The 57,671-nt window shown below is 38.4% G+C and carries 55 protein-coding genes, 1 tRNA gene, 4 pseudogenes and 1 CRISPR repeat array (2 of these 61 cut by a window edge); of the genes and pseudogenes, 7 read left to right on the forward strand and 53 right to left on the reverse strand.

Features of this window, described 5'->3' with window-relative positions; genetic code table 11:
- From E3C75_RS09960 to dnaG, 8 genes are all read right to left on the reverse strand, one after another.
- Window positions 1-846, reverse strand: the 5' portion of a protein-coding gene (locus E3C75_RS09960) for a glycosyltransferase family 2 protein (protein WP_024010021.1). It extends 132 nt beyond the left edge of the window; 846 of the gene's 978 nt are visible here — the first part of the coding sequence; it begins with the start codon at window positions 844-846; the stop codon falls past the left edge of the window.
- Between the two features lies 1 nt (window position 847).
- Complete coding sequence (locus tag E3C75_RS09965; protein WP_111679667.1) at window positions 848-2,101, reverse strand: oligosaccharide flippase family protein; 1,254 nt, start codon at window positions 2,099-2,101, stop codon at window positions 848-850.
- Window positions 2,102-2,219: 118 nt separating this feature from the next.
- A complete protein-coding gene (rfbD, locus tag E3C75_RS09970) occupies window positions 2,220-3,071 on the reverse strand; it encodes a dTDP-4-dehydrorhamnose reductase (RefSeq protein WP_014621820.1) in 852 nt (283 codons plus the stop codon).
- A gap of 76 nt (window positions 3,072-3,147) precedes the next feature.
- Window positions 3,148-4,482, reverse strand: a complete 1,335-nt coding sequence (locus E3C75_RS09975) for a DUF3329 domain-containing protein (RefSeq protein WP_084829001.1) — start codon at window positions 4,480-4,482, stop codon at window positions 3,148-3,150.
- Window positions 4,483-4,594: 112 nt separating this feature from the next.
- Complete coding sequence (locus E3C75_RS09980) at window positions 4,595-5,521, reverse strand: glycosyltransferase family 2 protein (RefSeq protein ID WP_111679668.1); 927 nt, start codon at window positions 5,519-5,521, stop codon at window positions 4,595-4,597.
- Between the two features lie 10 nt (window positions 5,522-5,531).
- Window positions 5,532-5,867, reverse strand: a complete 336-nt coding sequence (locus E3C75_RS09985; protein ID WP_002891474.1) for a metal-sulfur cluster assembly factor — start codon at window positions 5,865-5,867, stop codon at window positions 5,532-5,534.
- Between the two features lie 55 nt (window positions 5,868-5,922).
- The gene (gene rpoD, locus E3C75_RS09990) at window positions 5,923-7,032 is read right to left on the reverse strand and encodes an RNA polymerase sigma factor RpoD (protein ID WP_011227440.1); all 1,110 of its coding nucleotides are present in this window, start codon (window positions 7,030-7,032) and stop codon (window positions 5,923-5,925) included.
- 3 nt (window positions 7,033-7,035) lie between these two features.
- The gene (gene dnaG, locus E3C75_RS09995; protein ID WP_084829002.1) at window positions 7,036-8,847 is read right to left on the reverse strand and encodes a DNA primase; all 1,812 of its coding nucleotides are present in this window, start codon (window positions 8,845-8,847) and stop codon (window positions 7,036-7,038) included.
- A gap of 163 nt (window positions 8,848-9,010) precedes the next feature.
- On the opposite strand from dnaG, the gene mscL reads away from it, so the two are divergent.
- Window positions 9,011-9,391, forward strand: coding sequence for a large conductance mechanosensitive channel protein MscL (gene mscL, locus E3C75_RS10000; protein WP_100273658.1), 381 nt, complete (start codon window positions 9,011-9,013; stop codon window positions 9,389-9,391).
- Between the two features lie 159 nt (window positions 9,392-9,550).
- Here mscL and rpsU read toward each other — a convergent pair whose 3' ends face one another.
- The 9 genes and pseudogenes from rpsU to E3C75_RS12185 form a co-directional block, all read right to left on the reverse strand.
- Window positions 9,551-9,727, reverse strand: coding sequence for a 30S ribosomal protein S21 (gene rpsU, locus E3C75_RS10005; protein ID WP_082309068.1), 177 nt, complete (start codon window positions 9,725-9,727; stop codon window positions 9,551-9,553).
- 193 nt (window positions 9,728-9,920) lie between these two features.
- Window positions 9,921-10,715 (reverse strand): ABC transporter substrate-binding protein, encoded by a 795-nt coding sequence (locus E3C75_RS10010; protein ID WP_082309069.1) that lies wholly within the window; start codon window positions 10,713-10,715, stop codon window positions 9,921-9,923.
- A gap of 61 nt (window positions 10,716-10,776) precedes the next feature.
- Window positions 10,777-11,886, reverse strand: coding sequence for an aminotransferase (locus tag E3C75_RS10015; RefSeq protein WP_111679669.1), 1,110 nt, complete (start codon window positions 11,884-11,886; stop codon window positions 10,777-10,779).
- A gap of 346 nt (window positions 11,887-12,232) precedes the next feature.
- Window positions 12,233-13,033, reverse strand: coding sequence for a transporter substrate-binding domain-containing protein (locus tag E3C75_RS10020; protein WP_111679670.1), 801 nt, complete (start codon window positions 13,031-13,033; stop codon window positions 12,233-12,235).
- The gene (locus E3C75_RS10025) at window positions 13,030-13,857 is read right to left on the reverse strand and encodes a transporter substrate-binding domain-containing protein (RefSeq protein WP_100262342.1); all 828 of its coding nucleotides are present in this window, start codon (window positions 13,855-13,857) and stop codon (window positions 13,030-13,032) included. The genes E3C75_RS10020 and E3C75_RS10025 overlap by 4 nt, the downstream gene beginning before the upstream one ends.
- A gap of 212 nt (window positions 13,858-14,069) precedes the next feature.
- On the reverse strand, window positions 14,070-14,534 hold the full coding sequence (locus tag E3C75_RS10030) for an 8-oxo-dGTP diphosphatase (protein ID WP_011681454.1): 465 nt from the start codon (window positions 14,532-14,534) through the stop codon (window positions 14,070-14,072).
- A 44-nt stretch (window positions 14,535-14,578) separates the two neighbouring features.
- Window positions 14,579-16,570, reverse strand: a complete 1,992-nt coding sequence (gene uvrB / locus E3C75_RS10035) for an excinuclease ABC subunit UvrB (RefSeq protein WP_111679671.1) — start codon at window positions 16,568-16,570, stop codon at window positions 14,579-14,581.
- 146 nt (window positions 16,571-16,716) lie between these two features.
- Window positions 16,717-17,184 carry a hypothetical protein gene (locus E3C75_RS10040; protein ID WP_065972467.1) on the reverse strand — a complete coding sequence of 156 codons (468 nt, stop codon included), beginning with the start codon at window positions 17,182-17,184 and terminating at the stop codon, window positions 16,717-16,719.
- A 72-nt stretch (window positions 17,185-17,256) separates the two neighbouring features.
- Window positions 17,257-18,195 (reverse strand): annotated as a pseudogene (locus E3C75_RS12185) (CPBP family intramembrane glutamic endopeptidase).
- 198 nt (window positions 18,196-18,393) lie between these two features.
- Here E3C75_RS12185 and E3C75_RS10050 point away from each other — a divergent pair.
- Window positions 18,394-20,604, forward strand: coding sequence for an ABC transporter substrate-binding protein/permease (locus tag E3C75_RS10050; RefSeq protein ID WP_014727645.1), 2,211 nt, complete (start codon window positions 18,394-18,396; stop codon window positions 20,602-20,604).
- On the forward strand, window positions 20,604-21,344 hold the full coding sequence (locus E3C75_RS10055) for an amino acid ABC transporter ATP-binding protein (RefSeq protein WP_011681459.1): 741 nt from the start codon (window positions 20,604-20,606) through the stop codon (window positions 21,342-21,344). Before E3C75_RS10050 ends, E3C75_RS10055 begins: the two co-directional genes overlap by 1 nt.
- Before the next feature lie 72 nt (window positions 21,345-21,416).
- Here the strand turns inward: E3C75_RS10055 and E3C75_RS10060 are convergent, their stop codons facing one another.
- The 8 genes from E3C75_RS10060 to E3C75_RS10090 form a co-directional block, all read right to left on the reverse strand.
- On the reverse strand, window positions 21,417-21,614 hold the full coding sequence (locus E3C75_RS10060) for a hypothetical protein (protein WP_002953361.1): 198 nt from the start codon (window positions 21,612-21,614) through the stop codon (window positions 21,417-21,419).
- Window positions 21,615-21,780: 166 nt separating this feature from the next.
- The gene (gene obgE, locus E3C75_RS10065) at window positions 21,781-23,094 is read right to left on the reverse strand and encodes a GTPase ObgE (protein WP_011681460.1); all 1,314 of its coding nucleotides are present in this window, start codon (window positions 23,092-23,094) and stop codon (window positions 21,781-21,783) included.
- A gap of 93 nt (window positions 23,095-23,187) precedes the next feature.
- Window positions 23,188-23,316 carry a DUF4044 domain-containing protein gene (locus tag E3C75_RS10070; protein ID WP_002953363.1) on the reverse strand — a complete coding sequence of 43 codons (129 nt, stop codon included), beginning with the start codon at window positions 23,314-23,316 and terminating at the stop codon, window positions 23,188-23,190.
- A gap of 81 nt (window positions 23,317-23,397) precedes the next feature.
- Window positions 23,398-24,129: a pseudouridine synthase gene (locus E3C75_RS10075; RefSeq protein WP_133264066.1), complete on the reverse strand. Its 732-nt coding sequence runs from the start codon at window positions 24,127-24,129 to the stop codon at window positions 23,398-23,400.
- On the reverse strand, window positions 24,130-24,495 hold the full coding sequence (locus E3C75_RS11895; protein ID WP_223899626.1) for a GyrI-like domain-containing protein: 366 nt from the start codon (window positions 24,493-24,495) through the stop codon (window positions 24,130-24,132).
- A 136-nt stretch (window positions 24,496-24,631) separates the two neighbouring features.
- Window positions 24,632-25,075, reverse strand: a complete 444-nt coding sequence (locus tag E3C75_RS10080; protein WP_084829010.1) for a hypothetical protein — start codon at window positions 25,073-25,075, stop codon at window positions 24,632-24,634.
- A gap of 30 nt (window positions 25,076-25,105) precedes the next feature.
- Window positions 25,106-25,489, reverse strand: coding sequence for a PaaI family thioesterase (locus E3C75_RS10085; protein WP_084829011.1), 384 nt, complete (start codon window positions 25,487-25,489; stop codon window positions 25,106-25,108).
- Window positions 25,490-25,582: 93 nt separating this feature from the next.
- Window positions 25,583-25,843 (reverse strand): OsmC family protein, encoded by a 261-nt coding sequence (locus E3C75_RS10090; RefSeq protein ID WP_227972275.1) that lies wholly within the window; start codon window positions 25,841-25,843, stop codon window positions 25,583-25,585.
- Window positions 25,844-26,177: 334 nt separating this feature from the next.
- Between E3C75_RS10090 and E3C75_RS10095 the strand changes: the two genes are divergently transcribed.
- Together E3C75_RS10095 and E3C75_RS10100 are read left to right on the forward strand one after the other, a co-directional pair.
- Complete coding sequence (locus E3C75_RS10095) at window positions 26,178-26,420, forward strand: hypothetical protein (protein WP_014621840.1); 243 nt, start codon at window positions 26,178-26,180, stop codon at window positions 26,418-26,420.
- Between the two features lie 167 nt (window positions 26,421-26,587).
- Complete coding sequence (locus E3C75_RS10100; RefSeq protein WP_084826092.1) at window positions 26,588-27,478, forward strand: DMT family transporter; 891 nt, start codon at window positions 26,588-26,590, stop codon at window positions 27,476-27,478.
- Window positions 27,479-27,515: 37 nt separating this feature from the next.
- On the opposite strand, the gene E3C75_RS10105 is transcribed toward E3C75_RS10100, so the two are convergent.
- The 18 genes and pseudogenes from E3C75_RS10105 to E3C75_RS10205 form a co-directional block, all read right to left on the reverse strand.
- Window positions 27,516-27,755, reverse strand: a complete 240-nt coding sequence (locus E3C75_RS10105) for a hypothetical protein (protein WP_014621842.1) — start codon at window positions 27,753-27,755, stop codon at window positions 27,516-27,518.
- Between the two features lie 83 nt (window positions 27,756-27,838).
- A CRISPR array of direct repeats spans window positions 27,839-29,328; the repeat unit is 36 nt; unit sequence GTTTTGGAACCATTCGAAACAACACAGCTCTAAAAC.
- A 321-nt stretch (window positions 29,329-29,649) separates the two neighbouring features.
- On the reverse strand, window positions 29,650-30,309 hold the full coding sequence (gene csn2 / locus E3C75_RS10125) for a type II-A CRISPR-associated protein Csn2 (protein ID WP_014608593.1): 660 nt from the start codon (window positions 30,307-30,309) through the stop codon (window positions 29,650-29,652).
- Complete coding sequence (gene cas2 / locus E3C75_RS10130) at window positions 30,299-30,643, reverse strand: CRISPR-associated endonuclease Cas2 (protein ID WP_023909843.1); 345 nt, start codon at window positions 30,641-30,643, stop codon at window positions 30,299-30,301. The genes csn2 and cas2 overlap by 11 nt, the downstream gene beginning before the upstream one ends.
- Window positions 30,640-31,509, reverse strand: coding sequence for a type II CRISPR-associated endonuclease Cas1 (gene cas1 / locus E3C75_RS10135; RefSeq protein ID WP_011681469.1), 870 nt, complete (start codon window positions 31,507-31,509; stop codon window positions 30,640-30,642). The genes cas2 and cas1 overlap by 4 nt, the downstream gene beginning before the upstream one ends.
- A complete protein-coding gene (gene cas9 / locus E3C75_RS10140; protein ID WP_111679672.1) occupies window positions 31,509-35,675 on the reverse strand; it encodes a type II CRISPR RNA-guided endonuclease Cas9 in 4,167 nt (1,388 codons plus the stop codon). The genes cas1 and cas9 overlap by 1 nt, the downstream gene beginning before the upstream one ends.
- 332 nt (window positions 35,676-36,007) lie before the next feature.
- Window positions 36,008-36,655, reverse strand: a complete 648-nt coding sequence (gene serB / locus E3C75_RS10145) for a phosphoserine phosphatase SerB (RefSeq protein WP_100273434.1) — start codon at window positions 36,653-36,655, stop codon at window positions 36,008-36,010.
- 111 nt (window positions 36,656-36,766) lie between these two features.
- A complete protein-coding gene (gene ezrA / locus E3C75_RS10150) occupies window positions 36,767-38,491 on the reverse strand; it encodes a septation ring formation regulator EzrA (RefSeq protein WP_100273435.1) in 1,725 nt (574 codons plus the stop codon).
- Window positions 38,492-38,587: 96 nt separating this feature from the next.
- A complete protein-coding gene (gyrB, locus tag E3C75_RS10155) occupies window positions 38,588-40,540 on the reverse strand; it encodes a DNA topoisomerase (ATP-hydrolyzing) subunit B (protein WP_111679673.1) in 1,953 nt (650 codons plus the stop codon).
- Window positions 40,541-41,103, reverse strand: a pseudogene (locus E3C75_RS10160) (HAD-IA family hydrolase).
- An 85-nt stretch (window positions 41,104-41,188) separates the two neighbouring features.
- A complete protein-coding gene (locus tag E3C75_RS10165) occupies window positions 41,189-41,884 on the reverse strand; it encodes an LrgB family protein (protein WP_011681473.1) in 696 nt (231 codons plus the stop codon).
- Complete coding sequence (locus E3C75_RS10170) at window positions 41,877-42,251, reverse strand: CidA/LrgA family protein (protein WP_011681474.1); 375 nt, start codon at window positions 42,249-42,251, stop codon at window positions 41,877-41,879. The genes E3C75_RS10165 and E3C75_RS10170 overlap by 8 nt, the downstream gene beginning before the upstream one ends.
- Window positions 42,252-42,402: 151 nt before the next feature.
- Window positions 42,403-42,473: transfer RNA gene (locus E3C75_RS10175), tRNA-Thr, on the reverse strand.
- 57 nt (window positions 42,474-42,530) lie between these two features.
- Complete coding sequence (locus E3C75_RS10180) at window positions 42,531-42,884, reverse strand: arsenate reductase family protein (RefSeq protein ID WP_100273437.1); 354 nt, start codon at window positions 42,882-42,884, stop codon at window positions 42,531-42,533.
- Window positions 42,885-42,918: 34 nt separating this feature from the next.
- Window positions 42,919-43,242, reverse strand: coding sequence for a methylated-DNA--[protein]-cysteine S-methyltransferase (locus E3C75_RS10185; RefSeq protein WP_373368724.1), 324 nt, complete (start codon window positions 43,240-43,242; stop codon window positions 42,919-42,921).
- 226 nt (window positions 43,243-43,468) lie between these two features.
- Window positions 43,469-44,647, reverse strand: a complete 1,179-nt coding sequence (locus tag E3C75_RS10190; protein ID WP_100273438.1) for a 3-phosphoglycerate dehydrogenase family protein — start codon at window positions 44,645-44,647, stop codon at window positions 43,469-43,471.
- 18 nt (window positions 44,648-44,665) lie between these two features.
- Window positions 44,666-45,223 carry a GNAT family acetyltransferase gene (locus tag E3C75_RS10195; protein ID WP_011226372.1) on the reverse strand — a complete coding sequence of 186 codons (558 nt, stop codon included), beginning with the start codon at window positions 45,221-45,223 and terminating at the stop codon, window positions 44,666-44,668.
- An 11-nt stretch (window positions 45,224-45,234) separates the two neighbouring features.
- The gene (serC, locus tag E3C75_RS10200; RefSeq protein ID WP_111679674.1) at window positions 45,235-46,329 is read right to left on the reverse strand and encodes a 3-phosphoserine/phosphohydroxythreonine transaminase; all 1,095 of its coding nucleotides are present in this window, start codon (window positions 46,327-46,329) and stop codon (window positions 45,235-45,237) included.
- A 154-nt stretch (window positions 46,330-46,483) separates the two neighbouring features.
- Window positions 46,484-47,386, reverse strand: a pseudogene (locus E3C75_RS10205) (ROK family protein).
- Between the two features lie 48 nt (window positions 47,387-47,434).
- Here E3C75_RS10205 and gloA point away from each other — a divergent pair.
- Entirely contained in the window at window positions 47,435-47,830 is a 396-nt protein-coding gene (gene gloA / locus E3C75_RS10210; protein ID WP_002951541.1) for a lactoylglutathione lyase, read from the forward strand.
- 43 nt (window positions 47,831-47,873) lie between these two features.
- Here the strand turns inward: gloA and E3C75_RS10215 are convergent.
- The 8 genes and pseudogenes from E3C75_RS10215 to folB form a co-directional block, all read right to left on the reverse strand.
- Window positions 47,874-48,777: pseudogene (locus E3C75_RS10215) on the reverse strand (SPFH domain-containing protein).
- Between the two features lie 189 nt (window positions 48,778-48,966).
- Window positions 48,967-50,034, reverse strand: a complete 1,068-nt coding sequence (locus tag E3C75_RS10220; RefSeq protein ID WP_011681477.1) for an ABC transporter substrate-binding protein — start codon at window positions 50,032-50,034, stop codon at window positions 48,967-48,969.
- Window positions 50,027-50,806, reverse strand: a complete 780-nt coding sequence (locus tag E3C75_RS10225) for an ABC transporter permease (protein WP_011681478.1) — start codon at window positions 50,804-50,806, stop codon at window positions 50,027-50,029. The genes E3C75_RS10220 and E3C75_RS10225 overlap by 8 nt, the downstream gene beginning before the upstream one ends.
- Window positions 50,803-51,597 (reverse strand): ABC transporter permease, encoded by a 795-nt coding sequence (locus E3C75_RS10230; protein WP_002951547.1) that lies wholly within the window; start codon window positions 51,595-51,597, stop codon window positions 50,803-50,805. The genes E3C75_RS10225 and E3C75_RS10230 overlap by 4 nt, the downstream gene beginning before the upstream one ends.
- Window positions 51,581-52,735, reverse strand: coding sequence for an ABC transporter ATP-binding protein (locus E3C75_RS10235; RefSeq protein WP_111679675.1), 1,155 nt, complete (start codon window positions 52,733-52,735; stop codon window positions 51,581-51,583). Before E3C75_RS10235 ends, E3C75_RS10230 begins: the two co-directional genes overlap by 17 nt.
- A 44-nt stretch (window positions 52,736-52,779) precedes the next feature.
- Window positions 52,780-53,682 (reverse strand): UDP-N-acetylmuramate dehydrogenase, encoded by a 903-nt coding sequence (murB, locus tag E3C75_RS10240; protein ID WP_014608604.1) that lies wholly within the window; start codon window positions 53,680-53,682, stop codon window positions 52,780-52,782.
- 188 nt (window positions 53,683-53,870) lie between these two features.
- Window positions 53,871-54,362: a 2-amino-4-hydroxy-6-hydroxymethyldihydropteridine diphosphokinase gene (gene folK, locus E3C75_RS10245; protein ID WP_011681480.1), complete on the reverse strand. Its 492-nt coding sequence runs from the start codon at window positions 54,360-54,362 to the stop codon at window positions 53,871-53,873.
- On the reverse strand, window positions 54,359-54,718 hold the full coding sequence (gene folB, locus E3C75_RS10250; protein WP_084829781.1) for a dihydroneopterin aldolase: 360 nt from the start codon (window positions 54,716-54,718) through the stop codon (window positions 54,359-54,361). Before folB ends, folK begins: the two co-directional genes overlap by 4 nt.
- A gap of 221 nt (window positions 54,719-54,939) precedes the next feature.
- Here folB and E3C75_RS10255 point away from each other — a divergent pair, with 221 nt between their 5' ends.
- Window positions 54,940-56,391 (forward strand): alpha-amylase, encoded by a 1,452-nt coding sequence (locus E3C75_RS10255; RefSeq protein ID WP_082309085.1) that lies wholly within the window; start codon window positions 54,940-54,942, stop codon window positions 56,389-56,391.
- 31 nt (window positions 56,392-56,422) lie between these two features.
- Here the strand turns inward: E3C75_RS10255 and folP are convergent, their stop codons facing one another.
- Together folP and folE are read right to left on the reverse strand one after the other, a co-directional pair.
- Window positions 56,423-57,223, reverse strand: coding sequence for a dihydropteroate synthase (gene folP, locus E3C75_RS10260; protein ID WP_002953386.1), 801 nt, complete (start codon window positions 57,221-57,223; stop codon window positions 56,423-56,425).
- Window positions 57,224-57,241: 18 nt separating this feature from the next.
- On the reverse strand, window positions 57,242-57,671 hold the 3' portion of the coding sequence (folE, locus tag E3C75_RS10265; protein WP_011226385.1) for a GTP cyclohydrolase I FolE. 134 nt of this gene lie beyond the right edge of the window; 430 of the gene's 564 nt are visible here — the last part of the coding sequence; the start codon falls outside the window, past its right edge — the gene reads right to left on this strand; it ends in the stop codon at window positions 57,242-57,244.

The raw sequence follows: 57,671 nt of genomic DNA on the forward strand, positions 1-57,671 counted from the left end.
GTACTCTCTAAGTAAACGTTGGATTTCAGGATGAGATGAATATTGATTAACGTAAGGAAGGATTGAGATATATGAAATCGCAAAGTAAATACTCAATGCATATTTAACATCAGGGTCAAGTCTATTAACATCAGTTAACCCAATTTCGATACTCTTTAAAATATCAATTACATTTTTTTCTTTTACAATATTTGTAATACTTCCCAATCGATTCTGTCTGTATTGATAACAATCTATATTTAAAATCGAATAAGTAGAAATCATTTTTAATAGCTTCGCACAATATAAACAATCCTCAGATAAAAAACCAATAGGGAAGTCTAGTCCTTGTTCAAACAGGTTCTTTTTCACACATTTATTCCAAGCTGGAGCGGTTAAAATCTCGTTTTTGACTAATCCTTTAATATTCTCTTTGGTACCTCCATAGTCGGGAACAAAATCAAAACTAACCCTGACGCTATCATCTAATCCATAGTATTTATTATAAGAAAATATAATTACATCACTTCGAAATTTATCAATGTTCTTCGATAATTTATCAAGAAAGTCTGGATTACTCCAAAAGTCATCACCATCAACAAATAGTAAATAATCTCCCTTAGAATATTTAATTCCTGTATTTCTCGCTGAAGATAATCCGCCATTTTCTTGATGAATGGTTCTAACTACCTCAAATTCAGATGTTAATTGATCACAAATCATTCCTGTTCGGCCATCTGTAGAACCATCATCAACTATAAGAACTTCATATTCAGAATCAGGGAAGTTTTGACTTACAAGACTTTCTATACATTCTTCTAAATACTCTGCCACATTATATGCAGCAACTATAATTGAAAATTTCATTTTATTTTTTCCTTCTAAAGATTGTATATGGATTTGTTACAAAATAAATTACTAGAGAAGCAAGTAGCCATGCTATCATCGCACAAAGAAATGATAATGAGGCTCCAAAAATTTCAAATTTCGACACTAGAGGCTTGGCAGTTAAGATTGACACAATATAGCCTACGATAAAGGAAATAACTAAAAAATGTTGTTTCCTATATATTGTCAAAATGTTATCACATACAGTTGAAAAAGTACTTGCAATTCCTCCAAGCAACAAAACAACAAAACTAGTCTGATACTGTTTAAGGTTAGTCCCATATACAATATCCAAAGCTGGAATGGCTATAAAAGCACCAATCAGAAATATTAATGTACAAGTTCCAAATAAAATCTTGAAGAGATTATTCTTGTAAGTGACAAAATGAGAAATCTTCTTTTCTTCTAAAAAGACTGCAAGTTGCGTAATCATCGGTCTAAGAAATACAATCATAAGATTCATTGCAAAAATTGGTGTAAATAAAATACTAAAATCTCGCTGAACACCATTTTCAATCAAACCTTGATTAAAAATATCATTCAAAGCATATTTAGGCTGATTATAAATTGAGACCAACAAAAAAGCATTAATAAATAAAGGTAAGCAATCTTTCAATACATTGATAATATTACTCGGCTTAACAATCATAAGATTTAAGCGATGGAAGAACTTTGAATGAGGGTAATCGAATAGAGCAATAAAAACAAATGAACTAATAGTTTGTGAAATCACGGACCACAATAGATTTTTTGAGATGACTAGAGTTAAAGCAAATACAATTGTTGAAATAGTATTTCTCAAAAACAGTGATTTCCCGGCAATATCCAAACGTTCCTTCTGCTGAAATAATCCTTGAAAAACATCCGATAAAGCTTCACTAACACGGAAAAAAGATACCCAAAAAATTATCCCTAGATTTGAGTGAGTATTTGTATTAAAAATTAAATACGTCACTAAAAGAAGAACCATTGCAACGTTTGAAATAATCCTTGTTACGAAATAAGTATCAAAAGAATACTTCTCTCTTATATCTGTCGCTTGGAAATCTCTAACTTGAAAACTTGCTACAATAACAAAGAGATTCGCAATCGCATAGGCAAAACTATAGGTATCCGCTGAAACACTATTTAAAGCACGTGTAACAATAAAAAGAAGTATAACTGAAACAGCAGCTGAAGACATACTTCCTAAAATATTCCAGAAAAATACCTTTTGGGCAGTTACTTTTTTCAATTATTTCACTCTCTTTCGATAACTATATTCCATTAATTATATCATATTCTCAATAAAAAAAGAGAGAACAGCATGACACACGTTCTCTCTTTTAACTTAAAAAGCTCATTAAGTATTCTTATTTCACTTCTTGTTTGTAAAACTCTTTCAAAGCATCTTGCCATGTTGGGATGACAAACCCTGTAGCCTTAGCCTTAGCCAAACTCATTGTTGAGTTAAGTGGGCGCTTAGCTTTAGCTGGGAATTGACTTGAATCAACAGGTTTCACTTCAACATCAGTATCTTTGAGGATTTCAACCGCAAAGTCATACCAAGTTGTATCTTCTGCTGCATCATTTGACAAGTGATAGTAACCATATTCCTTACGGTTTTCAGCTAAATAAGTCATAAACTCTGCCAAAGTACGTGTCCAAGTTGGACGGCCATGTTGGTCATTAACGACTGTCAGCGTCTTGTGAGTTTTAGCAAGGTTTTGCATAGTGAAGACAAAATTTTTACCATAGTTACCGAACACCCAGGAAGTACGGATAATGTAGTAGTTAGTCACATGTTTTTCAACTAGCTCTTCACCCATACGTTTTGTACGACCGTACTCTGTCTGTGGATCTGGTTTATCATCAACTTCCCACTCTTGACCGACTGGTTTTTCACCATTAAAAACGTAGTCCGTTGAAATATAAACAAGCGTTGCACCATGTTTTTCTGCAGCCTTAGCGACATTTTCAGTACCAGTCACGTTAATAGCATAGTCAAGTTCTTTGCCTTCATCTTCAGCAGCATCAACAGCTGTGTAGGCAGCACAGTGATAGACCAGGGTTGGTTTTACTTCCGCAAACACTTCATCTACTTTGTCAGCATCAGTGATGTCCATTTCTGCCACATCTACTGCTACATACTCTTCGTTACGCTCGTCAAGAAGGTGACGAAGCTCGGTTCCGAGTTGGCCATTTGCACCTGTTACTAGAATCATATTTTTCTCCTCGTAATTCAATACTATTAGTTTTATTTTAACAAAAAAAGCAGAAAAAATCTGCTTTTACTCAATATTATTCTCTACTTTCGATACTATCAATACCAAAATATACCGCCATCCATCTATTAAACCACGCATCTCTTGACTCCCCTAAATTATTCGTACCATTATATGCATTAAATAAAGTTTTAGGTTTAGGATAACGTTTCAAAATAATAGTGGATTGTCCGTTCTCTTTAGCTTGATAAATCTCACGATATTGCATACTCACAACTTTGTAGGTACTATTTATATCACTAAACGCCTTAGTATAAGAAAATCCAAATTTAATCACTAGTAGTAATAAAAATACCAAGGCCAGTTTCTTGAGAAATAATACCTCTTCCAAAATTAAACGTAACAAAATTAGTAATGCTAAGCAAAGTAATACACTTGCCCCAAAAAATACCCTGTCAGGAAGCTCATTTGTTGCTACTAAACTGTATATACAAGCAAAGTGAGCACACATTATAAACAAGAAATAAAAAAATTGCTTTCTGTTCAAATAAGATTTAACAAGAGAATAAATTAAAAGTACTAATATAGCAATATATAATATCGAATATTTTTGCCAACTCATTTGAAATAAATTAGCTAATTTATTGCTGAGGTCGTAAAACAAGGGAATATCACCTGCTCTCTTTTGAGACCCAGGAGATGCTAGCATTAAAAGAAAACCAATACAAGCCGCTACAATTTCTAAAACTCTTGAAACACTTACTCTTTTTTCAGAAACAGCATCATACAATATTATTAAACTAATCAACAGAATAAATGCTGGAGAGGTATTTTCATTCCCTGCACCTGAAAAAAAAGCCAATGGAATTGTCCATAATATATTATATGGAGATTGGTTTCGTCTCAATACAACCTTCAACCATAGTAAGTCTAGGACAGCTGTCCATAAATAATTACCTGATCCTGAAATCCATAATACAGTTTTTCCGATTTCTGGAAGAAACCACCATAAAATCAAAAAGATTATCGCTAAATATAAAACTTGGTGTTTCCTATGCTTATTTGAAACTATTTCAAAGCTTAAACTATCTATTAATATTCCCAATGACAAAAATACAGAGGAATTAAATACATTGAAAACTTCCTTATTATATTGCATAAATATCTGAACGATAGAATGTCCAGTAAACCTACCATTCCAAACTTTCCAATGATTCATTTGAGAAGTAATCAAATCAAATAATGATCTTACTGGTTGTTCATTATCTGATGGAAATGGTTCCTTATAAATAAATCTATATACAAAATCATCAGATGTATAGAGAGTGAAGTGATTTAATAAATAAATTAAAGTGACTACAACGAGGCATACAAGGAGATAAACTATCTCTTTGTTGTTTTTTTCTTTCATTTTTTCTCCCAAATATAGATTTTGGATTCATTCTAACAAAAAAAGCAGAAAAAATCTGCTTTCATTTATAATTCTATTCAACTAATTCATTTGTATAAATAATTGGCTTTCTTCACCCTTTTTCTTTAACAATATACACCGGCCGTTTCTTGGTTTCTAGGAAAATCTTTGAAATGTAGTTCCCGATGATACCTAAGGCTAAGAGTTGGATTCCTCCGATAAAGAGAATGATTGAGACAAGGCTTGCCCAGCCTGCAACACTCCCACCTATGGTTAGTTTTCGAATAACGACAAAGAAAATTCCAACCAAAGAAATTAAGAATGAAAAGGTTCCTGCCCAAGTAGCAAGTTTCAAAGGCACTTCGGAAAAGTTGATAAAGCCATCAAGAGAATAGTTCAATAATTTCCAGAAAGACCACGAGGTTTCTCCGGCAACGCGTTCTCGATTTTCATAAGAGACGTAGGCTACATCAAAGCCAACCCATGAAAAGAGCCCTTTTGAAAAACGGTTAACTTCTTTAAGCTCTAGGATGGCATCAACAACTTGACGCGTCATCAAACGGAAATCACGCGCCCCATCTACCAATTCTGTGTCAGAAACTTTATTAATCAACCAATAGAAAGCCTTAGCAAAGAGTGAACGAATAGGTGGCTCACCTTTGCGGTCAGCACGTCGAGTCCCGACAACGTCATAACCTTCTTGGATTTTGGCATACATCTCGATAAGAAGTTCAGGTGGATCCTGAAGATCGGCATCCATAACGGTAACGTAGTCACCTGTAGCTGCCTCTAGTCCTGCAAGCAAGCCTGCTTCCTTTCCAAAATTACGAGAGAAAGAGAGGTAGTGAACATTTTCAAATTGCTTTGAAACCTGTCTCAAAACATCCAAAGTTCGATCTTTAGAACCGTCATTGACAAAATAGTAGTTGAAAGTCAACTGATTGGCCATTTGTCGTTCAACTGCTTGACAGGCTTCTAGGAAAGGATGGATAGTCTCTTCCTCGTTGTAACAAGGGACCACGATAGCCAGTGTTTTCATAAACCTTCTCCTAACGGATACCTAGGGCAATACGGGCATAACGACTCATCTTTTCAATAGTCCATGCTGGTGTCCAGACCAACTTAACCTCAGTCTTAGTGACTTCAGGTACTTCTTTCATAGCGTCATAGATTTGGTCTGTCAAAAGATCTGCTAAGGGGCATCCCATAGTCGTCAAGGTCATATCGATTTCAGTATAGCCATCTTGCTGGAAACGAATATCGTAAATAAGGCCTAGGTTGACAATATCAATCCCCAACTCCGGGTCAATAACCATTTCTAAGGCTTCCAAGATACGGTCTTTGATTTTTTCAATTTCTTCTTCAGTGTATTTCACTTCAGACATAGCTTTTCCTCCAAAATCAGGGCCTAACAATCAGGCCCCTTCCATTTACTCTATCTTAGTCTTCAATAAAGTCTTTAAGTTGTTTGCTGCGACTTGGATGGCGTAATTTTCGAAGGGCTTTAGCTTCGATCTGACGAATACGTTCACGAGTAACGTTGAAGACTTTACCAACATCTTCCAAGGTACGCATCTTACCATCATCAAGACCGAAACGGAGACGTAGAACATTTTCTTCACGGTCTGTAAGGGTATCAAGCACCTCATCCAATTGTTCACGAAGAACGACACGAGTTGTGTAATCTACTGGATTTTCGATAACTTCATCTTCGATAAAATCACCCAAATGGCTGTCATCCTCTTCACCGATAGGTGTTTCAAGCGAGACTGGTTCTTGAGCAATCTTAAGGATTTCACGAACCTTATCTGGTGTCATATCCATACGCTCAGCAATTTGCTCAGGTGTTGGGTCTTGTCCCAACTCTTGCAAGAGGTTACGTTGCTCACGTACCAATTTATTGATGGTTTCAACCATGTGAACTGGGATACGGATCGTACGTGCTTGGTCTGCGATGGCACGTGTAATTGCTTGACGAATCCACCATGTCGCATAAGTTGAAAACTTGAAACCTTTTGAGTAGTCAAATTTATCAACGGCTTTCATAAGTCCCATGTTACCCTCTTGAATCAAGTCCAAGAACTGCATGCCACGTCCGACATAGCGTTTAGCGATTGAGACTACCAAACGAAGGTTGGCTTCTGCCAAACGTTGTTTAGCTTCCAAATCACCATTTTCAACAGCGATAGCCAATTCTTTTTCCTCTTCGTTACTCAAGAGAGGCACTACCCCAATCTCTTTGAGATACATACGAACAGGGTCATTGACTTTAGCTGAGTTTGAACCAAGAAGCTCCTCGTCTGTAAGCTCTTCTGGTTTTGGTGCCTCAACAACATATTTAGATGAAGGATTTCCATCTTTATCAGTGATAGAGATACCACCATCTGTCAAACGTTCCAAAAGGTCATCAATCCCATCAGCATCTAAAACAAATGGGATAACTAGTTTTTCTGTGATTTCATCATCAATTGCTGTACCAGCTTTTTTGTGATTACGAATGAAATCAGCGACTTGAACGTTAAATGCTGTATTTTGTTTTTTCGTTGCCATGTGTTACTCCATATCTCGTTTTTGGGCGATGAGCATTTGCAGGGCTTCCACCGCTGCATCCACATCACCGTGGTTACTTGATTCTCTTATTTGTTTACTTTGCTTACGGAAGTCCTGTTCCCTCAGAAAATGATTTCTACGCTCTTCAATAGCCTGGACTTCCTCTAAATTGGTTTCAGGTGGCAAAATTTCCTCTAAAACCTGATAATAGGCTGTTTGTACTTCTTGAGAAAGCACAGACAAGGCTACCGTATCAATTTGACCATCTCGCTTCAAAATCTGAAAGAGTTCTTCTAACTCAGGTGTTTGGAAGAAAAAGTCATCCCGCATACGATAATCATTTAAAATCATAGGATGATTAAGCATGCGATGGAAGAGTTGATTTTCCGCGCGACGAAGACCTGTAATCTTAGGTGTAGAAGGTAGTTTGACCGTCCCTCTAAGTCCTGATGCTGAAGACTCGTAAGCACTATTACTAGCAGCTGATAATTGAGCCGTCTGCTGATTTCTCATGGTCAACCGTGCGTTATTGACCGCTTGCTCAACTTGGAAAAAATCAAAGTCTGGCAAAAGGTCAGCCACCTTAGAAATGTAGGAATTTTGTGCCGTTACAGAAGGCGACTTAGCAATAATCTTTGCAATCTGCTCGACATAGGCAATCTCCGCTTGAAGGTTGTCTACATTAGCAGGCTTGAGCTGTCCAATCCAAAATTCCACATCTGAAATGCGGGACTCAACCAAGAGTTTACCCAAGGCCTTTTCGGATGTTTTCTGTAGATATTCATCAGGGTCCATACTGTCTGGAATTTTAACTATATCAACTTGAAAATCCGATAACAGTTCCAAAGACTTGGCAATCGCATTTTGCCCAGGTTTATCACCATCATAGGTTAGAACTATTTTTTTAGTCAGTTTACGAAGACGATTGACATGCTCAGGAGTCAGAGCCGTTCCCATAGAAGCCACTGCATTAACATGCCCAGCTCTATAGGCGGCAATGACATCCATGAACCCCTCCATCAGATAAACCTCATGTGTCTTCTGTATCACTGGTTTAGCCTGATCCAAGTGGTAGAGTTCATAGGACTTATTGAAAATACGGGTAGCCCTAGTATTCTTGTACTTGGCCTGTCCTTTTTCAATATCTTCCTTAGTCCAAACACGTCCTGAAAAACCGATTGTCTTTCCAAACTCATTTTTGAGTGGAAACATGATTCGATTTTTAAAAGTATCGAAAATACGATTATTTTCAGAAAGATTAAAAAGACCTGATTCTGTCAGTACCTCTTCGTCATATTTTTTTGATACAGACTGATAGAGATAATCTGGTTCGTCAGGGGCTAGACCAATCTGAAAGGTCTTAAGTAAATCGTCAGTCATGCCACGCTCATAGAGGTAGGCACGCGCCGCTTCTCCTATCTTAGTCGTCGTCAAGACTGCGTGATAAAACTTCAGCGCATCCTCATGAAGATCATAGAGGGCTTGATTAGGAGAGTTCTGCTGCTGAGCCTGTCTTGGTGCATCTATTGTAACTGCAATACCTAAGCGGTCTGCCAGAACCTTGACACTTTCTTGGAAAGAAATCTGACGATATTCTTCTAAAAATTTGAAGACGTCGCCAGACTTGCCACAACCAAAACAATGGTAAAACTGTCTGTCCTCAATAACATTAAATGAGGGGGTTTTCTCCTTATGGAAGGGGCAGAGACCAAGGTAATTGCGGCCAGCACGATTAAGACTGACAACTTCACCAATCACGTCGACGATGTTGGTAATGCTCTTAATATCTTCTATTAAAGCTTTATCAATCACTATCTAATCGCCCCCTATCTTACCATAATTGCAATACCCCTAATTATAACACGATGAAAAATGAAAGTAAAATAAAATAGATTTTTTCATGAGCAAATCTCTTGTCAAGATTTACAAATTCAGATAAAATATTAAAAGTAAATAATAGAAGGGCTTAATTGTCAAAATGATTAAAGGGTTTAAAGACTTTTTGTTCAAGGGTAACGTCCTTGATCTTGCTGTAGCTGTTGTTATGGGGGCTGCTTTCAACGCTATTGTCACTTCACTTGTAAGTGATATCATCACACCACTTATCCTTAACCCAGTTGTTAAGGCTGCTAACGTTGAAAACCTCTCTAAATTGTCATGGAACGGTATCACATACGGTAGCTTCTTGAGCGCAGTTATCAACTTCATCATCGTTGGTACTACTCTCTTCTTCGTTGTTAAAGCTGCTGGTAAAGGAACAGCTCATGGTCAAAAACAAGCTGAAGAAGCTGCTGAAGAATCTGGTCCATCACAAGAAGAATTGCTTGCTGAAATCCGCGACCTTCTTGCAAACAAATAATCTTTATTTGTTCAACTAAAGACACATGAAACTTAGGACGTCTGAAATCTCAGACGTCCTATTTTTTGTTTCTCATGACTACTAACTGACTTATTTATTCGATAAAAAGAAAAAAGCTTGAAAATACTCAAGCTTTTTTTCTGTTAATTTCATTCTTAATTAGAATTTTTTACGTTTGCGAGCTGCCTCTGATTTACGTTTACGTTTTACAGAAGGTTTTTCGTAATGTTCACGTTTACGAGCCTCTTGAAGAGTACCAGCTTTAGTCACAGAACGTTTGAAACGACGAAGAGCGTCGTCAAGTGATTCGTTTTTACGTACTACTATTTTTGACATTGAATTCACCTCCTCAAGATAAAGTAACATTTTACACGTTCTATCCAAGTATACATGACTCGCCTTTTTCTGTCAAGAATATATTTAAGTTTAGGAACTTTTTGCTATTACAGTTGACTTCTAAGTCTACTAAAACTATCCAAGGTTTTTCCTATACAAAAAACTAGAGGATTCATCTCCCCTAGCTACTGATTTATTCAGCTGCTGTATATTTAGAAGCATCCTTGATATACTCGTCGTAAGTACCATCTGCTTTCAATTTTTTGATGACTTTATTGACTGCTTCTTTCAATTTGTCGTTGCCTTTAGCCATAGCGACTGCTTTTGCATCGCCATCATCAACTTTGAGGGCAACACTTGCCAAGGCCAAATCTGAATTTTGTGCCACGTAACCTTCTGCTACTGGTTTTTCAAGGTCAACAGCATCAACTTGACCAGATTTCACCTCGTTAATCGCCTCACCCATTGCTGTAAGTGATATGACTGTTGAATCTTTCAATTGTTTCTTAGCAAGACCTTCTTCAATGGTACCTTTTTGAACTGCTACTTTCTTACCTTTGAGAGCATCAAGACTTGAGTAAGTAGACTCTTGATCTTTACGAACGATGATGGCATTTTGTGTTTCGTAGTAAGGATCTGAGAAATCAAAGGTTTTCTTACGTTCGTCTGTTACTGAGATACCTGAAATAGCAAGATCAGCCTTACCTGATTGAAGGCTTGAGAGCACGTTATCAAAGCTCATTGTTGTAACTTCAAGCTTAACACCGAGTTCATTCGCAATAGCTTGTGCCAACTTGATATCTGAACCAACTACTTGGTCTTTACCATCCACCAAAGTTTTGAACTCAAATGGTGGATAGTCTGGGCTGACAGCCACGACAAGTTTTTTATTTTCTTTAATAGATTCGTCAGCGTCTTTTTTTGACCCACAAGCTACCAAAGTTACAGCAACAAGGAAAGCCATCGCCCCGAGGAAAAGTTTTTTCATAAGAAACTCCTGTATAAATATATTTTTTGCTTGTTTATTTTATTTAAAATTAGTAGCATTGTCAACATTTATTAAGAAATTGCGACAGTTTTTCCAAGCCCTTTTGAAGAACTTCCTTATCGCAACAATAACCAATACGGACATGTGACTCCTTGTCAAAACGGTTACCTGGAACCACAAGTACACCGTACTCCTGTAGAAGCTCTAAGGCAAACACTTCAATGGGACGATCAACATCTAATTTGACGAAGGAGGTTGACACACTGGCAGGACGAATCCAGCTAGCCTTAGGCTCTTTGGCAATCCACTCATCCATAAGAGCTAGATTTTCCTCTATAATCTGACGATTACGTTCCAAGATGGCTTCTTTATTTTCCAAAACAAGGGTAGCCACCATATCGTCAAAGACACCGGCGCAAATCATTGTGTAATCGCGGTAGTCACGTAGTATGTTTGCCACCTTAGTATTAGAAGCCACCCAGCCGACTCGAATACCAGGAATCGAATAAGTCTTTGAAAGACTGTTAACCGCAATTCCCTTTTCATATAAATCGACGATAGAAGGTGAAGGCTGGTCAAAACTACGATAGACCTCATCTGAAAAGATATAGGCTCCCACTTCTTTAGCGATAGCCACTAGATCCCCAAGGTAAGCAGCATCCATAAGGGCACCGGTCGGATTGTTAGCATTGTTAATGCAAATCATCTTGGTATTGGGACGAATCAGACGACGTAGTTGGTCCAAATCAGGCAACCAGCCCTTGTCCTCCTCAACTTCCCAGAGATCCACTTCCGCTCCTAGTGACTTGGGAATGTCATAGAGCTGTTGATAGGTTGGATACATGGAGATGATATGGTCCTCAGGCTCAATGAGAGCATAAAGCGCTAACATAGTAGCTCCTGTAGCTCCGTTGGTTTGGAGGACATTATCAACTGGCATGTTCTTGTATAAGCTAGCTACCTGAGTTTTGAACTCTGGTGAACCTTCAATCCAGCCGTAATCCATTTTTTTCTTTAGTAATTGAGCAAAAAAGGCATCCTTATCAAGGCCTGATAGGTCAAATAATTCTCTCATTGTAAGGGCCTTAATTGAAACTCCTGCGATATCACAAATGGCAGATTTTTCATGGACATTAAGCCATTCTTCAACACCAAAACGTGGTAGCTTCATCGTTTCTCCTTGCTTTTATCGAGCTCTGTCTACAATTTTATTTGTCATTTTTGGAAGACTTACCTACTTTGATAATAACTGTTTTTAGCAGAGAATTCAATAAAAAATGGGGTATTCCTCATTTTAGATTTAAGAATGTTTTGAGAATTCCCTTTAGCTGCCAAAGCGAGCTCTAATCGAGACTTTTCGCCGTGATGAAAACACCTGAAGCGGGCTTGTTTCAGATGCTCGAAAATTTCGAGAACTTAGTCATGAAACTTCAAAGAAGTTCGCTAACGTCCGACATTACCTAATAAAAGTTTCTAAAAGAACTTTTATTCAATGCAAAATAGAAAATCTTTTGAGTTTACTTACTTTGTTTGTAACTTGATGCTTCTTTTAACCATTGGTCAAATTTTCCAGACTCGTTGGTCTCTTTGATGACAGCATTGATTTCTTTAAGTAAATCGTCCGAACCCTTACGTATCGCGACTGCATAAGCATCTGAACCATCTGACTTAAGGTTAAAGCTGGAAAGGGTTAAATCATCATCATTTTGTGCGATATAACCTTCTGCAATAGCTTTTTCAAGGACAACCGCTTGAATCTGTCCTGACTTGAGTTCGTTAATCATCTCACCATTTGAAGCGAGTGAAACCACACTTGCCTTAGAGAATTGTTTCTTAGCAACTGTTTCTTGAACAGACCCTTTTTGCGTACCGACAGTTTGTTTAGCGAGACTATCAGCACTTGTAAAATCATTTACCTTGTCTTTTTTGACAATCACTGCATTTTCAGAGGTATAGTAGCTATCAGAAAAATCATAGACTTTTTTACGCTCGTCTGTTACCGAGATCCCTGCAATGGCAATGTCTGCTTTACCACTTTGCACACTAGCAAGGACATTGTCAAAAGACATAACAGAAAATTCAACTTTCACACCAAGTTTTTTCCCGATAGCTTTAGCCAACTCGATGTCTGCTCCAACTAAGGTATCCTTGCCATTGACCAACGATTTGAATTCAAATGGTGCAAATTCAGACTCTGTCGCTACGACAATTTTCTTATTTTCCTTAATCGTTTTTGTGCTCACTCCTTGACTCCCCCTACAAGCAACAAGAAAACACGTGGCAACTAGGGCTGTAAGCATAAACCAAAATTTCTTCATATTGTGACTCCTGATTTGCTAGAACTCTTAAGTGAAAGAGCGTAGGCATCTTGAACATAGCTGTCAATTTTACCTTCTTTTTTGAGTTTAGCGATAATCTTATTAACCTTGGTTTTAAGATCATCACTGCCCTTAGGCATCGCTACAGCGTAAGCATCGTTTGAATCTGATTTTAGAGCAATATCTGACATAGTTAAATCACTATTTTGGTCCACATAACCTTTCGCGATAGCCTTTTCTAGCACCACTCCTTCGACTTGACCTGATTTCAACTCATTGATAGCTTCACCAGGTTGCGCCAAGGAAACCACATTGGCATCCGACAAATTAGCTTTGGCAATATTTTCTTGAATTGAGCCTTTTTGAACAGCTATAGATTTCTTAGAAAAGTCGCTGATTTGTTTGTAGGTTTCTGTGGCATCTTTTTTGACAAGAAGAACCGTTTCAGAATCATAGTAAGTATCTGAAAAGTCGAAAATTTTCTGACGTTCTTTAGTAGCTGATATACCAGAAATGGCAATATCAGCTTTACCAGATTGAACGCTGGCTAGGACATTGTCAAAAGACATTTCAGAGAATTTGACTTTCACACCTAGTTCATCACCAATAGCCTTGGCAATTTCGATATCTGCCCCAGCAATAGTATCCTTACCATCTTGGATTGTTTTAAATTCAAAAGGGGCAAAGTGGGGATTAAGAGCGACAGTCAAAGTCCCCTTATTTTTTACTTTATCTAATGTGTTAGTCGATGAAGAACAAGCCGCTAAAGATGTAAAAGCAAAGACACCTGCAAGGCCCAATAAAAGTTTTTTCCATGGTTTCATAATCAATCTCTTTTCTATATTTATTAACTATGTAAGTATAATAATGTATTATTATACTTTTGTCAACGCAAAAATAGACTTTTATTGATTTGTTTTTATTTTTATTAATTTCAGAATCGTTATAAATGCCGAAAATCGTTTGTTTTAAAGTCTTCTATCTAATTTTAAAGACTAAAAAAACTATTCATTCATTTGAATAAATAGTTCATTTTTCACCAAAATTCTCTTAAGAAGTCATTTTCAAGGCGCTCACGATAGAAGAGTTCTGAAAGATTATCCTCTTCAAACACACGAAGGAGATTAAGCATGTCATAGGCTAAATCCATATGAACTACCTCCTCTCGAGCAACCCACCGGACTTCTCCCTCTTCCGTTGAACGAAGATCCCCTTCAAAATCCGAGGTTCTATAGAGGAAAACCAAGTACCGTTCGTCATCTGTCGTGTACCAGTGCTTCATACCGACCAATTTAGGACTTTTGATGGTCAAACCAGTTTCTTCCTTTACCTCACGGATAACTGATTCTACTAGACCTTCATGTGCTTCGATATGGCCACCGGGTAGGGCTGCTCCCGACCAAGAATAACGCTTTGGATCGCGGATTTGCATGACAATGTTTCCACGGCCATCTTCAATGAGACACATGTTGGTCAAAATAGTTGCTTGTGAACGTGACATATATTTCCTTTCTTACTTATATTTCCTAAGTAATGAACCTAGCCTTAATCCATACTCTTCAGCTCTAGAACCATATCACGAATTTGGGCTGCCAATTCAAAATCAAGCAGCTCTGCCGCTTCGTGCATTTGCTTTTGAAGTTTCTTGATGGCTTCTTGGCGTTCTTTCTTGTTCATGGCACTGTACTTCACAGTATCCTCTGCCACTTCTGCTTCATTGGTCTTGGTAATCGAAATAAGGTCACGAATTTCTTTCTTAATCGTTTGCGGAGTGATACCGTGCTCCTTATTATAGGCCATTTGGATTTCACGACGACGAGCAGTTTCATCCATAGCTTTCTGCATAGACTCCGTAATCTTATCCGCATACATGATAACGTGCCCATCACTATTTCGGGCAGCACGTCCAATCGTTTGGATAAGCCCACGTTCATTACGAAGGAAACCTTCCTTATCAGCATCCAAAATAGCAACCAGACTAACTTCAGGAACGTCAATACCCTCACGAAGAAGGTTAATCCCAATAAGAACATCAAAGACACCCAAACGCAAGTCACGGATAATCTCAGTACGCTCCAAAGTCTTAATATCAGAGTGCATGTATTTGACCTTGACTCCCATTTCCTTGAGGTAATCGGTCAAGTCTTCAGCCATCTTCTTAGTCAAAGTTGTTACAAAGACACGCTCTCCTTTTTCAGTACGGGCATTGATTTCACCAAGGAGGTCATCCATTTGACCCATAGTTGGACGAACTTCGACTTCTGGATCAAGAAGTCCTGTCGGACGGATGATTTGCTCAACGACAGTCTCAGTCTGCTCCATCTCATAGTCACCTGGTGTCGCTGACACATAGACAATCTGATGCACATGACTTTCGAATTCTTCACGACGAAGGGGACGGTTATCAAGAGCCGATGGTAAACGGAAGCCGTAATCGACAAGCATCTTCTTACGGGCTTGGTCTCCGTTATACATTCCTTTAATCTGTCCCATGGTCATGTGACTTTCATCAATCATGATGAGGAAATCTTCTGGGAAGAAATCAAGTAGAGTAAACGGTGGCTCACCTTCTTTACGACCATCCATGTGACGTGAGTAGTTTTCGATACCATTGGTGTAACCCATCTCACGAAGCATTTCGACATCGTATTCTGTCCGTTGACGAATACGTTGAGCCTCGATGAGTTTACCCTCGGCTTCAAATTGATTAACCTGAACCTCCATCTCTTCCATAATATTCTTGATAGCTTCTTCCATATGCTCTTCATTGGTCATAAAGTGAGTAGCCGGAAAAAGAACAAGGTGCTCGACTTCACCGAGATTACGTCCTGTCAAACTTTCAATTTCACAGATACGGTCAATCTCATCACCGAAAAATTCCACTCGAAAAGCATTTTCATCACGGCTGGCAGGGAAAATTTCAACCACATCGCCACGTACACGGAATTTTCCGCGTTGAAAATCAATATCGTTACGCTCAAACTGGATATCAACCAAGTCATTGAGCAACTTGTCCCGAGAAATTTCTTGACCAGGACGCAGGCTAACAGCTGAATCCGCATATTCTTTTGGCGAACCCAAACCGTAAATACAAGACACGGAAGCCACAACAATTACATCATTGCGTTCCAATAGGGCTGATGTCGCTGAGTGACGGAGTTTATCAATTTCATCATTAACAGAGCTATCTTTTTCAATATAGGTATCTGATGAAGGCACATAAGCCTCTGGCTGGTAATAATCATAATAGGAAACAAAATACTCTACAGCATTGTCTGGGAAAAACTCCTTGAACTCACCATAGAGCTGGCCTGCCAAGGTCTTATTGTGGGCGATAACCAGAGTTGGCTTATTAACACGTTGGATGACTTGACTCATGGTATAGGTCTTACCTGTCCCTGTCGCACCCTTTAAAATTTGAGCCTTCTCCCCACCTTTGATATTATCAACCAAGGTTTCGATAGCCTGGGGCTGATCTCCTGAGGGTTCGTATTTAGAAACCAAATGAAATTGGTTGTCTTCTTTTCTATCTATCATGGTTTTTCCTTTCATTTATGCAATCATTTATCTCTTGATCGGAGAAAATCTCCCCACTTGTAAGTGGAATCTCAATCATTCGCATCTTTGCGACATAGGTACGTTTCTTCCGTGATTGATGACCAAGTTTTTGTCATAGGTAATGGCTATCTCACCATTTTTGAAGAAGATAAGCAAGACCTGATATCTCTTTTTATCATCAACTTCAGCATCAAGTCAAAGACATGCTCGATGCATTTCAAAGAATATCTCACCGTCGAAGAGCGTTCAATATCCCCCATCTGCGTTGACCAAGCCTTCTTGACAAACTCAATCTCTGATAAGGGAATTTCAAAGGTTTTGCGTCCAAATACTTGGCCGTAGTAGGTCAAAGAATTGTCATCAAGTTCCAACAGTTTTCCATGACCTTTGAGATTTACAATACCATCTATGAGAAGAACAATGGATAATAAGAGCCAAAATAAAACAATGAGACCAAGGAACTGCTTGACTAGATCTTCACGAAGGGAACCTCTAATAAGCTCAGGAAAAAGGATCCATAGAGACAAGACGGAAAATATAAGGCTAACCACTATTTTCAATTTCAATATGAGCCCATCAAGCTTTACTATCATCTCGTCCCCTTTTTCAAATCTTTCTTCTATTTTAACATAGAAGTAAAAAGACCGAGTCTTTAGAACTCAGCCTTAAGAATTTTCTTTTTTCAATTGTAGTCGAAGAATAACAATACCAATCAGGAGAACGATACAGGTGATAATATTACCTTCTAGACCAAGGGGCTCCACCTGATAACCAATCCCGGTACACCTGACTTGGTATGGAAGCGCAATAGGCTATCACCTGCATTCTGTCCACTGACTGCCACGCCAACTAGATTTCCTTGCGTAAAGTTCCAAGCACCATGAAGGGATGCCACTCCCCAGATATTATCTGTCTTGAGCATGTAAAGAGCCATGAGGACTCCTACTAGAATAATACTGATAAGAGACAAGGCAGTGACACCTTGATTTCCTAGGTGTAGTATTGAAAAGAGAGAACTTGAAATAGCAATTCCCCAGGAAAGGTTCAATTTACTAGTCACCGTCTGAAGTAGCCAACCACGTGTCACCAATTCCTCAGTCCCGCCCTGGATAAACCAGAAAGGAATCAAAGATAAGAGATATATAAAGATTCTTTGAGAAAAGTCCACTTTTACAAACTCTAAACCACCAAGTAAAGAAGTCCCAAGGAAACTCGCTAACAAGAGTAGAGTCCCAAAGCCCCACCCCTTAAGTAAGTTCAAGCAAATATTCCCCTTAAAAAATCCGAGTGTACGAATGGGACGTTTTTTAAACAACTTTAACTCAGATAAAGATAACTAAGGCAGTAAAGACAAAGGTTCCCAGCTGAAAATACAAGCTTGAAAACAGTTTAGTGGAAATCGTATTTATATTCCGAAACTGAATGTTGCCATTAAATATCAAGAATGAGAGAATAACAGTCATGGGAACTCCCACAACAATCCCTGCTAGAAATCCACCTATAAGGACATATCCAGAGGCAATAAAACAGGAAAGCATAATCATCAGCCAACTAGGGACTTTATCATATCGGCTGGTGTATTTCTCAAGCATACTTTTCTTCATTTTCAGCTCCTGTAACTAATCTTCCCTGTATTAGGGTACAGTGTAACGAATTGACACAAACTTGTCAACTTCTTCTAAAACAACTCTCACAATTAACAATTATTGTTATATTTTATAACATGAAGCTTCTCAGAGTTTGATAACAAGGGCTTTTTTTGATAGAATAGAAAGGTATTTTATAAAGGAGAACTTTTTATAATGAAGAAAAAACTTCTGACACTCTTTTTGAGTGTCATGTCAGCTCTCTTTGTTTTCGGAGCTAAGGCATCTGCTAGCACGATTTCAGTAGTTTCAGATACAGCCTATGCCCCATTTGAATTCAAAGACTCTGATCAGACCTACAAGGGTATCGATGTTGATATTATCAACGAAGTTGCCAAACGTAAGAATTGGGATGTTAACCAAACTTATCCTGGTTTTGATGCAGCCGTTAACGCAGTTCAGTCAGGACAAGCAGACGCCCTCATGGCAGGTACAACTGTAACCGATGCACGTAAGAAGGTCTTCACTTTTTCAGACACTTATTACGACACATCAATTGTTATTTACACTCGTAGCAACGACAAAGTCAGCGACTACAAACAATTGAAAGGTAAAACGGTTGGTGTTAAAAATGGTACCGCCGCTCAAACCTGGCTTGATAAAAACGCTAGCAAGTATGGTTTCACTGTTAAAACTTTTGACACTAGTGACTTGATGAACAACAGTTTGGACTCTGGTTCAGTTTATGCAGCCATGGACGACACACCAGTTGTTCAATATGCTATTGGTCAAGGTAAAGACTATGCTATCAACATAAAGCCTGAATCTATTGGTAGCTTCGCTTTCGCTGTAAAAAAAGGTGGAAAGCACGAAAGTCTTATCAAGGATTTCAATGAAGCCCTTAAGGAAATGAAGGAAGACGGCACCTACGATGAAATCATGACCAAATGGTTGGGTGACTCAGCAAAAGCTTCTTCAAAATCTTCATCGTCAAAACCGTCGGAAGCTCTTAACTTGACTGGTGATGCTAATGCAAAAGCTACTCCTACTAAGGAAACTTACACCATCTCAATGGACTCATCGTTTGCACCATTTGAATATCAAAATGGTTCTGGTAAGTATGTTGGTATCGACGTTGACATCATCAATGCCATTGCTAAAAACCAAGGTTTCAATGTTAAATTAACTAACCCTGGTTTCGATGCATCACTTAATGCCGTTCAATCTAGCCAAGCCGATGCGGTATTGGCTGGTATGACCATCACTGATGCCCGTAAACAAATCTTTGATTTCTCAGATCCTTACTACACTTCAAACATTCGTTTAGCCGTGAAAAAAGGCTCTAACATTAAGAAATACGAAGATCTCAAAGGTAAGACTGTTGGTGCCAAAAACGGAACATCTTCTTACTCTTGGTTAGAAGAGAATGCCGACAAATATGGCTTCACGCTTCGTGCATACGATGAAGCTTCTACTATGTATGATAGCTTGAACTCTGGTTCAATCGATTCCCTTATGGATGATGAAGCCGTACTTCTATACGCTATCCAACAAGGACGTAACTTTGAAACACCTATTAAGGGAATCTCTACTGGTAAAGTTGGCTTTGCTGTTAAAAAAGGGGCTAACCCTGAGTTGATTGAAATGTTCAACAATGGTTTAGCTGCTATTGTTAAAGACGGTACTTACGATAAGATTATCAACAAATACCTTGACAATAACAAATCTAAAGAAAAGAGCTCAACCAATGTTGCCGATGAAACTACAATCGTAGGCTTAATTAAAAACAACTATAAACAACTTCTCCAAGGTCTTGGAATTACCCTTGGATTGACCCTTCTTTCATTTGCTATTGCCATGATTATCGGTATTATCTTCGGTATGATGGCAGTTGCACCAAACAAGACCCTTCGTGTGATTTCACAAATCTTTGTTGACGTTGTCCGTGGTATTCCATTGATGATCGTTGCAGCCTTCATCTATTGGGGTATTCCGAACTTGATTGAAAATATCACCGGTCACCAGTCACCAATCAATGACTTCGTGGCTGCGACTATAGCCCTCTCACTTAATGGTGGTGCTTACATTGCTGAAATTGTGCGTGGTGGTATCGAAGCTGTCCCTATTGGTCAGATGGAAGCCAGCCGAAGCTTGGGTGTCCCATACAATACAACAATGCGTAAGATCATCTTGCCACAGGCTGTTCGTTTGATGTTGCCAAACTTCATCAACCAATTTGTTATCTCATTGAAAGATACGACTATCGTATCAGCTATCGGTTTGGTCGAACTCTTCCAAACTGGTAAAATCATCATTGCTCGTAACTACCAATCATTCCGTATGTATGCGATTTTGGCCATCATTTACTTGGTCATCATCACATGCTTGACGAAATTGGCTAAACGACTAGAAAAGAGACTTAAATAATGGCTGAATTGAAAATCGATGTGCAGGACTTGCACAAATCATACGGCGACAATGAAGTCCTTAAAGGCATTGACGCCAAATTCTACGAAGGGGACGTTGTATGTATCATCGGTCCTTCAGGTTCAGGTAAATCAACCTTCCTTCGTACTCTTAACCTACTTGAACCAATAACTTCTGGTAAAGTAGTCGTTGATGGCTATGAATTATCAAACCCTAAGACAAACCTTGACAAAGCCCGTGAAAATATCGGGATGGTTTTCCAGCATTTCAACCTCTTCCCACACATGACTGTCCTTGAAAATGTGACATTCGCACCAGTTGAACTGGGACGCATGACTAAAGAAGAAGCTGATAAATTAGCTATGGATCTTCTAGACCGTGTCGGACTTTCTGACAAAGCTGATGCTACACCAGATAGCCTATCTGGTGGACAAAAACAACGTGTGGCAATTGCGCGTGGTTTGGCAATGAATCCTGACATCATGCTCTTTGACGAACCTACTTCTGCCCTTGACCCTGAGATGGTCGGAGACGTTCTTAACGTTATGAAAGAATTGGCAGAGCAAGGTATGACCATGATTATCGTTACTCACGAAATGGGATTTGCCCGTCAGGTTGCTAACCGTGTCATCTTTACTGCAGACGGTGAGTTCCTTGAAGATGGTACACCAGATCAAATCTTCGATAACCCACAACACCCACGTTTGAAAGAATTCTTGGACAAAATTTTAAATGCCTAATTATTAAAACAGTTACTCCTGATGAGGTAACTGTTTTTGATTACCAATTTAAATAAAAAAACAGGGCAAGTACTACACTTGCTCTGTTTCTTCATTTAATTCAGGGTGTTTTGCCGCTTCTTTCCTTGCCAAACGCTCACGCTCAAGACGGAGTTTTCGGTTAGGGTTTAATCGCGTAAAGAGTTCTTCAAGTTTCTTCGGATTCCAGACATCAGCCGCAGAAACAAAATTCCCATCTTTATCCTTGAAGGATATTGGTTTATTTCCCATTGTAAACCTCTCCTTTCAATAATTTGTTGTATTCAACATGTATTTATATCACACTAATCCATGCGACACAAGTCAATCCTTAACCCCCACTTTAGGCAGGTAATGAGGTTGCCATAGCGGCCGCCGTAGACTATCAAGTGTTGAAGCACTTGATAGTCTTTCAACGTCAATCCACAAACTCAAATTCGAAGTTACCAATACGAACAATATCGCCGTCCTTAGCACCACGTTCACGAAGGGCTTCATCAACTCCCATACCACGCAATTGACGAGCGAATTTCATAATAGATTCATCACGTTCCATGTTAGTCATGACAAAGAGTTTTTCAAGTTTTTCACCAGAAAGCACCCATGACGCATCATCGTCACGACTGATTTCAAATGGACGTTCTTCTTCGTTAAAGCCATAGTATACTTCTTCTTGTTCCATATCATCTTCGTTATAGAGCAAGAATTCATCTGTTTGATCAAGTAGTTCAGCAGTAGCTTCCAAAAGATTTTCCAAACCTTGATGGGCCAAACTTGAAATAGGGAAAATTTGTGGCAACTCATCAAATTCATCATAGTTAGCAGCCAATTTTTCCTTAAACTCTTTCAAGTTTTCCTCAGCCTCAGGCATGTCCATCTTATTAGCAACAATAATTTGTGGACGTTCCATCAAGCGCAAGTTGTAAGTTTCCAGCTCTTTGTTAATTTGAAGATAATCCTCGTAAGGATCACGCCCCTCACTCGCTGACATATCAATAACATGAAGGATAACACGTGTACGCTCGATGTGGCGGAGGAACTGTGTTCCCAAGCCAACCCCCTGGCTAGCACCTTCAATCAATCCTGGGAGGTCAGCCATGGCAAAACTCTCTCCTGACTTTGTACGGACCATTCCCAAGTTAGGAACAATTGTCGTAAAGTGGTAAGCACCAATCTTTGGTTTTGCTGCCGTTACCACACTGAGAATTGTTGATTTACCAACAGATGGGAAGCCAACCAAACCAACATCAGCCAAAATCTTCAATTCCAATTGAAGTTCGCGCTCTTCACCTGGTTCACCATTTTCAGCGATTTCAGGGGCAGGATTACGAGGTGTCGCAAAACGGATATTTCCACGTCCACCACGTCCACCATGAGCAACGACAAACTCTTGGCCATCCTCGACCATATCAGTAATAACCTTACCTGTTTCAGCGTCACGCACTGTCGTACCAGGCGGGATGCTAACGATAAGGTCCTCAGCTCCTCGACCATGCATACCCTTGGTCATCCCTTTTTCACCGTTCTTAGCTTTGAACTTACGGTTATAACGGAAATCCATAAGGGTGCGCAAGCCTTCGTCAACCTTGAAAATGACTGAGCCACCCTTACCACCGTCACCTCCCCAAGGACCGCCATTTGGCACATATTTTTCACGACGGAAGGCAACCATCCCATCGCCACCACGACCAGCTTGGACACTGATCTTGGCTGTATCTAAAAACATACTCATTTATATTCTCTCTTTCTGATTTGTATGCTGTGTTCTAATTTGATCTCAGACCAAAGAATCTCCGACATACACAAAAAAACGCTTGATAGCGTCTTAACGGACAGCTGAGACTGCTTGGAAAATCAATGCCCCAACTGTTACTACTAGCATAATCAAAACGACTAATACTGTTAGACGTTCAAAAAATGATTTCTTCCGTGGTCCGTTATCTCCAAATGCCACTTGAATTTACCTCGTTTTTTCTTCTAGAATATCACAATAATAGTAACAAAAATCCGCCTATTTCGCAACTACTAGACTATCTTAGGCCAAAGGAATTCCAAAAATAGTTAGATCGTCTAACTCCTCCTGTGTCAAACGTCGCCAAGCACCAAGCTCTAAATCATTTGGCAGGCTTAAAGGTCCCATTTTCAAACGTTGTAAATCCGCCACTTCCTTACCGCAAGCGGCTACCATACGCTTAACCTGATGGAATTTTCCCTCAGCAATGGTAATTTGAACCAAACTAGTACTCGTATTCCTGTCGACTGATACAATCTCTAATTTCGCTGGCTGACAAGTATGGTCTTTAAGCTTGATCCCTTTTTCAAAAGCCAAGATATCCTCTTCATCCATAATACCAGCCACCTTGGCCTGATAAATCTTGTCCACATGCTTTTTGGGAGACAGCATAGCGTGGGCTAAGTCTCCATTATTGGTCAATAGAAGAAGACCATGAGTATCAATATCCAAGCGACCAACTGGAAAAACCTGCTTATGTCTTGCTGTCTCATCGAGTAAATTGAGGACAGTCTTATGACGAGAGTCTTCCGTTGCTGAAATGACACCTTGCGGTTTATTTAAGAGATAGTAAACAAAGGTCTCATATATCAACTCCTGACCCAAGTATGCAATTTGGTCTTTATCCTCATCAATCTGAGTCTTAGGTGATGTCTCCACCTGCCCATTTACGGTCACTTGCTTCTTTTTCAGAAAGGTCTTGACTTGACTACGACTCCCGACACCACAGTCTACCAAAAACTTGTCCAGACGCATCTATACTTCCTCCTTTATTGGAATCCAAACTTCCATTTCATAATCTTCAGCCTGACGATTCCCTGGTGGATAAACCTCTACAGTTGGCTGATCAATCATTTCAAAATGGTTCTTAGCATAATGAAAACTCTCCCAAACAGCTGCTGTTGCAGGCCCTCTAAGTTTAAAAACCGCATAAGTGGCTGGTGCAAGAGCAAACATTTCCATACTATCATCCTCACCAGCCAAGGCCGTTACATAAGTCTTGCGACTGCCATCATTGATCCGAATCCCATAGGTAGGAACAGCCAAATCATCTTGCTCTGCCAAAAATTGTACCCAAAGGAAGTCTGTTGGCTTACCTAGCTCCTCGCCTTCAAAAGCCATCCCTGAAAAACTCAAAAAACTTTTCGAACAACCTTCACATCATGGCGAACGGTTACTAAATCTAACTTTTGTATCACTTTTTTAAGCTTTGTCAGCTCAACTGGAACCTCATCATCTAGTATATAGGAATTTTTTTCTACAAATGCTTCTTTTTCAACATTTCAAGATCCAACACCCAACCTTCAGATCTCACACTCTTATCTTCAAAAAGGTAGCTAAAATGCTTGCCTCTCTCATTGAATGACCCATCAACTAAACAATAAAGGGATTCAGACAAACCAATAACCACCATCTCCAGCCCAGTCACTTGAAATATAAGTTCTTGGTCCCTAAGTCGTACCTTCATCGTCAGACTTTCAGCATATATAGTAAAACTATTATCCAAATCCATTACGGACTGAAAAAAGATCCGGTGTATACTAGAAAAAGTCCAGACGGTATGCCAACGACACATCATCTCATAATCATCAATAGTTACAAGAAGAGAAAATTCCTGCTGATCAGAGGCACAAGAATATTCCTGAATACTCAATTGGTCTGGTGTCAGGTAGTCATTTACAAAGACTGCAAAGTCATCCATAGTTTAAAAATCTGACATAAGATTCCTTCTCTACTCCGAAATCGAGCCCGTCACATACATGGTAAAGGTCGCTCTAGTAAGAATTTTTTCCTCCTGATTAGTAATGAGGACTTCTACCAACTTGGTCGTTTTACCATTATGCACACAAAGACCTTCAATCTTGAGTTGGTCAGACAAATGACCTGCCTTTAAATAATTGATATTGGACTGAAGAGTTACAGCGTAGTCTCCTGTTGAAAGTGCCACAAGTCCTGCCACCTGATCACAGAGCGTAAATAAATAACCACCATGAGCATTACCAAAATAATTTAAGGACTTCTCGACTACCTCAGTAGTGACAATCACATGCCCAGTTTCAAATAGTTCTTCTTTAAAATTCTCAAACACACGGATTTCATGTAGTTTGTCTTGCATAGCAAGCCCTCCTATCAATACCCATTCCACCACAAGTGAAACAGGTTGTCTATAGCTACTAGTATAACACGAATTTCTCAACGGATAACAAGCTTATTTGACTAAGCTGATATCAACATCTATATCCTCACGAAAAAAATTCTTCGCTCGGCAATAAGTATCTAAAAAAGACAAGATTTCCTGCTCATTATCACTATTCAAGTCCTTAGGTAGATGAATGTCAAGCTTGAAATGCCCTTCTTCATAGCTAGAATCAACCTGAATTGCAAGCTCCTCTATTTCCTGATAATTGGAAAAATAACTCTGTAGACACATGGTCACGCAAGAGGCTAAAGCAATATTCACCCAACTCATAGGTGTCATCCCATCTTCCGTATATCCGAAGAGTTTCACAGACACTCCGTAACCCTCTGAAACTGAATAATAGCGTTGTCAACTTTAATCGTCGTTTGATACGTAATGCACCTACATTTGTTTTTTTATTATAACAAAGAGAAGCCTAACAACCGAACCGAACACTTGAAATATCTATCACAACCCTTAAGGAATCCTCTTACTTTTCAACAGATTAATCTTATACAATACCTACATTACTAAGAGATTACAATTAGGTAAAAACAACTGGAAGTGCTTTTAATTTGATGAGTTTTCATTAAATTAAATCTACTAATAAAAAAGGGAGATTATTATGAGAGTTTTTTCTAAATTAACTTTAGCATCTGTCTCAGTTCTCGCCTTGTTAACCCTAGCAGCATGTGGTAACTCCAAAGATAAAAGTAACTCATCATCATCTTCATCATCAAGTAGGGTGAGAAAAGACTCTTCTTCTACCGACTCAAGTGCCTCAGTTAAAGTTAACAAAGACGGTTCAACTGAATTGAACGGCGAGAACGGTAATTCAGCCAAAATAAATGGTGAAAATGCTGTTTAAGCCAAGACGATACAAATATAAAAGTTGGCTCAGACGGAACTGTCTCAATTGGTAACTAATATAAGATAGGCTAGCTATTCTGCTAATCTTTTTAGATTCAGAATAATAAAATCGTTACCTAAAGATGCTATAATAGGGGTGGAAATCCATAATCAGGGGGTGAGAGAATGAAACATAAAATCATCTTGGGATGTTTGGCTGCAGCTGCCTGCGAGATCCTTTTTGGGCTCAGTTTTATATTTACCAAATCGATTACAGCACAGGCCAGTGGCCTTGCTTTAATCTCTTGGCGTTTTGTCACAGCCTTCTTCTTTGTCAACCTTTATCTTCTCACAAAAAGACAAAAGGTAGTCATAAATGGCAGAAATCTCAAACCACTGATACGTATTGCCATCCTTAATCCTATTATCTATTTTATCTGCGAAACGATTGGGATTCGTATGACTACTGCCTCTGAAAGTGGAGCATTCCTCGCTTGCATTCCGGTCGTCGCACTTATCATGTCTAGTCTTATTTTGAAAGAATGGCCAAGTCGTTGGCAAGTGGTAGGTGTCGCTACAACCCTCATCGGTATCATTATTGCCATATTCGCTGCGGGTGGCTCCACCAACTTCTCACTTGTCGGATACTTCATTTTAGGTTTAGCCGTTGTCTCCTATGCCCTTTATTGCGTTGACGTTGAAAAAGCCAGTCAATTCACTAGCTTTGAGATTACCTATTTTATGTTAGCCAGTGGTTGCCTTACATTTGGACTCTTTGCACTAAGCCATAGCTTTCTAGCGGGTAACTTGAAAGAGCTTTTAACGCTCCCTTGGAGTAATCCAAAGTTCGCCATAACCATCCTGTACCAAGGATTGGGGTGTAGTGTTATAGGGTATATCCTTTCAAATTTTGCTATCGCAACTATCGGGGTTAACCGAACTGCTTCTTTCATTGGCATATCAACGATTATCTCAATTCTAGCTGCTGTAGTCTTCTTAGGAGAGCCCTTCTCACAGTTACAAATCTTAGCGGGAATCTTGGTAGTCCTTGGAGTCTATGTGGCTAATAAAAATTAAAACTCTTGGAAATTTATCCTCCAAGAGTTTTTTGCTGTCAATCAAGTTCTAACTGAATCAAAACCACAAGCTCTTTCTCATTAGGAATACTACTTACTGCCGTCAAATCAGGCAAGACCTGGTCCACATAATAATAAATAATATAAGCAAAAAATACTGACGATTTCGTCATAACATCAAATAAAGAAGCTACCTGAATAATCCGACCAAAATTGGGAAAACTAATCCTGCAAGCTTCCTCAATCGTGTGAAAAATAGCTGGATATTCGTATAACATGTCCCTTCTCACATTTCAATACTAGACTCCTTTATGATAAGATGAGTTCTAAGAAATGTCAACCGAAAATTGTGATAACAAAAGTTTTGGAACCATTCGAAACAACACAGCTCTAAAACACCATTCGTTGGTGCTACCGTTCCAGATGTGTTTTGGAACCATTCGAAACAACACAGCTCTAAAACGCTTATGCTAGAAGAACTAGCGAAGAACGTGTTTTGGAACCATTCGAAACAACACAGCTCTAAAACGTTTGGGTATGAGGTTGAGGAAGAAATGAAGTTTTGGAACCATTCGAAACAACACAGCTCTAAAACATTTCTTTAATATTCCATCTACTACCTGTTGTTTTGGAACCATTCGAAACAACACAGCTCTAAAACATAAGATTGAAACATACTTGTGCAAGTGTGGTTTTGGAACCATTCGAAACAACACAGCTCTAAAACTTCCAACCGATGAAGTTATTATGACCTATGGTTTTGGAACCATTCGAAACAACACAGCTCTAAAACTACTTAAGACCATTAAGAGGGTAACTCTTAAGGTTTTGGAACCATTCGAAACAACACAGCTCTAAAACTAATAACCACCGTTTCCGGTATCTGTGATGGTTTTGGAACCATTCGAAACAACACAGCTCTAAAACAATTATTTTGTGGCATATCAAAACTAATAAGTTTTGGAACCATTCGAAACAACACAGCTCTAAAACCTTATCTCGAGATACTCAATTCAATTGAAGGTTTTGGAACCATTCGAAACAACACAGCTCTAAAACTTGGGGCAGCCTTGCAAGGCATTGCTAGTGGTTTTGGAACCATTCGAAACAACACAGCTCTAAAACAGTTAACCATATCAACAGGAATTCCATTTTGTTTTGGAACCATTCGAAACAACACAGCTCTAAAACGCCTGATAGTACAAGTCGTACAGCTTGTTAGTTTTGGAACCATTCGAAACAACACAGCTCTAAAACTCCGCTTCATCATTTCTGTTTTTGTTTGGCGTTTTGGAACCATTCGAAACAACACAGCTCTAAAACGGAAGCTACGGACACACAAGTGTGTTAGGTGTTTTGGAACCATTCGAAACAACACAGCTCTAAAACTTCCCTGTGTCTGTGATGTTGACTTCATCAGTTTTGGAACCATTCGAAACAACACAGCTCTAAAACATTCACCCATACTGCCGCTGTGCAGTCGTTGTTTTGGAACCATTCGAAACAACACAGCTCTAAAACCTGACCGTTAGGATTTCCATATGCGTCAGGGTTTTGGAACCATTCGAAACAACACAGCTCTAAAACTTATTTTCTCTGGACTGTTGAAGTCTTTCTGTTTTGGAACCATTCGAAACAACACAGCTCTAAAACAAAAGAAAGCTCGTAAAATCGTTGAATTAAGTTTTGGAACCATTCGAAACAACACAGCTCTAAAACATGCTATTCGGATTCGGTATCTCAACTGTGGTTTTGGAACCATTCGAAACAACACAGCTCTAAAACGCCACGTCAAGAGTGCCAAACTCACGTATTGTTTTGGAACCATTCGAAACAACACAGCTCTAAAACCTCGTAGGATATCTTTTCTACCAGATTTCGTAATCGCACTATTAATCTCAGCATGACTTCAGCTTCAAAATAATTCCAATTTTATATTTATTATACCTTAAAAATCCTTATATATCAACGTTTTAGACAAGATGTGACTGTCACCATATTAGATTATTTCTTAATAATCATATGTCAAGCAACTTAATTCCTCCTCTATCAAATCCTTATAATCTACTCTCTAACAAAATGATTATCCCATTCAACTTCATACAGAAACTACTAAATACTAAAAGATAGTCTTGAAATAACTCAAGACTATCTATACTTATTACTAATTTACTAGTTATTATAGGGCATCAAAATATAATCCTTGTCTAAAATAAATTGTTGAATCCCTTCAATCTGTCTAGGTTCCAAAAATAATACATCAGCTTGTGATAACTTTGTATATTCCAAGATTTGATAAATTTCATCTTTAGAAAAATACGACAAGCTATTGACGAATACTAAAATTCTCTTTTTAACTAAATATTTAAAAATCTGTAAAATCTCAAATATTTTTTCAAAAACCGTACAAGACTTAGTTTCGATTCTGACACCTAATGCTTTAATTAGTTCTAAAAGTGTAATCTCATCATACTCTATATCTAGTTCATTTTCTATACACTCTGCCATTATAATATCAGTAATTAATGATACCAAAGAATCTATTTCTGATCTAACTTCAGGTTTATCATTCAACTGGCTTACAATATCTGTGTGAAGCAACTTTAATACCTGAGAAGTATTAATATCGTAACCTAAAATATCCGTTATTAAAAGTAATTCAGAGGACCTTATACTCCTTATTTTACTATCAAATATTGTTAAATTCGATTGTTCATCATACTGATAGAATTCCTTGACTAACTGAGCAAACACACTCACATCCTCAATTACGAGAACTGTCCCCAGATTAACCTCCATAGGCTCATCCAAAAGTGAAAAATTAATCTTCATCACAATAATTATCTCCTAAGAACACTAACCTTTCCTCTGAATTGGCAATACTTGTGTTTTTATCTCCGTACAAATAAATCATACGGGCAAATTGCTTTTCAGTAACTGTTAGTATTGTTATATTTCCTTTTTTAGGATTATTAGCTTTAAGTCGTCCAACCATTGCTGTATTGGCGGTATGATTTAATAACAGTTTACTATATACCGAAAACTGGTGCATGATAAAACCTTCACTTAAGAGGAACTTTCTAAACTTACGATACGCTTTCCTCTCTTCAGCAGTATCTGTTGGCATATCAAACATTAATATCATTCGCATATATCTATAACTCATATTCTAAATTCAGGAATTTCCTCACCTAACTGATTTAACGCTTTTATAACTTTTTTTGTATAATCACTAACAATGTTTGATAAATACATCTCTTTTCCATTATAGAGATAGGTTTCTGAAAAGATCGAAAAAAGTTCTTTTTTGATTTTGACGAAATTATTATGTCGATTTTGATAAACAATTCTATCTATAATTGGCCTAAATGGCTCCATAATATCACTAGCAAGGTTAAATTGATTAAACTGGTTAGCATGTTTTAAACCAATTTGTGTCATACAACCACAGACGACAACCTCACGTGCAAACATACTCAATAACAAGGTATAACCATAATCCAGCGCTGCATTGATATCATTATCACTTTCCCTAGTAAAATCATTACCGAAAAGCGTATTAAAATAAATTCTGGCAGAGTGACCCTCACGATTACTAGGATCAAACCGTTCTAATCCATGATATAATTCCATAATAGATTGAGATTTCTCAAAGAAGGAACATTCTCCCAAATAGTAAGATTGATTCAATATCTTTTGCGCAATAATAGCAGTCCATACCTCACATTTAACATTTTCCTTCCACGCAATTTGTCTAGCTATTTGCAGACTAGAATCATGACGTGCATAATACGGTGTAAGAAAAGCTGTCGGCAATCGTTTATCATCACAGAAAATAACTAGAATATTTTCATCAACTAATCTCTTCACTAACATAGTAGTCAATACAATGTCAGTTGTTTCCAATAAAAGTATATCAATTTCAGAAAGATGAATCATCTCAGTTTTATATGAGTTTCTAAAAATAAGGTGATTATTCTTATATGACAGTTTAGAATGTATGTTTACGACTACTGTTCTCCAACCTGCCATTAACCCTCTCCTAGTTTGGCAAGGTCTATTCGTGTTTCATAGAGGCCTGTAACAGATTGATGAATAAGTGTGGCATCTTTTAATAGGGATGATGGGGTATAGTCTCTATACCTTGGAATTTTAACACCTAAAAATTCAAAATCAGCAGCACTTCCACGAGAGGTTAATTCAAATAGCCCCTTTCTTTCACTTCCGGTAGGTCCTATAAAACTACTACAGAGTTCATCTATACTATGATTTTGCCAAGATTGAAAGGCAGAGTTTAAAAGTTTACCATTCTTTTTAGCTCCAACATAATTCTCATTAAACTCAAGAATGTAGTAAAATAATTCTTCAAACTCTTTTTTATGGTTCTCAACATATTTTCTATGATTCTCATTAATTGTGTTACTTATTCTCTTAGCATGATAAAGTAATTTCACAAACTTCTGTGAAAGAAAAATCTGATTTCCTTTGTGAATCTCTCCCCTCTTATTATTCGTTGACAAAATACTAGCCAACATACGACGTGAACCATCTGAAAGTTCAAATAAACTATATTTAGGTAGTTCAATAATTAACTCAATATCTTTATAACCTTTTTCAAGTAAAAAATTAAGTTTATCTTTTCTATAATTAATCCTATCTAAAATAGAAATACCTTGAAATTCTAGTACATTTGTTATTTTTTTCTTAGCACCTTTTTCAATTGTCCCTTTAACAAGAACAGCAAAAGAATTAGAAATTCCAGCATACCCCCCATACTTTTTGGGGTCAAGATACTCTTTAGCACCTACTAAATTTTCATTACTATTTGGTTTTGGCTTTGAGGAAAGATTTCCATTAAACAATCCCTTTGGTTTTCCTCTATCCAATCCGTGATTCTGTTCCTCAACTTTTTTCACAACATTTACTTGCGGATAAGAGAGTACTCTCCTTACAGTTGCTAAATCAGATTCTTTATTCCAAACGGATTCGCCGGTCTCCTCATTTACCTCAATAAGTGGTCTTTCAATAACTCTACCATCAGCTAAAGAAATAGATTTTTTAAAGATATTCATGATATTTGAATAGAAATATACCTTTTCTGTAGCGGACTTTCTTTCTCTAAAACTATTGTATTTTGGATAATCACCGTACACAAATTCTGGCTCTAGTTTAGGGTATTTCTTAAGTAAAGCACTTGCTATAACGGCATTCAAGTAAGCATCATGAGCATGATGAAAATCATTGATTTCACGAACTTTATAAAGTTCAAAATCCTTACGAAATTGAGAAACTAAGGTAGATTTCAAGGTAATAATTTTTACTGTTCGTACCGCTCTATTATTTTCATCTTTTTTATTATTAAATTTCTCATCAAGTAAACGAGCTACATGTTTTGTTATTTGACGTGTTTCAACCAACTGGCGTTGAATAAAACCAGCTTTGTCCTCAGGTAACAATCCTCCCCGTTCAGCTTTTGTCAGATTATCAAATTTTCGTTGAGAAATTAATTTTGATTTCAATAATTGATACCAAAATGTCTTTCTTTTTTTGACAACCTCTAAACTTGGAAAATCATCTGATTTACCACGGTTACTAGCAGATGAAACAAGTACTTTATTGTCAATAGAATTATCTTTCAAAAAAGCTTGAGGAATAATATGATCAATATCATAATTACTTAATCTATCAATATCTAAATCATCTCCGGTATACATATCTTTTCCATTTTGAAGATAGTATAAGTAAAGTCGATCATTTTGAAGTGCGTTATTGTCTATTTTAGAAAGTTTTGCAGGAATATTTTCCTTAAGTATCTTACTACCTAACTCTTTGAGAGATTTTTCTAAACGTTTCAAGCGTTGTTGGGAATTAGACTTACCTTGATTGGTATATTGATTTTCACGAGCCATCTCAACAACAATTGACTCGGGTTTTCTTCCTCCCATTACTTTGACCAATTCATCTACAATTTTTATGCTTTGTAAAATACCTTTTTTAATCGCAGGACTACCTGGCAAAGACTTAACGACCTCTTTAATATTACCTTTATCTTCGTCACCAATAATTTGTGCTTTCTGTATCTTCTTTTTAAAAGAAAGAGCATCATCGTGAATAAGTTGCATGAAATTACGGTTAGAAATACCATCATCAATTAAGTAATCAAGAATAGTATTACCAGATTTTTCATCTCGAATACCATTAATAAGCTTAGCAGATAACTTACCCCAGCCAGTGTAATGTCTACGAGATAACTTTTTCAAAACGGATTTATCGAATATATTCTCAAATTTTGAAAGACGTTGTTTTATCATCTCTCTATCTTCAAAAATTGTCAAAGTATGGATAATTTCTTCGATAATCGCTTCATTTGAACTATCATCCAAAAACTCTTTATCATTAATAATATTTAAAAGATCGTGATAAGTAGATAAACTAGAATTAAACTGTTTCTCTATGCCTTTTAATTCAATTCCATCATACCCATAAATTGCATGTAAATATTCAATAATATCCTTATCAGTAACTTTCCTTTTATCTTTAAAATAAAGTCTAACAATATCTTTCTTCTGCTTACTATCTAAAAATTGATAATCTCTCATACTTTCGGCAATAAATCTAACTTTTGTTAATTCATTATATACATTAAAAGTTTCGTATAAGAGACTATGCTTTGGAAGTACCTTCTCTTCTGGCAAATACAAATCAAAACTAGTCATTCGATTAATGAAAGCCTCTGCCGAAGATTCTTTGTCAATAACGTCCTCAAAATTCCAAGGTGTAATTTTTTCATTTCGTTTTCTTATTGACCAGGCAAAATCACTATTCCCTCTCGCAAGTGGACCTACATAATAAGGAATTCGGAAGGTTAAAATCTTCTCGATTCTTTCTTTATTTTTAGCCAAGAAAGGATAAAATTTAGCTTGCTTATCAAGAATTGCTCTCATTTCTTGAAGATGAATCTGATATGGTATCGAACCATTGTCAAATGTACGTTGCTTTCTCAAAAAATCTTCTCGATCAATTTTTTCAAGAAAATAATCCGCACCTTCAAATTCAGCCAATAGGTTTTTTAGATATACGTAGAAATCTTCCTGATTTGTTTTTCCATCAATATAACCAGCATAACCATTTTTGGTGTCATCTTTAAATACTTCATTATACGTTTTTAGTGAAATATTTCTTATATATTCCTTTAGTAACGCTAAATCTTCTTTGTGTTCATTATATCGCTTTATCATAGCAGAAGAGAGAGGTGCTTCTGTCTCATTATCAGTTACAGTCAGAAAACCCGATAAAAGAATAGCATCATAAAGTTTCTTTGCTTTGAGAAAGACATCACTGTAATCATCTCCAATATAACCTAACAAAGTCTCTAAATCTTCATCATAGCTTTCTTTGGAAAAATGTAAGGAGGCTTTTTCGTCTAAATTAAAACATTTCCTAAAATCAGCTTGATTTCCTACAATCAACTTTAGAAACTCTGAAAAAATCCCCGAATTCTTCTCCCCAGGGAAGAGTTTTAAAATACGATCTTTCTTTTCTAATTTACTAATCTTATCTTTAACAATTTCCTCAAGTTGTTTACTATTCTCAAGTGATAAATCCGATTCAAAAATAGCATTATAAGTGTCCAAAAAGTCTTGAAAATTCTTCTGAATATCATTATTTTTTGAATTAAACTCTCCTTCAATTAAGAAGTGACCTCTATATTTAATCATATGAGCCAATGCAAGATAAACTAGACGCAAATCTGCTTTTTTAGTACTATCTGCTAAATATTTCCTTAAATGATAGATAGTTGGAAATTCATCATGATAGGCTTTTTCTTCTACTAAGTTTCCAAATATCGGATACTTACTATCACGTTTATCATCAGGAACTAAAAACGAATCGTCAAGTCTTTGAAAGAAAGCATCATCTAATGTAGCCATCTCTGTGCTAAAAATTTCCTGCAAATAAAGGATACGATTACGGCGTCTAGTATAACGTCTTCTTGCAGTACGCTTCAATCTTCTTCCTTCTGCTGTGATTCCAGAGTCAAAGAGTAATACACCTAACAGGTTCTTTTTGATATACTTTTTACTCGTATTTCCTAAGACTTTCATTTTTTTAGACGGAACCTTGTAATTATCAGTTATTACAGCCCATCCAACACTATTCGTTCCAATATCAAGTCCAATTGAGTATGGCTTAGTCATACATTTCTCCTTATTTGAAAAATCTAAATTTATAGAAATTATTATACACTTATTAAACAACATTTCAACATCTAATAGAATTACTGATTAAATAGTATGACGTTGAAATCTTGTAATCAAGAATAAAATTTTTTATACTTTACCCTATAGTAAATTGACATATTAGTTATAAAACTATATAATAATAATTGTGGTTTGAAACCATTCGAAACAACACAGCGAGTTAAAATAAGGCTTAGTCCGTACTCAACTTGAAAAGGTGGCACCGATTCGGTGTTTTTTTTATACACAAAGAGTCCCTTGGAATCATCCAAAGGACTCTTTTATCTCTACTATTTTCCCACCTCATCCAAGATCTCAATGACCTTATACAAATCTGGTTCTGTGATCTGATAAGGAGCTTGTGCACGGACAATTGGTTTGGCACAAAAGGCGATGCCTATGCCGGCTGTCTTAATCATAGGCAAATCATTGGCTCCATCACCCATAGCAATGGTTTGAGAGAGTTTAAGTCCATTTTCCGCTGCCCAATCTTTAAGCTTAGCTACCTTGACATCTTTGGTAACAATCTCACCATAAACCTTTCCAGTTAAGAAACCATCGATCACCTCAAGGTGATTGGCCTTCACATAATCAATACCTGCCTCTTTTGCCAGTCTATCAACTGTCTCATGGAAACCACCAGAAACTAAACCTACCTTGAAGCCACGTGAGTGGAGTTCATCCACAAGTTCCTTGGCTCCCTTGTTGAAGTGAATGCGGGCATAGACCTTCTCAAATATACTGTCAGGCAATCCCTTAAGGGTTGCCACACGCTCATTCAAAGCCTGTCTGAAATCTAATTCTCCACGCATGGCCCGCTCTGTGATTTCAGCGACCTCTCGACCAACACCAGCCTCTTCCCCCAATAAATCAATTACTTCTTCTTGGACCAGAGTTGAGTCTACATCCATAACTAATAAGCCTTTTACTTCTGACATAAATTCCTCTATTCTTTAATACCTATATAACTTTTATTAAGCTTCTCATTAATCTAAAAAGAGATAAGGTTCTTCAAAAAAGATTCTGGACCTAGGCCCAGAATCTTTCTTCTACATACGAATTTGTTCGCGTGTTTTTTCGTAAGACAATACAAAACGATCTGTTACACCTGGTTCTACTGTTTCCAGGGCGTAAGAGATTTCTTCCAAAGATGCATCGTAGTCATGGTCGACTTCGAACAACTTAAGCGCATGCTCAAAGCTACTTTGAACAGCAGGTTCGAAAGAGCGGTAACGGTTTGAGTACTGCAAAAGTTGTTCAGTCAAGGTTGCATTTTGAACAACCAAATAAGCAGTCTCTTCCAAATGCTCAATAGCATTTTTTGACGTTTCAGTCAAACGCATTACTGCATCAATATTAATACGTCCACGGCTGAGCTCATCCATTAGAGCTTCAATTTGTGCACTTGTTGAGAAGAATACACTCAAGAAGGATTCAGGAATACCTGGAAGATTACGTTTTTCCATGTAACGCTTGATAACATGCAATTTATCAATATAAACATCAAGCTCATCACGCGCCTTAGCTTCATTTTTCTCGATAGCTCGAAGATTTTCAAAAACCTCAACCTGTCCATTTTCAACAGCAGACAAGGTGTTGAGACTCCTTTCGAAGATCTTTTCAAGTTCTGAGAAAGGTTTCACCTGATTATCAAAGTTTTCAAGTGTTGGAAGAACTGCTGTTTCAACACTCGAAATATCTGAAGTAAAGCTACGTACATCTGCTTCATAAGTTTCATCGAAAATGTAAGTCAACATGAGACGCTCAAGCTCTTCTTGAAGTTTCTTGTTGTTTTCTTTAGCATGCTTGAGATAATCTGGCAAAATTTTCTTTTGACGCATAACAACCTTGTATGATGCAATTTCACGTTCGAAAATACTATACAAGTTGTCAATCTTTTCTTGAATATCAGCATTTTTTTCTTCCGCACGATCCAGATCAAGAGAAACCAACTCACTTGAGTTTGAACGGATAGCTTCACGAATTTCCTGGAAGTGACGTTCGATATTTTTCTCAGGGAAGTGGTAATTTTGCTCAATCAACTTGCGGTAGCCAGATTCCAAATCATCCAACTGATCTGGGAAATCATCTTCCAACTTAGCTACAATGGCTGGAATTTTCTCTGTAATTTGGCCCAAAGCAATGGTGTGCTCCTCTGCACGGTCCAAAATGCTCGATGCCTCAACAGGGTCACCTGATGAATTAAGAGTCACGAATTCGGCAAACTCCGATTCAATATTTTTAAGCTGCTTAGTGATCTCATCCAAAGTAGAGCCAAAATTATCAGAGTTTTCTTCAATAGAATTTTGCAACTCTTCGTACAAGTCAAGTGCGTGTTTAACACGAGCACTGTTCTTTTCTTCTTGTTCTTTCAAGCTTGAGAGTGCCTCACGGACAGACTTAATGTCTTCTTCCACAAGATCTAATTGACTCTCAATATTATTGATTTCAGCACTAGCTTTGAAGAAATGAAAGTTATCATTCATATTTTCAGCTTCAAAAATATGATTTTCAATATCTGCGAATGAATTTGTTGAGATATCTATCCATTTCTGATTCCATTCACGGAAAGTTGTTTGACTTTGTCCAATTAAATGAAGATTTTTAACTTCTTCAATTTCTTCGTTAATTGGCAAGTCAAACAATTTTTGCTTGCGTTCTTCAAGCTGTGCAATCCGCGAATCATTTCGTTTTCTAATAAGAATACCGACTAAGTAAGCGACAATTACAAGTATAACTGCCACTACAATCAGTAAAACAATTCCGCTAGACATAGTTTCTCCTTAATCGTCTATTATGTTCATAAATGTAGAGTAATGTTACGATTATAACATAGTTATCCTAGCATTGCACCCTTTTCTAAAAGAATATTAGATATCCAGAGTACTGTAAACGGCATTTTCTTCGATAAATTCGCGGCGAGGTTCAACCTTATCTCCCATCAGCATATCAAAAATCTTATCGGCCTCTGCAGCATCATCCACAGAAACACGTGCCAATAAACGATTTTCAGGGTCCATGGTAGTTTCCCAAAGTTGGTGGTCATCCATTTCACCTAAGCCTTTATAACGTTGTACCGTAGGTTTTGAACGCCCCACACTGTAGTTTTCAAGAGCAGCACACAATTTTTCTTCTTGATCCGCACCTGGCTGGATATACTCTTTAATCTCAGAACCAACCTTAACACCATAAATTGGTGGTTGTGCAATGTAGACATAGCCAGCTTCCAAGACTGGACGCATAAAGCGGTAAATCAAGGTCAAGAGCAAGGTACGAATGTGAGCCCCATCAACATCGGCATCGGTCATGATAACCAACTTGTGATAGCGAGCTTTGCTGACATCAAATTCTGATCCAAAACCGGTTCCCATAGCTGTGAAAAGAGAACGAATCTCTTCGTTGGCTAGAATCTTATCCATGCTAGCCTTCTCAACGTTCAAAATTTTACCACGAATTGGCAAGATAGCTTGGAATTCACGATTACGACCCGATTTAGCAGAACCACCGGCTGAGTCCCCTTCGACAATGAAGAGCTCATTCATTTCGGGATTGTTTGACGAACAATCTGCCAACTTACCTGGAAGGTTTGAAATTTCAAGACCTGACTTCTTACGTGTCACCTCACGAGCACGCTTAGCGGCGATACGGGCCTTAGAAGCCAGAATTCCTTTTTCAACAATCTTTTTAGCAATAGCAGGATTTTCCAAGAGGAAGCGACTTAAGGCTTCACTGAAGAGACGATTAGTAATCTTAACCACTTCTGAGTTTCCAAGTTTGGTCTTGGTTTGCCCTTCAAACTGTGGGTTGGGATGCTTGACAGAGATGATAGCAGTCAAGCCTTCACGAACATCATCACCAGTCAGATTATCATCTTTTTCTTTGAGAATCTTATTCTGACGTGCATAATCATTGATAACACGAGTAAGAGCCGTACGGAAACCTTGTTCATGAGTACCACCTTCATGAGTGTGGATATTATTGGCAAAACTCATCACCGTTTCATGGTAGCCGGTCGTATACTGCATAGCAACTTCGACTGAAATGCCATCCATCTCACCATATGTGTAGATAGGCTCATCAAAGATAACGTCTTTGTTTTCATTGATGTACTTCACATAAGATGTGATTCCACCCTCATAGTGATAATGTTTCTCTTGTTCAAGACCTTCACGCTTATCTGTAATAGAGATACGTAGACCCTTGTTCAGAAAAGCTAGCTCTTGGAAACGTTTAGCTAACTTTTCAAAGTCAAACTCCGTTGTTTCTTGGAAAATTTCTGGATCTGGAATAAAGTGAACAGTCGTTCCATGTTCTTCAGTTTCACCAATAATCCTTAAGTCGTCTACCACAACTCCTCGTTTATACTCTTGGAAGTGAATATGACCGTTTTTATAAACCTTAACATCAAGCTGAGTTGAGAGGGCATTAACGACCGAAGAACCAACCCCGTGCAAACCACCAGAGACCTTATAACCGCCTCCACCGAATTTACCACCAGCATGAAGAACTGTAAATACTGTCTCAACAGCAGGACGACCTGTTTTTTCTTGAATATCGACTGGGATACCACGACCATCATCAACAACCGTGATAGAATTATCCGGTTCAATAAAAACTTTGATATGCGAGGCGAAGCCTGCTAAGGCCTCATCAATTGAGTTATCGACAATCTCCCATACCAAGTGATGCAAGCCTTCTTTGGAGGTCGATCCAATATACATTCCTGGGCGCATACGTACCGCTTCAAGTCCCTCTAAGACCTGAATCTGGCTGGCATCATATTCTTGCGCTTTTTCTTCAAGATTTTTTAATTCATCAGTCATCTATGTCACAATCTCCAATAATGATTTATGGCCATCAACTAGCAAGGTATCCAAACCCGCTGCTCTTCTCCAGCCTCTATGTCTATCTGGCGGTCACCAATGACCAAGCCATGTTTAATATCGTATTTTTTAATTAAATAAAGGAAACTATCTGGACTAGGTTTTCTAGCAAAACCATTTTCAGAAGTTACGACCTCTGTAAAATAATGAGCAATCTCTACTCTATCAAGGATATCTAGCACCAAGTGATTGCGGTGACTAACCAAGAAATTACGTCCACCCTCAGCCACAATCTTAGCGAGGGCATCCTTAGCACCTTCAAAAAGCACAGGTTCTTGCAAATGCTTGGCTTCCTCCTGCTTATAGAGGGTTCGAAAATCAGTTATATCAGGCGCAAACATGGCAATGGCAGTACTGGTCGACACCTTAAGGGCATCATAGACTGCTTGAAATTCTGCTGTACGCTCAAACCGTTCTAAAGTCGCTAGAAAGGCTTGGGTTGATATCTGGTAATTATCCAACAAGGTACCACCTAAATCCCAGATATAATCTCCATAATTCATAATCTTAATTATAACATAAAAGGTCAGATTTTGCTTGTTTTTCATAGCTAAAAAGGCTTGGAAAACCTATCCAAACCTTAATTTTTTATCTCAGAATTAAACTAGCCACAATAGGACTAATAAAGACATATAAAATCCCTGTTACAGCGATTGATAGACCACCCATGGCACCTGCAACCTGACCATATCTGAAGGCAGTTCCAGTACCAACGGCATGCCCAGTTCCTCCTAGGGAAAGACCAATAGCAACTGGATCTTTAATACCAATCATCTTTAAAAAGACAGGTCCTAAAACTGATGTCAAGATTCCTGTAATAACAACTACGACCAAAGTCACTGTTGTAATCCCCTGCATTTTTTCCGAAATCCCTACAGCCATGGCAGTCGTTACAGACTTAGGAAAGAGTGAGATAGCAAGGAAATAATCCATACCAAAAAGCTTAGCAATCAAAGCGGTATAAGTAGTGTTAAGAATACAGGCAACTGTTGACCCAATTAAGATACTCTTATAGTGATGACGCATGAGGTGGAGATTTTTATAAAAAGGGACAGCTAGAGCAACCGTTGAAGGAATAATCAAACTATTAAGGTAAGAACCACCTACATAGTAATCCCTGTAAGAAATGCCTGTATAGTGCAAAATGACAATAATTAAGGCAGTTGACACAAGAAGAGGCGTTGTCAAAGGATTAGGGAAACGGCGATAAAGCAAAAGCCCCAGTGTGTAAGCCAATACTGAAAGAGTTAAACCAAACAAGGGTGTGTTAAAAAAATTAGCCATGATTAACCTCCTCATAATCGCCTTCAAAGTGCTTTTTGATAAAGACGACAACTACGGCAATCACTACAATATTAAGAACCAAGGCACCCATAATAATCAAAATAATTGGAACAATATTCGCCGAAATAGCATTCCATCGTTCCATAATACCGACACCTGCTGGCAAAAAAAGGATAGTCATATTGGCTATTAAAAACTCTGCTACAGCATGGATATGACGTAGACGAATCCACTTAAGCTGTAGAGCAATCAGAAGCAAGAATAAGCCAATGATACTTCCAGGTACAGGTAATTTAAAAAAGGTTGAAAGAGCTTCACCAATCACAGCAAACAAACAAATCAACATGAATTGAATGTAGTATTTCACGAGTCGCCTCCTAGGTTTAATCACCTATTAGTCTACTCCTTTTATTTTGAATTTCAAGAGTTTTCAGTAGATTTTTTTGAAAAATCAGCAATCGTTAATCAACTCCTTAACACATAAAAAATCCAACCCCGAGGCTGGATTCATTCACAGATGCCACCACCGAGAATTGAACTCGGAACGGAGCATTACCATTGCTCTATTATACCATTTAACTATAGCGGCAACTGTTTCTATCTTATCATATTTCCACTTACTGTGGCAAGAGTTTTTGCTTATTATTTATAAATTTAAGTCTTTGTAAGGACTACGGTAACCAACCTGTAAAACCTTTCCATCCTTAATCAAGATAGGACGTTTAATCAACATACCATCTGATGATAAGAGTTTTACGGCTTCATCTTGTGATAAGGTTGGAAGTTTGTCCTTCAATCCTAAAGAACGGTAGGATTGTCCACTCGTATTAAAGAATTTCTTAAGCTCTAAATCTGCCCCCTCTAGAAGCTCTCTTAAAAATTGAGCTGAGGGTGGATTTTCCTTAATGTTGACAGACTCGACCTCGAGACCTAATTGATTGAGTTCAGCTTTTGCCTTACGACAAGTGCTACATTTTGGATATCCATAAAAAGTGTACATGTTTTTCTCCTTTTCTCTAGCATAAGCAATCTATCTAAGGATTGTCAAACCTAAGACCTTCCAAACGAAGTAAGAAACACTTGACATCCTCTCCTACCGCATAATTTCCTAAGTGACCACTACTAGGCAAAACACGATGACAAGGGATAAGAATCAGCCAGGGATTCTTACTAACAGCAGTTCCTACAGCCTGTGCGGATTGACAAGAGATTGCCTTACCAATCTGACCATAGGTTCTGATTTGCCCCATAGGTATTTCACTTAAAGCCAACCAAACTCTTTGTTGGAAAGCTGTTCCTTGTTCAGCTAAAGGAAGGTCATCTGGACTTGGATTCTCATCTTTAAAATAGGCCTGCAACCACTTCTTGGTCACTTCTAAAATAGGATTTGAGATGTCTACTAACTCCTCTTCCTTAAAACCAGCCTAAAATGATTTTGTCCTTCTAACCACATACCATAGAGGGCTTGCTCACTTGCAACCAAGGACAGGCGACCAATAGGTGATACAAAATACTGACGATAAAACATATTTTAATTATTCCAAAAAAAGACAGGAAAGCCTTGTTCCTGTCAGCTTATCTGAATTATTTACCTTTAATCAAACGTACTCGTACGATGTTATCGCTCGCCTCAAACTTAGCGACCAATTCATCAATCTTAGACTTGTCTGTCTCATCAAGGTCAAGAAGGGTATAAGCATACTCTCCCTTTGAACGGTTAATGATATTGTCTATATTGATATTAAAATCAGAGACCGCTGTTGAAATACGGGCTACAATGTTAGGCACGTTTTTATTAATCAAAGTGATACGATATGGAGCACTCAAAACCTGTTGTACACGTGGGAAGTTAACAGAATTGACAATTTCACCTGTTTCCATGAAGCGACGGATGGTCTGAGCAGCCATAATAGCACAGTTAAGCTCTGCTTCACCCGTTGAACCACCAACGTGTGGGAAGACTGTCACATTAGGCTTGTTAAGTAGTTCTTCTGTCCCGAAGTCAGTGATATAACGTTTTACTACACCTGTTTCCAAAGCATCAAAGAGCGCATCATTCTCTACTAATTCTGCACGGGCAAAGTTGATGATTGTTGTTCCTTTTTGCATGAGGCTAAAGGCGTCTGCATTGAAAGTACCTTTCGTATCAGGTGTCAATGGAACGTGAACAGTGATATAATCACAGTTTTCAAAGATTTCTTTGAGATCAGAAACACGTTTAACGTGGTGAGAAATATTCCAAGCTGCTTCAATAGAAACATATGGGTCATAGCCATAGACCTTCATTCCCAAACGATAGGCATCGTTAGCAATACGCGCACCAATGGCACCCAAGCCAATAACACCCAGTGTCTTACCTGCAATCTCGCTACCCGCAAACTGCTTCTTACCTGCTTCGATTTGTTTAGGCACATCATCACCGCTAAGTTTGTTAACCCAAGTATTGGCCGCAATATAATCACGTGCTGAAAGCAAGATAGAAGCTAAGACAGCTTCTTTAACTGCATTAGCATTAGCTCCTGGAGTGTTGAAGACAACAATCCCTTTTTCAGTTGCTTTATCAACTGGGATATTGTTAGTCCCAGCACCAGCACGCGCAATAGCTTTCAAATTTTCAAGGAAAACTGTATCATGGAGATTTTGACTACGAATAATGTAAGCATCCGGATTTTCCGCTAAATCACCATCAATTTGAAAATGATTTCCAAGTTCCTTCAAACCAATTTGGTTAATATTATTATATGTTTTTACGCTAAATACCATAATTTTATTCCTCTTAAATTAATGAATTCCGTGGTGAGTAGCTTCATCAACTTCTTGATAAAAAGCCTTCTCCCTCTTGGTTTTGATTTTCTGATAGGCAAGTCGTTCACCATCAATAGGAACCTTACCACAATAGACATAGCCAAGTTTCTCCAAAATGTGCTGCATGACAAGATTCTTTTCATGCGTGTCGCAACGAAAATCATGAGCGTCAGTTCCCTCAATAAGACCTTGAATAAAGGTTTGAGCATTTTTCTGTCCCGTAAATTCTCTTAAAACGGCAATTCGATGAAAGGTAACATAGCGCTTATTATGATGCTTCCAATCTCCATCATAGATTTTTTCGTAGGCGGGCTCTCCATCAGTAACCACCGCAGCATAAGAAACAATTTGACCGTCAATGATACCGACATAGGCCTGTCCTTTAAGGACATCATCAAAGATGATTTCTTCTGTAGGATAACCATCAGCCCCTTGCCATTGAGAACTACCAGCTTCCGCTAAAGCAATTCTAGCACTCTCAATCACGGTCATGATAGCACCAATTTCATTTGGGAAAGCTTGTCTAATTTCCATCTCTTTCCTAATTATTTATTTTCATCTTCAAATTTCTTCATAAAGTCAATCAAATCAAGCACACCTTGACGCGGAAAGGCGTTATAAACACTGGCACGCATACCACCCACTGAACGGTGTCCCTTGATATTTTTGAAACCAAGAGCATCTGCTTCTGCTACAAATTTGGCATCCAAGTCTTTACTTGGTGTGACAAATGGAATGTTGCAGACAGAACGATCCTTGGCATCTTTAACAGGATTGGTGTAGAAATCAGATGATTCGATATAGTCATAAAGAAGACCTGATTTTTCACGTTGAATTTCCGCCATCTTATCTACGCCACCAATCTCATTTTTTACCCAGTCAAAAACGAGTTTTGAAATATAGATATTGAAACATGGTGGTGTATTGTAGAGTGATCCTGCTTCAGCTTGAATACGGTAGTCCAACATGGCAGACAATTGTGGTTGATCGTTAAGGAAGTCTTCACGGACGATAACCACCGTCACACCCGCAGGTCCAATATTTTTCTGAGCACCAGCATAGATAAGAGCAAAATCCTCAACATTATAGCGAGCTGCTAAGATATTTGAAGACATATCTGCTACAATTGGCACACCATTAGTATCAGGCAAATCATAGATAGATGTTCCCTCAATTGTATTATTGGTAGTCAAGTGAACATAAGCGGCTTCTGGATCAATCGTTGAAGGATCAAAACTTGGTATATGATCGTAAACAGTATCCTCAGATGACGCCAAAAGAATTGGTTCAAAAGGAATAGTTTTTGAAAGCTTGACAGCTTCAGTATAGGCTTTTTTACCCCATGAACCACCTACAAGGTAGTAAGCTTTCTTACCTTGAGCAAGGTTCAGTGGAACCATTGTGAATTGCGTTGAAGCGCCCCCTTGCAAGAAAATAACCTTATAGTTATCAGGAATGTCCATAAGCTCGCGAAGTGTCGTTTCCGCATCTTTAATGATTTTGTCAAATTCTGGAGAACGGTGGGACATTTCTAGCACGGACATACCGGAATCTTGATAGTTAAGCAATTCAGCTTGTGCTTTTTCGAGCACAGGTTTTGGTAATGTAGCAGGTCCTGCTGAGAAATTATAAATTGTCATAAAGACACCTCCAAAATTTTAATGGGCCCATTATAGCGAATTTTCTGAATATTGTAAAGTGTTAATAGTAAAAAACGAACGGAATTGCCCGTTCGTCACAAAAAAAGTTAGGTATTTTATGTATATTTTTGCAAGTAATCAGATTTACTATCCGTTATCCTTGCTTAAGAAAATAGGCTGCACCGATTAGATTTGCTCCATTATGATGATGACAGGCTACAATCTTTGGACGTTTAATAATTTTACCGATAAAATCAATCTCATGGTGAACCTTATCAAACTGGCGGTTGACTTTTTCTATCAGAATAGACTGAGCTGAAATACCACCTCCAAGAACAAAGGTTTCCATATCAAAGATAGTTTGAAGATTCAATATAGTAATAGCTAGGTTTCGACAATAGGTCTCAAAGATTGGATAAACTGCTTCCTTTTTAGCATTAATTGCCTTAAAGGCTAGCAAACCATCTTTTAATCAAGACTAGCTAAAATTTCATTAACTTTAGTAATCAAACCAACAGCTGAAAGAGTTGTTCCTTGCATCAATGAAGGATCAAGTTTTTCCATTTGAAGAGGAAGGAGAAAGGTCAACTCTCCTGCCTGGAAATGGCTTCCCTGAAAAAGTTTACCATTGATTATTATACCTCCACCAAGGCCTGACCCTAAAACAAGAGCAGCACCGTTAGTCACTCCTTTCAAATGACCTGTGGCTAGTTCAGCCAAGGCTGCTGCTTTACCATCATTAAGCGCAGCTACTGGAAAATGATACTTAGCTTGCAGGGTTTCTTTGACACGAAAACCATGAAAGAATCTCAACAAACCGCCGTGATAAATCACACCCTCCTTCCGTATCAACAGTTTCAGGAACACTAATTGCACTGCCTGATAAAGCTACTTCAACCGAAGTTACTAAATGATCAATAACATCGAGAGCCTTATCCAAGGTCTGAGGGGATGATTGCGTTGGCAAACTCTTTTCGAGGACAAGGTCCTCTGAAACAAGAGCAGACTTTACCTGAGTCCCTCCAAAATCAATTGCTAAAACTAGAAAAAACGCTATCAAAATGCTATAATGGTTTTAGAAAACTAGATAAAAGGAGTCTCTCACATGACTAAATTTCTACACACTTGTGTCCGTGTTAAAGACCTAGAAGCTTCACTACAATTTTATCAAGAAGCGCTTGGTTTTAAGGAAGTCCGTCGTAACGATTTCCCAGAATATAAGTTCACTCTTGTCTACATGCAACTAGAAGATGATCCTGATTACGAGTTGGAATTGACATACAACTACGATCATGAAGTTTATGATCTTGGGAATGGTTATGGACACATCGCTGTTGGTGTTGATGACCTAGAGGCCACACACCAAGCCCACAAAGAGGCTGGCTATAATGTTACTGATCTCTCAGGTCTACCTGGTAAACCAAAAATGTACTACTTTATTACTGATCCAGATGGCTATAAAATCGAGGTCATCCGTTTAGCTCAGTTCTTGGAAAAATAATGAAAAAGAAGTCAGATTATCTCAACTCTGGCTCCTTTTTTACTTATTTTTTATTATCGACCTTTAAGGATGACAAAATTTGGGTATGAATATCATCCACGCCATTTGGATTATTTGGCAAGAATAAAGTTTGATTACCTTTATCCGCAAAAGTATTAAGGGTATCTAGATATTGGTTGGTCAAGAGGATAGACATAATCTGTTCCTCAGACATACCAACATTGGCTTCTTTAAGTTCTGCAATAGATTCAGCTAAACCATCAACGATGGCTTTACGTTGTTGGGCAATACCAACACCATGAAGACGGTCTTTTTCGGCTTCGGCTTCGGCTTCGGCAGCTGTGACAATCTTAATTTTATCAGCTTCTGCCAATTCTTGGGCTGCTACACGCTTACGTTGAGCAGCATTAATTTCGTTCATAGACTGCTTAACTTCAGCATCTGGCTAACCTTGGTAATCAAGGTCTTAACAATGATGTATCCATAAGCTGTCATTTCTTCGGCTACTTGATGTTGAACCTCAAGAGCGATTTCATCTTTCTTCTCAAAAAGCTCATCAAGCGTCAATTTAGGAACTGATGAACGAAGGGCATCCTCAATGTATGATTTAATTTGAGCCTCTGGTCGCATTAGTTTATAGTAAGCATCTGTAACATTTTGTTCATTTACACGATACTGAGTAGCCACATTCATCATAACAAAGACATTGTCCTTTGTTTTGGTTTCAACCACAATCTCACTTTGAAGCAAACGTAGTTGAATACGAGCTGTATTTTATCGATACCGAATGGCAAACGCATATGAATACCACTCGTTGCGATTTTTTGATAGCGTCCAAAACGTTCAACGATGGCTACTGACTGTTGACGTACGACATAAAGCATACTGATGAGAATTCCCAAGATAATCAAGAATAAAATCAGTAAAAAGAGAAATGCTGCCTGCATGTTAAGTCCTCCAAAATAAACATTAAAGATTTCTTTGCTTTATTATAGCACAGTAATACAACTATTCAAGAAAAATAGTATATCTTTTTCAAGAGCTTTGACAATCATACAAGAGGCTGAAACACTAGCGTTTCAGCCTCTTGTATTTTGTGACTAAGCTTAAAACCCAACGGTCCAAAAGGAAACTTTTTATTTACGATACATCTTATCTTGAAGGTAAATGTCATTATAAATCCCAAGCCATTTTTTACCTAAGTTATTATAGACTTCAAGGTTTTTGATGGTTGATTCTGATGGGTAAAAGGCTTTATCATTAGTAATACTCTTTGGAAGTAAGGTTTTAGCTGCCTCGTTAGGTGTGGCATAGCCGATATATTCAGCGTTTTGCGCTGCATTTTCCGGTTTAAGCATGAAGTTGATAAAAGCATAAGCTTCTTTTTCATGCTTCACTGTTTTAGGAATGACCAGATTATCAAACCACAGATTTGAGCCTTCAGATGGAACAACATAACGAAGATCTTCATTTTTATCAAGCATCTCACTGGCTTCCCCTGAGAAGGTTACTCCAATAGCTGCATCACCTTGAATCATGTAGCCCTTCATCTCATCACCCACAATAGCTTTAATATTCGGTGTAAGGCTATTAAGTTTAGTTTCAGCCAGACGCAATTCCGTCATGTTCTTGGTATTCAAACTGTAACCCAAGCTATTGAGAGAAAAACCAATGACTTCACGCGCACCATCAACCATCATAATCTGGTTTCTGTATTCAGGTGACCAAAGATCATTCCAGTGCTGAGGTGCTTTTTTCACCAATTTCGTATTATAGACAATTCCGACTGTCCCCCAGAAATAAGGAATAGAATAGTCATTATTGGGATCGAAACTAAGACCCTTAAAGCTTGAGCCAATCTGATCGAAGCCATGGATTTTAGATTTATCCAACTTCACCAAAAGGTCTTCCTTGACCATCTTATCAATGGTGTAGTCCGAAGGTACAGCGATGTCGTAAGTCGTACCACCTTGCTTAATTTTAGTATACATAGCTTCGTTAGAATCAAAGGTTTCATACTGGACTTTTATTCCTGTCTCTTTAGTGAACTTGGTCAAGAGATCAGGGTCAATGTAGTCACCCCAATTATAAATAACCAGTTTGTCCGAAGCACTTCCGGTGCGACTTTGCATGTAGGCAGAAATTCCCCAAAGGAAGAAAATAATTGCTAAAATCCCTGACAGAAATTGATAGAGTTTACGCATCATGCTCCTCCTTTCTCTCCTGGGTAATCATATAATATCCAATGACTAGAAGAATAGAGAAGAGGAAGACAACCGTTGATAGGGCATTGATTTCCAAGGAAATCCCTTTACGAGCACGTGAGTAAATTTCCACAGCAAGTGTTGAAAAACCATTACCCGTTACAAAGAAGGTTACTGCGAAGTCATCCAAAGAATAGGTAAAGGCCATGAAATAACCAGCGATAATACCAGGTGTCAAGTATGGCAACATGACCTCGCGTAACATCTGCCATTGGGTCGCACCCAGGTCATAAGCTGCATTCACCATGTCTCGATTCATTTCCTTGAGGCGCGGCAAAACCATGAGAACCACGATTGGGATTGAGAAGGCAATGTGACTCAACAAAACCGATACAAAGCCAAGTTGGAAACCAATCCAGGTAAAGAGAATCAAGAAACTCGCACCAATCATAACGTCCGGTGCAACCATTAGCACGTTATTTAGGGATAAGATTCCAGTCTGCTGCTTCTGCTTGCTCTCATAGATAAAAATTGACCCAAAGGTACCAATAATCGTCGCCAAGAGGGCACTAAGAAAAGCTAAAAAGAAGGTTTGAGCTAAAATCAACATGAGTCGACTATCTGAAAACATGCTCTGATAGTTATCAAGAGTAAATCCTGTGAAACTATTCATATCGCCACCACTATTGAAAGAAAAGGCGATTAGATAAAAGATTGGCAGGTAGATGATAACAAAGACTAGAGCTAAATAGAGATTTGCAAATTTTTTCATTGACGTCTCTCCTTTGTTAACCACATGATTGCAATCATAGTAACAATAAGCACAACACCAATGGTCGCACCCATTCCCCAGTTTTGTGTTGTGAGGAAATGCTGTTCGATAGCCGTTCCTAGTGTAATAACTCGGTTCCCACCAATCAAACGTGTTAGCATGAAGAGGCTAAGACTAGGAATGAAGACCGATTGTACACCCGAGCGTACCCCATTAAGCGACAAAGGAAAGATAATCTTGGTAAAGGTCTGCCAATCATTAGCTCCTAAATCCTTACTTGCATTGACAATATTTTCATCCAAATCATCCAGAGCATTAAAAATCGGTAGAATCATAAATGGAATTTCAATATAACTGGCTACAAAAATGAAAGAAAAATCTGTAAAGAGAATTTGCATGGGAGCAATCCCAAAGAAACCAAGAAAGGCGTTAATTCCACCTTGTTGGCCAAAAATCCCCATAAAGGCATAAGCTTTTAGAAGAAGGTTGACCCAGGTTGGTAAAATAACTAACATCAACCAAAGTTGTTTATGCTTCAGTCTGGTTAGGAGATATGCGGTCGGATAAGAGATGAGGAGTGTCACTAAGGTTATGATGGCCGCATAAAGGACCGAGTTAAAGCTCATCCTCAAGTAAGTCCAACTGGAAAAGAAGGTTCCATAGTTGTCCAAAGTAAAATTGCCACTGATGTCAAAAAATGACTGGTAGAGCAGCATGAGTACTGGAGCAACTACGAAAAGTAGAAGCCAAAGAAGGTATGGTACCGAGAAGAGGCTAGCTGTTTTCTTCATGACGCTCCTCCTCAATGGCATTAATCAAGCCATCCTCAGGCTCTTCCATTTCCACATATTCTTCAATACGAGCATCGAATTCTTCCTCTGTCTCATTAAGACGCATGATATGAATATCTTCAGGCGTAAAATCAAGGCCAATAATCTCACCCTCAATCGCCTTACGGGTTGAATGAATCATCCATTCATTGCCAAGATTATCATAGGCAATGATTTCATAGTGGACCCCACGGAAAAGCTGTGTTTCTACACGAACCTGAAGCTTACCTTCCTCAGGAAGCGTGATTTGTAAATCTTCAGGACGGATAACCACTTCGACAGGTTCATTTGGACGCATTCCTCCATCAACAGATTCGAAACGTTTTCCGTTGAACTCGACCAAATAGTCCTCAATCATGACTCCTGGTAGGATATTAGATTCTCCGATAAAGGTTGCAACGAAATGGTTGATAGGCTCGTCATAGATATCAACAGGCGTTCCTGATTGAACAATTTCACCATCGTTCATAACAAAAATCCAGTCTGACATGGCCAAGGCTTCTTCCTGGTCGTGGGTGACAAAGACAAAAGTAATCCCTAGACGTTTCTGTAGTTCACGCAACTCGTATTGCATTTCAGTACGTAACTTCAAATCCAGTGCTGACAAGGGCTCATCCAAAAGGACCACACGTGGCTGATTGATAATCGCACGGGCAATAGCTACACGTTGGCGTTGACCACCCGATAATTTTTGAATCGAGCGCTTTTGATAACCATCTAGTTGAACCATTTTCAATGCTTCTTTTACACGCTCTTCAATTTCCTTCTTAGGCACTTTTTTTAAATTAAGCGCAAAAGCCACATTGTCAAAGACATTCATGTGTGGAAAGAGGGCATAAGATTGGAAAACGGTGTGAACATCCCTTTTATTGATAGGGATATCATTAATACGCTTTCCATCCAAAAGAACGTCACCACTGGTCGCATCTAAGAGACCAGCAATGATGTTCAAGATAGTTGATTTACCAGAACCAGAAGCCCCAAGCAGGGTATAGAACTTACCTTCTTCCAGTTCAAAGTTGATGTCTTTTAAAACTTGTGTGCCACTGTCTTCAAATACTTTCGAGACGTTTTGAAAGGCAATAATCGGATTAGTCAATTGTCATAAATCCTCCATGGATATCAAAAATAGGGTTAGTATTATTAATTTAATTTGTCGCCAATGATGCGAACTTCAGGCTCTAGTGTAACACCCGAATTTTCCTTAACCTTAGCGATAACATCTGCAATAAGATCTTCATAGTCTTTCGCTGTTCCTTGATCGACATTGACCATGAAACCAGCGTGCTTGGTTGAAACCTCAACACCACCGATACGATGTCCCTTGAGGTTAGCTTCCATAATAAGCTGACCAGCAAAATGACCTGGCGGACGTTTGAAGACCGAACCACATGATGGGTATTCGAGAGGTTGTTTAAGTTCTCGTAAGTGATTAAGGCGGTTCATCTCATGTTTGATTTGTTCGTAGTCTCCTGGTTTGAGGTTAAATTTTGCTGAAATAATCACTTCACCTGTTTCTTGGAGCACCGAACGACGATAACCAAAACGCATATCTCTTGCATCAATCGTACGAATATCACCATCTTTTGTAAGAACCTGAGCAGAAACCAAGATATGTGCAATCTCGCCACCATAGGCACCCGCATTCATAAAGACAGCACCACCAATACTACCTGGAATTCCCGCCGCAAATTCAAAACCGGTCAAACTATGGAAACAAGCCACCTTGGTTGTTGCAATCAAATTAGCTCCCGCTTCTGCTTCAACTTGATAACCATTGACAGCGATACCATTAAGCTTGTCAAACATAATCACAAAACCTCGGATACCACCGTCACGAACAATCAAATTACTGGCATTACCAAGCACCATCCATGGAATGTTGTGCTTGTTGGCAAATTTGACAATACGAGAAAGCTCATATCGGTTACGTGGAAAGGCCAAATAATCCGCTGGACCTCCAACCTTGGTGTAAGTATAACGTTTTAAGGGTTCGTCGAAACGAATATCAATCCCAACTAAATCTTCTTTAAGTTCATCTAACATGTTAATTCCCATACTTTTTCTATACATTTATTTCTTTGTAGGTATTGTGAAAAATTTCCCCTTATTACTATCACAACCTAAAAATGAGTTAGTATTTTCCCTAACAATTAAAAGAAAAATACCACAAAAAGCCAAAATTAATTATAGCAAAAAATCCCTATCTTGACGACAAGGAATTTTAGTAAAAACTAGTCCACTTGCTCCAATTTGCGGACATCACTAGTGTCTATTTGACTCAAATATTTTTTGTAGGCTTGACCAGTTTGAGGCTCAACTAAATTCTCGGCAATTTCTAGCAGAGGAACCAAAACAAAGGCCCTTTGAGTCATGAGAGGATGAGGCACTTTAAGGTGCTCAGTCCCCCAGATTTCCTGCCCATATAAAAGAATATCAATATCCACAGTTCGAGGGCCCCAATGCTCATGGCGAACGCGGTCTAAATCTTTCTCAATTGCCTGACAAGCACTCAGCAAGCTTTCAGCCGGCAACTGAGTGTCAAGTGCTAAAGCGAGATTCAAAAAATCAGCCTGGTCAGTTAATCCCCAAGCAGCCGTCTCATAATAAGAGGACACTGCTTTAACTTCCGTCTCAAGCAAGCGATCCAATGACTCCACCGCTTTTTTAAGATAGTCTTGACGATTTCCCATATTAGATCCCAAACTTAAATAAACTTTTGTCATCGACTACGCTCCAATTCAATTCCAACACTTCTATAGTGCCCATTAATTGGTGGATTTTCTTTAATAATTCGAATTTTAATAGATTGGATTGGCACAAATTGATCAAACAAGTCCTCACAAATAGCACCAGCTAAACGCTCAATCAAAATATACTTTTCTTCTTCCACCTGTCTCTGTACGGCTTCAAAAACTAAACCATAATGAACCGTATCTGCTAGATTGTCACTTTGTGAAGCCCTGGTCAAATCAACAGCCAGCTCCAGATCTACCACAAAAATTTGCCCTAGGGTTTGCTCCTCAACAAAAGCCCCGTGATAGCCATAAAAACGGCAACCATTTAAAATAATTTTATCCATATTTTCTCCTTAAGACGACTAAACTCATCTTTATTCTAGCACAAAAAAGTTGAAAAGTTGGGCTCTAATTAGTATGATATTTTAGACAAATCTGAAGTTATTGTTTTTTCGGCCATACAATCGATTGCGTAATTCTTCTGATTTGGTAAAATAAAGGCACAGAAGTTTAAAAACTCCCTGATATCTAAACCAAGACTATGTCAACTAATAAGGAAGAAACTATGACAAATCAAACTGCAATGCAATACTTTGAATGGTATCTCCCAAGTGACGGCCAGCATTGGAACAACTTAGCTGAAGATGCCCAACATCTAGCAGACCTTGGCATCAGCCATGTTTGGATGCCACCTGCTTTCAAAGCTACTAACAAAGATGATGTTGGTTACGGAGTCTATGACCTATTTGACCTTGGGGAATTCGACCAAAAAGGAACCATACGCACCAAATATGGTCTCAAGGAAGAATACCTTAATGCCATCAACCAACTCAAAAATGTTGGTATCATCCCTATGGCCGATGTTGTGCTCAACCACAAGGCAGCCGCGGATAAACTTGAAACCTTTTATGTGGTAGAAGTTGACCCTGAGGACCGTACCAAAGTAATCAGCGAACCGTTTGAAATCGAGGGTTGGACTCATTTCACTTTTGACGGACGTCAGAAAGCTTACAACGACTTTGAATGGCACTGGTACCACTTTAATGGGATTGACTTTGATGCCAAAAGAAATAAAAAAGGTATCTATCTTATCCAAGGTGACAACAAAGGCTGGGCACATAATGACTTGGTTGACAATGAAAATGGTAACTTTGACTACCTTATGTTTGCTAACCTAGATTATAGGCATCCTGAAGTTATAGAAAATATTTACGAATGGGCTGACTGGTTCGTCGAAACAACTGGTGTCCAAGGTTTCCGAATGGATGCTGTCAAGCACATTGATTATTTCTTTATGCGTAATTTTATTCGCGACGTCAAAGAAAAACAAGGTCAAAATTTCTATGTTTTTGGTGAATTTTGGAATGCCAAGGAAGAGGATAATAATACTTATCTCGAAAAAACTGAAAACCGCTTTGATCTTGTGGATGTTCGCCTTCATTACAATTTATATGATGCCAGCCTCAAAGGAGCAGATTACGATTTGACGACTATTTTCGAACAAACATTGGTCAAAAATCACCCTGAGCATGCGGTAACCTTCGTAGAGAACCATGACACCCAACGTGGACAAGCATTGGAATCTACTGTTGAAGAATGGTTTAAACCATCTGCCTATGCCCTCATCCTTCTTCGTAAAGACGGCCTTCCTTGCCTATTTTATGGTGACTACTATGGCATTGATGGTGAGTTTGCTCAAGAAAGTTTCAAAGAGGTCCTAGACACCTTACTTTACGCTCGTAAAGATTTGGCTTATGGAGAGCAAACAGACTACTTTGACGACCCTAACTGTATTGGATGGACACGCTCTGGTAATGAAGACTGTACTCCATTAGCCGTAACCATTTCTAATGATGCTGCCAACAACAAATCTATGGAAATTGGAAGTGATTGGGCTGGACAAACTTTCTATGATATTCTTGGAAACTGCTCTGATACTGTAACAATTGACGAAGACGGGTGGGGAGACTTCCCAGTCTCTGAAAAATCTGTCAGCGTTTGGACAATTCAAGACTAAGAAAAAAGCTCGATTTGAGCTTTTTTTAATTTCATAAAATTCCTGAGATAGTCTTAACGACATCACGATTGGCTTCAACATTATGGACACGGACAATCTGACATCCTTTGCTAACAGCATAAGCAGATAAAGCAGCTGTCCCTTGATCACGGTCCTTGGCAGGAATATTTCCACCTAGGAGAAAATCCACAACACGCTTACGAGAAATCCCAAAAAGAACAGGATACCCAAGTCCAACAACTTTGTCCAAGCCCCTAAGCAGGTCAATATTGTGTTGAACATTCTTGGCAAAACCAAAGCCAGGATCAATCCAAATATTTTCTTTAGCTACACCTGCTTCCAAGGCAGCTTGCGTACGTTGACTAAGGAAAGTACAGACATTCTCTGTGACATCATTGTATTTTTCTTCTTTTTGATTATGCATGAGGATAATCGGTACATTTTTTTCAGCTGATAAGGCTAGCATCTGACCATCATAAAGTCCTGCCCAGACATCATTAAGAATATCTGCACCTGCTTCAAGAGCAGCTCTGGCAGTGGCTGTCTTGTAAGTGTCAATACTGATAAGAACATCATATTTTTCCTTAATAGCTTGTATAATTGGTACTATACGAGCAATCTCTTCTTCCTCGGTTACAAATTCCGCTCCAGGTCTTGTAGATTCACCACCTACATCGATAATGCTAGCCCCTTGGGAAATCATACGCTCAACCTGGGCCAATGCATCTTCAATTGTGTCAAAATCCCCACCGTCTGAGAAAGAGTCTGGGGTGACATTCAAGATTCCCATAATGCAGGCCTTACCTGCAATTTCATGTTTACCAATAAACATTTTAACTCCTATTAACTCCTAAAAATCACGCATCAAAGAAAGAATTTCCTTACGTTCTTCACGGTCTTCTTTATAGATGCCTTTAGCAACCGTTGTGATGGTCTTACTTCCTGGTTTTTTAATACCACGCATAGTCATACACATGTGCTCAGCTTCCACCATAACAAAGACCCCTCGAGGATTAAGGGCTTCTTCAAGCGCTGTAGCGACTTGATCTGTGAGACGTTCTTGCAATTGTGGACGACGGGCTGCCACTTCAACAGCACGTGCCAATTTTGATAGTCCTGTCACCTTATCCCCACTTGGCAAATAGGCTACATGAGCCATGCCATAAAAAGGAACCAAGTGATGCTCACACATAGAGTAAAAAGGAATATCCTTAACAAGTACAACTTCATCATGAACCTCTGAAAAAACCGCTGTAAACTGATCTTTCGGGTCTTCATTT

The sequence above is a fragment of the Streptococcus thermophilus genome (assembly GCF_010120595.1).
GTDB lineage: Bacteria > Bacillota > Bacilli > Lactobacillales > Streptococcaceae > Streptococcus > Streptococcus thermophilus.

Bases quoted from the DNA above. Each gene is read 5' to 3' on its own strand.
- E3C75_RS10190 (WP_100273438.1), bottom strand. From the start codon at position 44,647: ATGGTATTTAGCGTAAAAACATATAATAATATTAACCAAATTGGTTTG.
- E3C75_RS10095 (WP_014621840.1), top strand. From the start codon at position 26,178: ATGAGAGTTTTTTCTAAATTAACTTTAGCATCTGTCTCAGTTCTCGCC.
- serC (WP_111679674.1), bottom strand. From the start codon at position 46,329: ATGACAATTTATAATTTCTCAGCAGGACCTGCTACATTACCAAAACCT.
- csn2 (WP_014608593.1), bottom strand. From the start codon at position 30,309: ATGAAGATTAATTTTTCACTTTTGGATGAGCCTATGGAGGTTAATCTG.
- rpoD (WP_011227440.1), bottom strand. From the start codon at position 7,032: ATGGCAACGAAAAAACAAAATACAGCATTTAACGTTCAAGTCGCTGAT.
- gyrB (WP_111679673.1), bottom strand. From the start codon at position 40,540: ATGACTGATGAATTAAAAAATCTTGAAGAAAAAGCGCAAGAATATGAT.
- cas2 (WP_023909843.1), bottom strand. From the start codon at position 30,643: ATGAGTTATAGATATATGCGAATGATATTAATGTTTGATATGCCAACA.
- E3C75_RS10255 (WP_082309085.1), top strand. From the start codon at position 54,940: ATGACAAATCAAACTGCAATGCAATACTTTGAATGGTATCTCCCAAGT.
- E3C75_RS10010 (WP_082309069.1), bottom strand. From the start codon at position 10,715: ATGAAAAAACTTTTCCTCGGGGCGATGGCTTTCCTTGTTGCTGTAACT.
- E3C75_RS10015 (WP_111679669.1), bottom strand. From the start codon at position 11,886: ATGAAGCTACCACGTTTTGGTGTTGAAGAATGGCTTAATGTCCATGAA.
- E3C75_RS10195 (WP_011226372.1), bottom strand. From the start codon at position 45,223: ATGGAAATTAGACAAGCTTTCCCAAATGAAATTGGTGCTATCATGACC.
- E3C75_RS10080 (WP_084829010.1), bottom strand. From the start codon at position 25,075: ATGGATGACTTTGCAGTCTTTGTAAATGACTACCTGACACCAGACCAA.
- rpsU (WP_082309068.1), bottom strand. From the start codon at position 9,727: ATGTCAAAAATAGTAGTACGTAAAAACGAATCACTTGACGACGCTCTT.
- E3C75_RS10025 (WP_100262342.1), bottom strand. From the start codon at position 13,857: ATGAAACCATGGAAAAAACTTTTATTGGGCCTTGCAGGTGTCTTTGCT.
- cas1 (WP_011681469.1), bottom strand. From the start codon at position 31,509: ATGGCAGGTTGGAGAACAGTAGTCGTAAACATACATTCTAAACTGTCA.
- folK (WP_011681480.1), bottom strand. From the start codon at position 54,362: ATGACAAAAGTTTATTTAAGTTTGGGATCTAATATGGGAAATCGTCAA.
- gloA (WP_002951541.1), top strand. From the start codon at position 47,435: ATGACTAAATTTCTACACACTTGTGTCCGTGTTAAAGACCTAGAAGCT.
- E3C75_RS10090 (WP_227972275.1), bottom strand. From the start codon at position 25,843: ATGAGTTGGGTGAATATTGCTTTAGCCTCTTGCGTGACCATGTGTCTA.
- serB (WP_100273434.1), bottom strand. From the start codon at position 36,655: ATGTCAGAAGTAAAAGGCTTATTAGTTATGGATGTAGACTCAACTCTG.
- obgE (WP_011681460.1), bottom strand. From the start codon at position 23,094: ATGAGTATGTTTTTAGATACAGCCAAGATCAGTGTCCAAGCTGGTCGT.
- E3C75_RS09980 (WP_111679668.1), bottom strand. From the start codon at position 5,521: ATGAAAACACTGGCTATCGTGGTCCCTTGTTACAACGAGGAAGAGACT.
- E3C75_RS10180 (WP_100273437.1), bottom strand. From the start codon at position 42,884: ATGTACACTTTTTATGGATATCCAAAATGTAGCACTTGTCGTAAGGCA.
- E3C75_RS10230 (WP_002951547.1), bottom strand. From the start codon at position 51,597: ATGAAGAAAACAGCTAGCCTCTTCTCGGTACCATACCTTCTTTGGCTT.
- E3C75_RS10225 (WP_011681478.1), bottom strand. From the start codon at position 50,806: ATGAAAAAATTTGCAAATCTCTATTTAGCTCTAGTCTTTGTTATCATC.
- murB (WP_014608604.1), bottom strand. From the start codon at position 53,682: ATGTTAGATGAACTTAAAGAAGATTTAGTTGGGATTGATATTCGTTTC.
- rfbD (WP_014621820.1), bottom strand. From the start codon at position 3,071: ATGATTCTAGTAACAGGTGCAAATGGCCAACTCGGAACCGAGCTTCGT.
- E3C75_RS10055 (WP_011681459.1), top strand. From the start codon at position 20,604: ATGGCTGAATTGAAAATCGATGTGCAGGACTTGCACAAATCATACGGC.
- cas9 (WP_111679672.1), bottom strand. From the start codon at position 35,675: ATGACTAAGCCATACTCAATTGGACTTGATATTGGAACGAATAGTGTT.
- E3C75_RS09975 (WP_084829001.1), bottom strand. From the start codon at position 4,482: ATGAAAGAAAAAAACAACAAAGAGATAGTTTATCTCCTTGTATGCCTC.
- E3C75_RS10100 (WP_084826092.1), top strand. From the start codon at position 26,588: ATGAAACATAAAATCATCTTGGGATGTTTGGCTGCAGCTGCCTGCGAG.
- E3C75_RS10220 (WP_011681477.1), bottom strand. From the start codon at position 50,034: ATGCGTAAACTCTATCAATTTCTGTCAGGGATTTTAGCAATTATTTTC.
- E3C75_RS10060 (WP_002953361.1), bottom strand. From the start codon at position 21,614: ATGGGAAATAAACCAATATCCTTCAAGGATAAAGATGGGAATTTTGTT.
- uvrB (WP_111679671.1), bottom strand. From the start codon at position 16,570: ATGATAGATAGAAAAGAAGACAACCAATTTCATTTGGTTTCTAAATAC.
- E3C75_RS10050 (WP_014727645.1), top strand. From the start codon at position 18,394: ATGAAGAAAAAACTTCTGACACTCTTTTTGAGTGTCATGTCAGCTCTC.
- E3C75_RS10020 (WP_111679670.1), bottom strand. From the start codon at position 13,033: ATGAAGAAATTTTGGTTTATGCTTACAGCCCTAGTTGCCACGTGTTTT.
- E3C75_RS10075 (WP_133264066.1), bottom strand. From the start codon at position 24,129: ATGCGTCTGGACAAGTTTTTGGTAGACTGTGGTGTCGGGAGTCGTAGT.
- mscL (WP_100273658.1), top strand. From the start codon at position 9,011: ATGATTAAAGGGTTTAAAGACTTTTTGTTCAAGGGTAACGTCCTTGAT.
- E3C75_RS10105 (WP_014621842.1), bottom strand. From the start codon at position 27,755: ATGTTATACGAATATCCAGCTATTTTTCACACGATTGAGGAAGCTTGC.
- ezrA (WP_100273435.1), bottom strand. From the start codon at position 38,491: ATGTCTAGCGGAATTGTTTTACTGATTGTAGTGGCAGTTATACTTGTA.
- E3C75_RS10040 (WP_065972467.1), bottom strand. From the start codon at position 17,184: ATGATAGTAAAGCTTGATGGGCTCATATTGAAATTGAAAATAGTGGTT.
- E3C75_RS10085 (WP_084829011.1), bottom strand. From the start codon at position 25,489: ATGCAAGACAAACTACATGAAATCCGTGTGTTTGAGAATTTTAAAGAA.
- E3C75_RS10030 (WP_011681454.1), bottom strand. From the start codon at position 14,534: ATGTCACGTTCACAAGCAACTATTTTGACCAACATGTGTCTCATTGAA.
- E3C75_RS10165 (WP_011681473.1), bottom strand. From the start codon at position 41,884: ATGGCTAATTTTTTTAACACACCCTTGTTTGGTTTAACTCTTTCAGTA.
- folP (WP_002953386.1), bottom strand. From the start codon at position 57,223: ATGTTTATTGGTAAACATGAAATTGCAGGTAAGGCCTGCATTATGGGA.
- E3C75_RS11895 (WP_223899626.1), bottom strand. From the start codon at position 24,495: ATGGCTTTTGAAGGCGAGGAGCTAGGTAAGCCAACAGACTTCCTTTGG.
- E3C75_RS09985 (WP_002891474.1), bottom strand. From the start codon at position 5,867: ATGTCTGAAGTGAAATACACTGAAGAAGAAATTGAAAAAATCAAAGAC.
- folB (WP_084829781.1), bottom strand. From the start codon at position 54,718: ATGGATAAAATTATTTTAAATGGTTGCCGTTTTTATGGCTATCACGGG.